The 57,671-nt window shown below is 68.1% G+C and carries 47 protein-coding genes and 4 pseudogenes; 31 read left to right on the top strand and 20 right to left on the bottom strand.

Annotated features, from left to right (window positions below; all coding sequences use genetic code 11):
* Window positions 1–640: 640 nt before the first annotated feature.
* The 3 genes and pseudogenes from ACTRO_RS43455 to ACTRO_RS16765 all read right to left on the bottom strand — a co-directional run bounded on the left by ACTRO_RS43455 (window position 641) and on the right by ACTRO_RS16765 (window position 2,088).
* A complete protein-coding gene (locus ACTRO_RS43455; RefSeq protein WP_157436293.1) occupies window positions 641–1,105 on the bottom strand; it encodes a hypothetical protein in 465 nt (154 codons plus the stop codon).
* A 122-nt stretch (window positions 1,106–1,227) separates the two neighbouring features.
* Window positions 1,228–1,539: pseudogene (locus ACTRO_RS49685) on the bottom strand (DNA translocase FtsK); the annotation flags it as partial.
* 273 nt (window positions 1,540–1,812) lie between these two features.
* A complete protein-coding gene (locus ACTRO_RS16765) occupies window positions 1,813–2,088 on the bottom strand; it encodes a hypothetical protein (protein ID WP_157436292.1) in 276 nt (91 codons plus the stop codon).
* Window positions 2,089–2,298: 210 nt separating this feature from the next.
* Between ACTRO_RS16765 and ACTRO_RS43450 the strand changes: the two genes are divergently transcribed.
* Together ACTRO_RS43450 and ACTRO_RS16750 are read left to right on the top strand one after the other, a co-directional pair.
* Window positions 2,299–3,552 (top strand): hypothetical protein, encoded by a 1,254-nt coding sequence (locus ACTRO_RS43450; protein WP_051450951.1) that lies wholly within the window; start codon window positions 2,299–2,301, stop codon window positions 3,550–3,552.
* Between the two features lie 604 nt (window positions 3,553–4,156).
* Window positions 4,157–4,549 (top strand): MarR family winged helix-turn-helix transcriptional regulator, encoded by a 393-nt coding sequence (locus ACTRO_RS16750; RefSeq protein ID WP_084316323.1) that lies wholly within the window; start codon window positions 4,157–4,159, stop codon window positions 4,547–4,549.
* Window positions 4,550–4,823: 274 nt separating this feature from the next.
* Here the strand turns inward: ACTRO_RS16750 and ACTRO_RS16745 are convergent, their stop codons facing one another.
* From ACTRO_RS16745 to ACTRO_RS16735, 3 genes are all read right to left on the bottom strand, one after another.
* The gene (locus ACTRO_RS16745; RefSeq protein ID WP_157436291.1) at window positions 4,824–7,535 is read right to left on the bottom strand and encodes a DUF7825 domain-containing protein; all 2,712 of its coding nucleotides are present in this window, start codon (window positions 7,533–7,535) and stop codon (window positions 4,824–4,826) included.
* Window positions 7,536–7,540: 5 nt separating this feature from the next.
* The gene (locus ACTRO_RS16740) at window positions 7,541–8,956 is read right to left on the bottom strand and encodes an SWIM zinc finger family protein (protein ID WP_245594395.1); all 1,416 of its coding nucleotides are present in this window, start codon (window positions 8,954–8,956) and stop codon (window positions 7,541–7,543) included.
* Between the two features lie 350 nt (window positions 8,957–9,306).
* The gene (locus ACTRO_RS16735) at window positions 9,307–9,507 is read right to left on the bottom strand and encodes a hypothetical protein (RefSeq protein WP_034264058.1); all 201 of its coding nucleotides are present in this window, start codon (window positions 9,505–9,507) and stop codon (window positions 9,307–9,309) included.
* Between the two features lie 166 nt (window positions 9,508–9,673).
* On the opposite strand from ACTRO_RS16735, the gene ACTRO_RS16730 reads away from it, so the two are divergent.
* Window positions 9,674–10,279, top strand: a complete 606-nt coding sequence (locus ACTRO_RS16730; protein ID WP_157436290.1) for a hypothetical protein — start codon at window positions 9,674–9,676, stop codon at window positions 10,277–10,279.
* 166 nt (window positions 10,280–10,445) lie between these two features.
* Complete coding sequence (locus tag ACTRO_RS16725; RefSeq protein ID WP_034264051.1) at window positions 10,446–10,937, top strand: RICIN domain-containing protein; 492 nt, start codon at window positions 10,446–10,448, stop codon at window positions 10,935–10,937.
* A 278-nt stretch (window positions 10,938–11,215) separates the two neighbouring features.
* Here the strand turns inward: ACTRO_RS16725 and ACTRO_RS43445 are convergent, their stop codons facing one another.
* Complete coding sequence (locus ACTRO_RS43445) at window positions 11,216–12,622, bottom strand: heavy metal-binding domain-containing protein (RefSeq protein WP_157436289.1); 1,407 nt, start codon at window positions 12,620–12,622, stop codon at window positions 11,216–11,218.
* Between the two features lie 485 nt (window positions 12,623–13,107).
* Window positions 13,108–13,590, bottom strand: coding sequence for a MarR family winged helix-turn-helix transcriptional regulator (locus ACTRO_RS16715; protein WP_211244289.1), 483 nt, complete (start codon window positions 13,588–13,590; stop codon window positions 13,108–13,110).
* A gap of 87 nt (window positions 13,591–13,677) precedes the next feature.
* On the opposite strand from ACTRO_RS16715, the gene ACTRO_RS16710 reads away from it, so the two are divergent.
* The 6 genes from ACTRO_RS16710 to ACTRO_RS16685 all read left to right on the top strand — a co-directional run bounded on the left by ACTRO_RS16710 (window position 13,678) and on the right by ACTRO_RS16685 (window position 20,058).
* Window positions 13,678–14,595 (top strand): alpha/beta fold hydrolase, encoded by a 918-nt coding sequence (locus ACTRO_RS16710; RefSeq protein WP_051450949.1) that lies wholly within the window; start codon window positions 13,678–13,680, stop codon window positions 14,593–14,595.
* 42 nt (window positions 14,596–14,637) lie between these two features.
* Window positions 14,638–15,531: a helix-turn-helix domain-containing protein gene (locus ACTRO_RS16705; RefSeq protein WP_051450948.1), complete on the top strand. Its 894-nt coding sequence runs from the start codon at window positions 14,638–14,640 to the stop codon at window positions 15,529–15,531.
* A gap of 141 nt (window positions 15,532–15,672) precedes the next feature.
* Window positions 15,673–16,638, top strand: a complete 966-nt coding sequence (locus ACTRO_RS16700; protein WP_034264044.1) for a hypothetical protein — start codon at window positions 15,673–15,675, stop codon at window positions 16,636–16,638.
* A 20-nt stretch (window positions 16,639–16,658) separates the two neighbouring features.
* A complete protein-coding gene (locus ACTRO_RS16695) occupies window positions 16,659–17,555 on the top strand; it encodes an MBL fold metallo-hydrolase (RefSeq protein WP_084317089.1) in 897 nt (298 codons plus the stop codon).
* Between the two features lie 291 nt (window positions 17,556–17,846).
* Entirely contained in the window at window positions 17,847–18,788 is a 942-nt protein-coding gene (locus tag ACTRO_RS16690; protein ID WP_034275213.1) for an alpha/beta fold hydrolase, read from the top strand.
* A gap of 352 nt (window positions 18,789–19,140) precedes the next feature.
* A complete protein-coding gene (locus ACTRO_RS16685; protein WP_034264040.1) occupies window positions 19,141–20,058 on the top strand; it encodes a cyclase family protein in 918 nt (305 codons plus the stop codon).
* A gap of 383 nt (window positions 20,059–20,441) precedes the next feature.
* Here the strand turns inward: ACTRO_RS16685 and ACTRO_RS16680 are convergent, their stop codons facing one another.
* Window positions 20,442–20,630, bottom strand: a complete 189-nt coding sequence (locus ACTRO_RS16680; protein ID WP_034264037.1) for a DUF1059 domain-containing protein — start codon at window positions 20,628–20,630, stop codon at window positions 20,442–20,444.
* Window positions 20,631–20,739: 109 nt separating this feature from the next.
* Here ACTRO_RS16680 and ACTRO_RS51440 point away from each other — a divergent pair.
* A pseudogene (locus ACTRO_RS51440) lies at window positions 20,740–20,863 on the top strand (3-deoxy-7-phosphoheptulonate synthase); the annotation flags it as partial.
* A 148-nt stretch (window positions 20,864–21,011) separates the two neighbouring features.
* Window positions 21,012–21,572 carry a DUF6919 domain-containing protein gene (locus ACTRO_RS43440; RefSeq protein WP_051450947.1) on the top strand — a complete coding sequence of 187 codons (561 nt, stop codon included), beginning with the start codon at window positions 21,012–21,014 and terminating at the stop codon, window positions 21,570–21,572.
* A gap of 86 nt (window positions 21,573–21,658) precedes the next feature.
* On the opposite strand, the gene ACTRO_RS16670 is transcribed toward ACTRO_RS43440, so the two are convergent.
* Both ACTRO_RS16670 and ACTRO_RS16665 read right to left on the bottom strand, forming a co-directional pair.
* Window positions 21,659–23,635 (bottom strand): potassium transporter Kup, encoded by a 1,977-nt coding sequence (locus tag ACTRO_RS16670; RefSeq protein ID WP_034275208.1) that lies wholly within the window; start codon window positions 23,633–23,635, stop codon window positions 21,659–21,661.
* Window positions 23,636–23,941: 306 nt separating this feature from the next.
* Complete coding sequence (locus ACTRO_RS16665) at window positions 23,942–26,194, bottom strand: right-handed parallel beta-helix repeat-containing protein (protein WP_084316320.1); 2,253 nt, start codon at window positions 26,192–26,194, stop codon at window positions 23,942–23,944.
* A gap of 307 nt (window positions 26,195–26,501) precedes the next feature.
* Between ACTRO_RS16665 and ACTRO_RS16660 the strand changes: the two genes are divergently transcribed.
* The 9 genes from ACTRO_RS16660 to ACTRO_RS16620 all read left to right on the top strand — a co-directional run bounded on the left by ACTRO_RS16660 (window position 26,502) and on the right by ACTRO_RS16620 (window position 36,104).
* Window positions 26,502–27,518 carry a LacI family DNA-binding transcriptional regulator gene (locus tag ACTRO_RS16660; protein ID WP_034264036.1) on the top strand — a complete coding sequence of 339 codons (1,017 nt, stop codon included), beginning with the start codon at window positions 26,502–26,504 and terminating at the stop codon, window positions 27,516–27,518.
* A 224-nt stretch (window positions 27,519–27,742) separates the two neighbouring features.
* Window positions 27,743–28,996 (top strand): extracellular solute-binding protein, encoded by a 1,254-nt coding sequence (locus tag ACTRO_RS16655; RefSeq protein WP_169739911.1) that lies wholly within the window; start codon window positions 27,743–27,745, stop codon window positions 28,994–28,996.
* 3 nt (window positions 28,997–28,999) lie between these two features.
* Window positions 29,000–30,151: an ABC transporter ATP-binding protein gene (locus ACTRO_RS16650; protein WP_211244288.1), complete on the top strand. Its 1,152-nt coding sequence runs from the start codon at window positions 29,000–29,002 to the stop codon at window positions 30,149–30,151.
* Window positions 30,148–31,053 carry an ABC transporter permease gene (locus ACTRO_RS16645; protein WP_034264033.1) on the top strand — a complete coding sequence of 302 codons (906 nt, stop codon included), beginning with the start codon at window positions 30,148–30,150 and terminating at the stop codon, window positions 31,051–31,053. Before ACTRO_RS16650 ends, ACTRO_RS16645 begins: the two co-directional genes overlap by 4 nt.
* 1 nt (window position 31,054) lies before the next feature.
* Window positions 31,055–31,936: an ABC transporter permease gene (locus ACTRO_RS16640; protein WP_034264029.1), complete on the top strand. Its 882-nt coding sequence runs from the start codon at window positions 31,055–31,057 to the stop codon at window positions 31,934–31,936.
* Window positions 31,937–31,987: 51 nt separating this feature from the next.
* Entirely contained in the window at window positions 31,988–33,103 is a 1,116-nt protein-coding gene (locus ACTRO_RS16635) for a Gfo/Idh/MocA family protein (protein WP_034264027.1), read from the top strand.
* Entirely contained in the window at window positions 33,096–34,016 is a 921-nt protein-coding gene (locus ACTRO_RS16630; RefSeq protein WP_034264024.1) for a DUF6807 domain-containing protein, read from the top strand. Before ACTRO_RS16635 ends, ACTRO_RS16630 begins: the two co-directional genes overlap by 8 nt.
* Window positions 34,013–34,762 carry a cupin domain-containing protein gene (locus tag ACTRO_RS16625; protein ID WP_034264023.1) on the top strand — a complete coding sequence of 250 codons (750 nt, stop codon included), beginning with the start codon at window positions 34,013–34,015 and terminating at the stop codon, window positions 34,760–34,762. The genes ACTRO_RS16630 and ACTRO_RS16625 overlap by 4 nt, the downstream gene beginning before the upstream one ends.
* Window positions 34,763–34,781: 19 nt before the next feature.
* Window positions 34,782–36,104 carry a Gfo/Idh/MocA family protein gene (locus tag ACTRO_RS16620; RefSeq protein ID WP_084316318.1) on the top strand — a complete coding sequence of 441 codons (1,323 nt, stop codon included), beginning with the start codon at window positions 34,782–34,784 and terminating at the stop codon, window positions 36,102–36,104.
* A gap of 148 nt (window positions 36,105–36,252) precedes the next feature.
* On the opposite strand, the gene ACTRO_RS47265 is transcribed toward ACTRO_RS16620, so the two are convergent.
* On the bottom strand, window positions 36,253–36,714 hold the full coding sequence (locus ACTRO_RS47265) for a hypothetical protein (protein WP_157436288.1): 462 nt from the start codon (window positions 36,712–36,714) through the stop codon (window positions 36,253–36,255).
* Window positions 36,715–36,935: 221 nt separating this feature from the next.
* On the bottom strand, window positions 36,936–37,457 hold the full coding sequence (locus ACTRO_RS45760; protein ID WP_342673765.1) for an SUKH-4 family immunity protein: 522 nt from the start codon (window positions 37,455–37,457) through the stop codon (window positions 36,936–36,938).
* A gap of 362 nt (window positions 37,458–37,819) precedes the next feature.
* On the opposite strand from ACTRO_RS45760, the gene ACTRO_RS16610 reads away from it, so the two are divergent.
* Window positions 37,820–38,740, top strand: coding sequence for an aminoglycoside phosphotransferase family protein (locus ACTRO_RS16610; protein ID WP_034264022.1), 921 nt, complete (start codon window positions 37,820–37,822; stop codon window positions 38,738–38,740).
* Between the two features lie 97 nt (window positions 38,741–38,837).
* Here ACTRO_RS16610 and ACTRO_RS16605 read toward each other — a convergent pair whose 3' ends face one another.
* From ACTRO_RS16605 to ACTRO_RS16585, 5 genes are all read right to left on the bottom strand, one after another.
* On the bottom strand, window positions 38,838–39,692 hold the full coding sequence (locus ACTRO_RS16605) for an ABC transporter permease (RefSeq protein WP_034264020.1): 855 nt from the start codon (window positions 39,690–39,692) through the stop codon (window positions 38,838–38,840).
* A complete protein-coding gene (locus ACTRO_RS16600) occupies window positions 39,689–40,651 on the bottom strand; it encodes an ABC transporter ATP-binding protein (protein ID WP_169739910.1) in 963 nt (320 codons plus the stop codon). The genes ACTRO_RS16605 and ACTRO_RS16600 overlap by 4 nt, the downstream gene beginning before the upstream one ends.
* The gene (locus tag ACTRO_RS16595; RefSeq protein WP_034264019.1) at window positions 40,648–41,541 is read right to left on the bottom strand and encodes a DUF4097 family beta strand repeat-containing protein; all 894 of its coding nucleotides are present in this window, start codon (window positions 41,539–41,541) and stop codon (window positions 40,648–40,650) included. Before ACTRO_RS16595 ends, ACTRO_RS16600 begins: the two co-directional genes overlap by 4 nt.
* Before the next feature lie 55 nt (window positions 41,542–41,596).
* Window positions 41,597–42,133 carry a DUF1778 domain-containing protein gene (locus ACTRO_RS16590; RefSeq protein WP_034264018.1) on the bottom strand — a complete coding sequence of 179 codons (537 nt, stop codon included), beginning with the start codon at window positions 42,131–42,133 and terminating at the stop codon, window positions 41,597–41,599.
* Between the two features lie 292 nt (window positions 42,134–42,425).
* Window positions 42,426–43,970 (bottom strand): FAD-dependent oxidoreductase, encoded by a 1,545-nt coding sequence (locus tag ACTRO_RS16585; RefSeq protein WP_084317087.1) that lies wholly within the window; start codon window positions 43,968–43,970, stop codon window positions 42,426–42,428.
* Between the two features lie 369 nt (window positions 43,971–44,339).
* Here ACTRO_RS16585 and ACTRO_RS16580 point away from each other — a divergent pair, with 369 nt between their 5' ends.
* From ACTRO_RS16580 to ACTRO_RS50990, 3 genes and pseudogenes are all read left to right on the top strand, one after another.
* Entirely contained in the window at window positions 44,340–44,846 is a 507-nt protein-coding gene (locus ACTRO_RS16580; protein WP_034264014.1) for a hypothetical protein, read from the top strand.
* Between the two features lie 1,015 nt (window positions 44,847–45,861).
* Window positions 45,862–46,081: pseudogene (locus ACTRO_RS50995) on the top strand (hypothetical protein); the annotation flags it as partial.
* Window positions 46,082–46,200: 119 nt separating this feature from the next.
* Complete coding sequence (locus ACTRO_RS50990; RefSeq protein ID WP_034264011.1) at window positions 46,201–46,620, top strand: NUDIX domain-containing protein; 420 nt, start codon at window positions 46,201–46,203, stop codon at window positions 46,618–46,620.
* A 40-nt stretch (window positions 46,621–46,660) separates the two neighbouring features.
* On the opposite strand, the pseudogene ACTRO_RS16565 reads toward ACTRO_RS50990, so the two are convergent.
* Window positions 46,661–46,864 (bottom strand): annotated as a pseudogene (locus tag ACTRO_RS16565) (IS110 family transposase); the annotation flags it as partial.
* Between the two features lie 869 nt (window positions 46,865–47,733).
* Between ACTRO_RS16565 and ACTRO_RS16560 the strand changes: the two are divergent.
* From ACTRO_RS16560 to ACTRO_RS16535, 6 genes are all read left to right on the top strand, one after another.
* Window positions 47,734–48,678 (top strand): carbohydrate ABC transporter permease, encoded by a 945-nt coding sequence (locus ACTRO_RS16560; RefSeq protein WP_084316316.1) that lies wholly within the window; start codon window positions 47,734–47,736, stop codon window positions 48,676–48,678.
* A gap of 13 nt (window positions 48,679–48,691) precedes the next feature.
* The gene (locus ACTRO_RS16555; RefSeq protein WP_051450944.1) at window positions 48,692–49,528 is read left to right on the top strand and encodes a carbohydrate ABC transporter permease; all 837 of its coding nucleotides are present in this window, start codon (window positions 48,692–48,694) and stop codon (window positions 49,526–49,528) included.
* Between the two features lie 61 nt (window positions 49,529–49,589).
* The gene (locus ACTRO_RS16550; RefSeq protein WP_157436287.1) at window positions 49,590–50,945 is read left to right on the top strand and encodes an ABC transporter substrate-binding protein; all 1,356 of its coding nucleotides are present in this window, start codon (window positions 49,590–49,592) and stop codon (window positions 50,943–50,945) included.
* Window positions 50,946–50,999: 54 nt separating this feature from the next.
* Window positions 51,000–52,067 carry a LacI family DNA-binding transcriptional regulator gene (locus ACTRO_RS16545; protein ID WP_211244286.1) on the top strand — a complete coding sequence of 356 codons (1,068 nt, stop codon included), beginning with the start codon at window positions 51,000–51,002 and terminating at the stop codon, window positions 52,065–52,067.
* Between the two features lie 219 nt (window positions 52,068–52,286).
* Window positions 52,287–54,839, top strand: a complete 2,553-nt coding sequence (locus tag ACTRO_RS16540; RefSeq protein WP_084316314.1) for a CBM35 domain-containing protein — start codon at window positions 52,287–52,289, stop codon at window positions 54,837–54,839.
* 93 nt (window positions 54,840–54,932) lie between these two features.
* Window positions 54,933–57,089: a glycoside hydrolase family 36 protein gene (locus ACTRO_RS16535; protein WP_051450942.1), complete on the top strand. Its 2,157-nt coding sequence runs from the start codon at window positions 54,933–54,935 to the stop codon at window positions 57,087–57,089.
* Between the two features lie 74 nt (window positions 57,090–57,163).
* Here ACTRO_RS16535 and ACTRO_RS16530 read toward each other — a convergent pair whose 3' ends face one another.
* Window positions 57,164–57,661 carry a hypothetical protein gene (locus ACTRO_RS16530; RefSeq protein WP_157436286.1) on the bottom strand — a complete coding sequence of 166 codons (498 nt, stop codon included), beginning with the start codon at window positions 57,659–57,661 and terminating at the stop codon, window positions 57,164–57,166.
* Window positions 57,662–57,671 lie beyond the last annotated feature (10 nt).

Here is a 57,671-nt window from a genome sequence, read left to right as displayed (position 1 = left end):
TGGCGGTTCTGGGCCGGTGAGCTTGGAGTTCGATGTGTTCCTGGGTGGTCAGGCGCCGACCGCCTGCGGCAGCGGTCTCGATCAACCGGCGTCTCGCCCGAATGTCGGCCGGGGTTGAGAACTCGATCTGGTCAAAGGGTCCGTGGTCGAGTGGGCAGGTGGGCCACGGCGCGTCTGGCTGCCACAGCATCGGGCCACCGATGGAGCTGTCCCACTCGGTGGGATTCCCGGGGCGGGGGTGCAGGCGCACCGCCGTCGCCGAGAGGGGGGAGAGTTCCGGGAAGACCGTGGTGATGTCAATCGGCCGAGGCGGAGTGACCCGAGCCATTACAGAACTCCGAGACTGTGGATCGCGAGTGGGGCGGCCATCCTTGCACCGGTGGCATTCTGCTGCCGGGCTATGTCGAGGTATCGAACGATTCGCGAGCACTCATGCCACCCGACCCACCCTGGTGCGCCTCGACTCCGGCTGGCTGTCGGAGAAAATGCTGTTGAGAATGCCGACCGTCGGTCCCCGAGGCGGGCACCGATTTCTCCGCTTGGCGAAGTGTCTGCACCGGCCGAACCAGGGCCTGACGACGGGCCCGAACCCCGGCCCCGCACACGGGCGCGAAAATAGGCTGCGCTGCCTTGTGAGGGTCTACTCATCCCAGCCGAACTGGCGATCCCACACGGGCCGACCGGATGACGGTTCGGTAGGCCAGATCAGCCTCTCGGCGAGCAGGTGCTCGCCGCGCAGGATCGCAAGCAGAAACTCGGCCATTCCACCATCGAACCTCTCCCAGCTCCTGCTGGAGAGCAGGAACACCACCACCGGCCAGCGATCGGGATCCGCTTCCCGCGTGTCCCAGAAACACACGTCTGTGTTGCCGTTGTATCCCCAGATCAACAGGCCATCCGGCTCGGGATGGATCGGGAAGGGGTAGGTCTCCTCATCGCCGAGTGCGACCGCGTCCTCCCTCATCTCGGCGATAGATCGGCCGACCCCCGCCGTGGTCACGTCCACGAGCCCGCGAAAGCCCGGACGATACCCGCGCCGGGCCCGGAGCGTCGGGGCGGCGATGAACAGTTCATCGTTGATGGTCCCGGCCCCGTAGACATCCACGAACTCGCGGTAGTCACCCGGGAAACCGAATCCCACCTCGCCGGCCGCCTGGTCCCACGGAACTGCTGCCCCACTAACGCGAGGCCGCGCCATCAGCTCCACGATCCGTGCAACTACGTGACTCATCCGCTCCTCCAGCCCTCAACGACCCGGCCACAACGGTACGCCCAATCACTGCCCATTCCGGCCACCCCAAGGGCCCCGCATAACGCCCTCTCACATCTCCGTGAGCTGGGTGAGGACTTGGCCAGGTGCGTATGGCGCCGGATCAATACCTCGCGCGCCTTGGCGTCTTCCGGAGGCCCCACAATTCCGTGGGCCTCAAGCTCGTCCATCAGGCGGCCGGCCATGGCGAAGTCGCACCGGGGCTTGCGCTGGAGCATGCTCGTCGAGCCTAACTGGCTGGAGACAACCAGGTCCGCGGCCCGCAGCAGCAGCCCCCGCGGCATTAGTGCGGGTGCTGGCTCGAGTACAGCATCGGTGATCGAGTTCTGCGGCTCGGACCCTGCGGCATCTGAGCGCATTGGGCCAGCACCCGTTTCCGCACCGCGTCGGCTTCGATCGGCTGCGGCAAAGGCCGCCGCCGGCGGACCACACCTGCCGGAGCCACGACGCCAAGCTCGACGAGGCGGCCAAGGACACAACCACCGTCTCGGGCCCGATCTTCATGTGCTCGCAAAGCAGGGCCGCAGACCCCGAACGCCGCGTCACGAGCAGGTGTGCTGCGTCAGCCACCAGCGCCGGTGGAGAGTGTCGACCGGCCCCGTCGCGGGCGCCTGCCGTAGGTGCGGGGCGTTCGCCTGGCGGCGTTCGACCGCGTTGTACTCGGCGACCAGCTCGTAGACGGTGGGGCGCTCTGCGTTCTGGGGAACTGTCAGATGTGGGCCGAGTCGTCTGAGCACGGCTGCCGCGTGCGCCTGGTAGGCGCGCTCGCTGATGAGTCTGGACTTGCGCAGCTCTTGGAGCGCGTCCAGGCCATCCATCGCGGCGGTGTAGGCCGCGGCTTCGCTAGCGGGCAGTTTCTGGCCGGCGGTCGGTTGTGCGTGCAAGAGCCCCCGTGTGCTTGAGTAATACCTCTCAGCCTCCGAATCAGAAGGTGCTCGATGCTCTCGTGCGGGCATGACCCGGCCCCGCCTTACGGGGCGCCTTCCTGCGTGCATGCGCGGGCCGCTACCGGATCCGTGCTCAAGTGTGTGAGCTTCTACACCGGCGACGGCGTCAATCATCAAGATCTGTGCGAGGAGTGCGCCCGACGCGCCGAATCCGGCGTCACGGTGCCTGTCGGCAGCGTCTGCGAGCCCTGTCATGACACGCTGTTGCTCGATTGCACCAGGTGGGCGGGGCGAGCGCAGATCGTGGACGACTCGCGACCGACCGATACGACCCTGCTCATCACACCGCTACCCGTTGAGGCCATGCCTGCCCGGGCCGTAGCGCCCCTTGACGCGACCGGCTCCAGGCAGTGGCTGATTCTTTCCGGTCACGGCCGGATCTACCGCTGGGATTGCGACACGGGAGCGTGCGAACTCGTCGGCTCGACGGCTCTCACGACAAAGGGCCAGTCCCCGCACACGTGGGGAGGACATGAGGCCGCACTGCGGATTCAGGCCTCACCGAGCGGCCGATTCGTGGTGGTCGCCGTCGACTACGGCACCGACGGCGTCGTCCTCGATCTGTCCACAGGAAAGGAAGTGCTCCGACTCCACGGCGGGACGCACCACCAGAACACCGTCCCGTTCTCCGTTGCGCTCACAAGCTTCCATGGCCGCGAGATCCTCATCCACCGCACCGCGTGGAACCGCCTGGACGCCGTCGACCTCGCAAGCGGCAACACGATAACCACGCGCGAGTTTCCCGCCTCCACGGACCCTGCCCAGCGCCGGCCTCCGCACTATCTCCACTACTTCCACGGCGCTCTCCACCTGAGCCCGTCCGGCACACGCATCGCCGACGACGGCTGGATCTGGAGCCCCGTTGGAGCAGTGACCTCGTGGGCGCTGGAGCCGTGGCTCACGGCCAATCCGTTCGAGTCGGAGGACGGAGCCACCCGCATGAGCCTGTGCGCGCGGGAGTATTACTGGGATCACGCGATGGTTTGGCTCGACGACGATCGCATCGCCATTGGCGGCATCGGCGACGACGATCTATTGATTATCCCGGGAGCTCGCATCTTCGACCTGCGCCGTGGCAGCCGGAGCCCCAATGGATGGCTGGACGGCGCGGAGACCTTCGCGTTCGCCGGCCCCAGTGGGCCATTCTTCACCGCACGCGGCCTGCTCTACGCGGTGGGTGACACAGGGCTTGAGATCTGGGATCCCGATACCGGAGCTCGACTGGGATCGGTGCGCGGGTTCCACCCCACACACCATCACCGAACCGCACAGGAATTGGCGGCTCACACCGACACCTGTTTGTTGCGGTGGCGCATCGACGATCCGCGGAGGTGAGTAGAGAGCGCCGCAGCGTTCAGCGAATTGCCACGGGCCGCCGAGGCTCGCGCGAGCGGGTCGGCGCAAACCGTCGTGGAGGTCAACCGGCAGCTCCGGCGGAAGTCATGGAGTCGGCTGTGGGAGTACGAACCGGACGGCTCGCGAAGAGCGTGTCTTGACGCGCCGACCACCGCCCGGCGAAACAGGAGTTTGCCGCCCCCCGGGGATGAACCGAGCAGCCCCGCTCTGTGGGCTGGGGCCCAGCAAGTTGTTGACTAGGGCTTCGAACGGCCAGCGCGGTAGGGCTTCCGCCTGTTCACCAGCGAAAGTGCTTCTTCGAAGTACAGGTCCTGGCCGCCGCCCGTCATGAATGGCGCCCTGAGGGTGATGGGTCTCCCGGTGACCTGGTGGAGGACTATCCACGAACTGGTGCCTCCACGGCCTCGGCTAACCGAAACGTCCACGCCCTTGACCTGACCCCAGTTGCACGACCGGCGTCGAAAGAGTGAGCGCGTCGAGATGTCGGTGTCGGTGATGACGGTCCTGCCCGAGGCCAAGTCGAGAAGGTACGGCCCCGCTAAAGCACCCCACGCGATGAGCATGGTCGTCACGTCGCCTCGTAGTGCAGTTCCAGGTGCTGGCCCGCCTTGCCGACGCCGGCAGTCCGCTGACGATGACGCAGCTGGCCGATGGCGCCGTCTACAGCCGCGCCGGCCTGACCTACCAGGCCGGGCTGCTGGAGAAGGCGGGCTTGATCACCCGCGGCACGTTCGCGGAGGACGAACGCGCCGTGCTCGTCACCATCACCGACAAGGGCAGAGAACTCGTGGGCCGGGTGCTGCCCGGCCACATCCAGGTCACCCGGGGGCGACTCCTGTTCGACCCCTTGTCCGACGCCGACCTGGAGCGTCTCGGCGAGATCATGACCCGCGTCCGCGACCACGTCCGCACCCAACCGCCCCGCTCGGCCGCCCCACGCAAGCGTCGAGGCGAGGCCACGTCGTCCGCGAGCTGAGTGTGGGGATCCACCGCGCTACCGGGCTTTCTGCTCACCAGTGGGAATGTTCGTCCTGAGATGCCGTTCAATCCTGCACCTTGGACGATGAGGACATGGAACGCATCGCCCCGGATGATGACGCCCAGCGGAATGGGCCGTCGTGCGTTCAGCATGCGCCCTCGCGCCGGACCAGGCGTGGTCGGGTATGGAATCGGCAGTCGGTCAGGGCGAAGCCGCTGTGGTCTCCCTCCCGACCACAGACGCGAGCGGGAGGGAGGTGCGGTCATGTCGTCTATTGGCTCAATGCTTCAAGGAGCCGGTTGGCTTCTTGGCCGACTCGAGCCGGCTTCCTCACGGTGGTGAGCGCAGCGAGCCCGGGAATCTGCGCCGCTCCTGCCGCGGCGTTGGCCGCGCATCGCGTGGCGAGCAGGAGTAGGTCCGGTAGGCCTCGCGTGTCGGGCGTCGTGGCGAGAACGTCGATGGCCGTGGCGGTGGCCGTGAAGACCTGCGTGGCCGCTCCGGCCTTCTCAGCCTCTTGAAGTGATGTGATCAGCCGCTTCGGTCTGATCATTTCGCGGCGCCAGAGTTCTGCGGCCAGTCGGCCGAGGTGTGCGGGCTGGAGCAGATCGCGGGCGGCCAGGGTAAGGAGGGCGTCTTGGGCTGCGACTCGATTGTGTAGTCGTTCGGCTGTCAGGCCGTAGGCGAGGGCGAGGTGCGTGATGGGGCCGGGGGTCCCGGCTGTTTCGGCGAGGTGGGGGAAGATCGTGGGTCCGCTTCGGTCTTCGCCGTTGGCCTGCCGGTAGAGGATCGGTATTGCGTGGGCGGCGAGGAGTTCCGGGTCGTGGGGCAGCAATATCGGCCAGTGGTCACAGTGGATGTTCCAGCCGTCCTGCGCGAAGGCGATCTTGTCATGCGGGTCGAATGGCGGTACCAGGACCCAGTACGGGCTCGTTGCCTCCTCGCCGACGGGACGCAGGGTCTCGGGTCGGGTACCGCTGGGCATGCCCAGCGGTCTCGCGTACGGCATCAGGTTTCTGCCGTACGTCTTGGCCTGGTCGAGGTAGTCATCGAGAGCCGGTATCGGGGCCGGTAGCGCGGGCAGGGCGCTGAGTTCGGCATGAATGCCGTCTCGCTCGCTGTCGCTGACGCGGATCAGTGCTTGCTGCAGGTCGTGCTTGAGCGGGCTGGCTTCGCGCTGTTCGTACATTGCGAGGCGTGCACGCAAGACGTCGACGTCGATGGCGCCCGAGGGCATGGTGGGCGTAGCGAGGAGTGCAGGAACGCGCCGTTCGACCAGGAGCGCGTCGGTGAGTTCGTTGATGCGCAGGACGGTCACCATGATGGGCCTGGTGGCTTCGCCCGCGCTCAGACGTGCGATCTTGAACTGGCGGTGGTCTTCTCCCACCGCCGCGTCGAAGAGGCAGCGCAGTGCTCCTGGGAAGGTGCATTGCTGCCAGCCGTAGATCGTCTGCGGAGGATACGTCACGCGCAGTGGCGCGAGCGCCGCGGCCAGCGCCTCGCGGTGCCGGTCGGCATGAATGGCGACCGCCGCCATGAGCTGTTCCGCCTCGAGCGGAGTGATGGCCGTATTCGCCAACACGGGCGTGAACGCGGTGACCAACTCGTCGAGTGACTCAACCGCGGATGGCATCGGCGCAGGCTGGTAGGGCGGGAGCCGGACCGGCGCCGATGAAGCCGGGGTGGCGATGGCTTGCGCGTCCGGGGCGGAAAACACGCGTCGGGCATCGTCGCGCAGTGCCGGATCGAGGTGTTGCGCGGCTTGGCACAGCGTGGAGATGACGTCGGCGCCCGCGCTGTGCAGATGCTTGGCAGCCACGCGCAGTGCACGCTGCTGGATGGGCACGGCCGGGTGGGTGAACGCCGTGCCGATGGAGGGCAGGAGTATCGGTGCCGCGTCCTGGTTCTTCTTGAGCGTCGCGTCGATCCATCCGAGTTGCCGGCTGGCCAGGCCTGTTTCAGCTCGGGAGAAGACGTCGGTGGAGAGTCCGACCAGGGTGTAGGTGTCGAGCGCTGTAGCCGTATCGAGCCGGCGCAGGGCGTCTTGGGCGAGTTTCGCGGCCACGCCGGGGGCTGTGGCGGCCATGCCCAAGTATGTGGGCAGACGGTCGTGGATCTCCGTAGGCGTCGGCGCCAGCTGTTCGTGCACCATGATGTGGCCGCGCAGGCTTCCCGGTCTGTCGCCTGCGAGCAGCCGCGCCGCGCAGGCGTCGATGATTTCGCCGCGCACCAGCCGTCCCTCCGCGCACAGCTTGGCGAGTACCTTCGGCCAGTCGTTGTCGGCGCCGAAGCGGTGCGCGTTCGGATCGACGAACTCGCTTCCCAATCCGGGTATCTCGAAGGTGCGGGCGATGTATTGACCGAGCCGGGGTTCGGCCCGCAGCCATGAGGCCAGAGTGTGCTCCTCAGTGCCTCCTGGACGCCGGTAGCGCACGCGTGATCCAGCCGCGGCCCAGCCGACCACGTATCCGTCGCTCAGGGGCACCTCGGCACGCGAGTGCTCGGCGAGGCCGGACGCGATCTGCCACAGTGCTCGATCGGGGTTCGCCCGCATGCCAGTGGCCAGGCGACATGCGAGATCACCGGTCCAATCCGTGCCGCGACGTGCGGTCAAGAGCGCAAGGAGCTTGCCGTGGTCGGGATTGGATGATCCGCTGTTGGGGCCCCATGCCCAGGTGGCGTGTAGCAGCATGGGCTTCGACAGCCACCATGCCGCCTGCGCCGGAGTCGGGGCGGACATCAGGGCTGCGACGAGTAACGGCGCATACTGCTGGTAGACGTGCCGATAGTCGGTGCGTTCCGCGCGGCGAAGCTCGGTATGTAGCGCCTTGAGAGGCGTATGAAGTCCCTTGAGTTCGGCGGGCTCATGCGGGGCGAGCAGTTCGATGACCTTAGTGGGGCAACAGTCGGCGATCGTCTCCCGGACTTCGGTCCAGGACGGGCGTGCGCCGTGCGCCGTGGGTCGCGTGGCGGTTTCCCGGGTCATCTGGATCACTCTCCCTCGAGGGCATCGACGTGGCGGCGGTGCAGCAGCGCGGCGAGCGTGTGCTTGCACGGCCCGCGGCCGGCCTGGTATCTGGCCCACCAGGCGCAGGTGCAGCTGATCGGTTCGGCGTCGGGGTTCGGGGAGGTGAAGCGCACGAGGTGGTCGCTTTCGCCGGAAAGGACGCGGACGTTGTCTCCATGCGTCTTGACCAGGTCTGCGTCGCAGAGGGCATACGCGGCTGCGAGCCTCGGGTTGTCCCTCATCGCGCGAGCCGCCTCGTAAGGCAGTTCCCGATGGAAGTAGGCTGCGTCGACGGGGTCGAAGCCCACCCGGCCGCTGCTGCCGAGCATGCTCAACGCGGCCCGGACACGCTCACGGCTCAGTCCCGCGCGTTCGCAGAGCTCTTCCGGCTCTATCCGTCCCTCATAGTCAAGCAGAGCGACAACGGCGAGCGCATCCTCACTCGACTCCTCCTGCAACAGCGCCGTGAGCGCGGCGCCCTCCCCGGAAAAGCCTCGTGTGGCCTGTGGCGAGAGAGTGAGGGTAAAGCGCATACCCGGCAGTTCGAGGAGCCAGCAGGAGGAGACCGGCACGCTGCCCGCGGCGAGCACGGGTCCGAACACGGTCAGCGCGCCTCCGAAACGCAGCAGTGCCAGCAACTCCTTCAACCGGGCCGGATCCGGCAGGCTGACTGCTCCGGGCACCGCGCGGGAGGTCAAACGAAGCGAGCGCCCGGCAGGCACCGCCCACAGCGACGCGCGCCCTCCCGACGGCAGCGAGCGCAGAAACCGCAGCCCGTCCACGGCGCTCAGCCGCGCCTGCGGCTCGAACCGCGCCGTCAGGGCCTGGACCTCCGCGAAACCGCGAAGCCACCGTCCAGGCAGGGGCACCTTGCGCTCGACGACGGCGCCGTCGAGTGTCGTGACTTTCAACGCCTCCGGACCCACGTCAAGACGCATCGGCTCCGCCCCGCGAACCCTGCCGAGCGATAACCGGAGAGCGTCGTTGATATCGACGTTCGTCGTTCCACGCGCCAGACGTTCTCCGTCTATCGCCTCCGGCAGCACATCCAGACGTGCGTACACGCCGCAACACGCGGAGAACGACTCGAACCGCAGCCGCTCGGCGTCGCAGGTGACCACAGGATCACGAAACGACGGAGCGCGCCGAAAGTAGTGGGTCGCCGCGACGTTCGCCAGGCCGAGGAGCCCCGCGGCCGCAGGCTCCGCCTCCGCCAGGAAGCCCGAGAAGAACCGTGGATTCCCCGGCGCGTCCCCGGTTCCCGGCCGAGCAGCTTCGGCGCCATGAGCGATGCCGCCACTGGTCTGAAGATCAAGGACCCCGGTATCCGTCATCGAAGACGCACGCATGTACCTATAGGTCTGGGTCGCTGAAGTCGCGGGCATGCGCGCAGCGTACATGCGAGCACCGACACAAGTGCGCTGATGACATCGCGAGCACCCTGGCGCGACCCGTCACCAACCGAAGCCAACCCACGTCGAGCCAGCCCGAACCACTCCCAGCCCCATGAGGAACACATCGAGGCGCCCCGGGCCGACAACCGGGGCAGCGGACGGCCCCCGAGGCGAAGCGCTTTTCCCGACAATGCTTCGTTGTTCTCGATGGGCTGCGCGCGGGTTGTGCCAGGTGGCGTGGCCGGCGAAGGTGAACACTGCGTGCGCACCTTCGAAGAAGCCTGTTTCCTCGTGATCGTGCCAGATCTCGGAGCCTTTAGCGGTCGAGAACTCGGCCAATGGTGTGACCTGAGGCTTCAGGCTGCTGGTCGATACTCGTTGATGAGGCCTGCGAGGACGGTTCGGCGTTGCATCAGCTCGTTCGGCGTGGGGAAGGCGATCACGTTCGGGTCGTCGTTCGGCTCCCTGCTCTCGACGTGCCGTACCACGCCGTCGAGCGGACTGCCGCGCAGGACCACGCTCGGGGTGACTTCTGCGTATCCTGCCCGGTCGCTCATGGGGTCGTCGAACCGCGCTGGGCGGGCGGCCGCGAGCCCGTGTCGGCCACGCGGGCGACCGGTTGGGGAGCGCTGACTTAGGAACCCGAACCAAAAGGTCTTACTATGAACACCCGTCGCGCCCTACCATGAGCCCCTGCATGATCGAATCCAGGAGGGGAACGCCATGGAACAACCCGGGCCGCCGCACACAGCCTTCCCGCAATACATCACGCCGGGAAAGCGACCGCTCCCACCGACCCTGCAGCGAGCCGTCCATTTGATGCGCGTCGGCGCAGCGCTCGCGGCGGCGAACGGGCTTGGCACGGTCTTACTCGGCGACAGTTCGAGCACCAACAGTGCCACGTACGAAGTCGGCTACATAGTCGGCTACATGGGCTGGTATCTGACTCTCGCCGGCCTGTGGCTGTGGATGGCGCAGGCCAACAAGGCCGGCAAGAACTGGGCGCGGATCACCAGCACCGTGTTCTTCGGGATCTCATCCCTCATCTTGCTCGTCAACCTTGTGGTCGACCTCGCCGATGCCGCGCCGGGCGGGCTCGTGTTCGTGACCCTCGCCGTCACCTGCCTGTCCTGGACCATCGGCCTGTTCACGGTGATCCTGCTCTGGCACAAGAAGACGGCACCGTACTTCAAACCCGTCCCGATGCCGTACCCGGCATACGGCCCGGGCTACTATCACCCGGTTCCGCAGTCGTACGCCACCATGCAAAGCACCGCGCAGCCCCAGCCTGTGACGGATCCCTGGGATGTTCCAGGCGATCGGGTATAAGCAACCAGGCCCGAAGGCGCGCGCCGACACGGAACGGCCTCGCAGCACTCGCTGCGAGGCCGTCGCGCGTCTCGGTTGGTCCCGTCGGGCTACCGGGCCGCTCGTGAGGATGACCCGCGACCGATCGTCCGCGGGTGTCGAGGCGCCCAGCGGTATTAATTCGATCATGAGATCTCTGATCAATCGCGGCCTCGCGCTCGCGACCGCCGCGGCCTCCTGCTGCGCGACCGGCCTGCTCGCCCCCGCCACCGCATCGGCCGCCACAGCAGCCCTCACGCCGGGCTACTTCATCGAATCCGCCGACCACCCCGGCCTCGTCCTGACCGGCTTACAGTACGGCGGTCCGGTCCGCATCGACCCATTCGGCCGCGTCGACGGACAGGTCTGGGAACTCGCCCCCACCGAGGACGGCGTCTCCTTGGTCAACCGGGACAGCGGCGCATGCGTGTCGTTCTTCCCGTTTGCTCGCGACGCCCCTGTCGAGTTGAGGCCGTGTGACGGCTCGCTGGAGCAGAGCTGGCGCCAGCAAGACGCTGGGGACGGCACCGTGCGCTTCTTCGCTCTCAACGCCTGCTTGGCCTTCGGCCCCGGCGTGGCCGAGACCAGTCGCTGCGAAGACTTCTTTACGGCGTGGCGCCTGGTCCCCGTGGAGGGATAGAGGCGCCACGACCACATGGCCACGTCAGGACGCGAAACGGCCCCGCAGTGGTCGAGCACTGCGGGGCTGCAGTCGGGCACGATACGCGTGCCCACCGACACGTCAGTGGGTTGACTGGATGAATACCCGCCAGACGCTGCGCTCGGGGACTGCCGAACTGTCCCCAGATCGCAGGCAGACGCGCGGCCAGGAGGAAGACGAACCAGGTGTCGGAGTACCTCGGCGGCTGGTCCTGCTCGTCGACGGCGCCCTCGCCCGGCCTGCGGAACAGCAGGTGGTTATGGCCCGCGCCGTCGGCTGGACCAGTAGGCGATGGCCCGGTCCGCGAGGCTCGGTGATGGAAGCGTGTGCGGCTCGGATTCGGCTTCAGGTGCGCCCGCGCGCCTGGACGTCGGCGCGATGCGCCCGTCGAGTCTCATGATGGTGAGTGGACCCGGCCGCGCCGACGGTACGGTTCTGTCGAACGGAATGATGGCCGAGCCGAGGATCGTGGCTTCGGCGACGTAGTCCGCGTGCTGTTCGAACTGCCGGGGGCATTCGCGTTCGCTGAACTGAAGCGTCATCTCGTGGACGACGGCTCCATGCCCGCCTCGCTCGCGCACGGCGTTCTCCAGCGTCCGGCGAGCTTCGTGCCGCGCGTCGTTGACAAGGCGGGTATAGCCCGCCACCTCCCGGTTTCCAGCGGGTCCGACGCCACGTCGGGTCTGCTGGAACATGCTGTCGTCAAAGTGGCACGCGGCCAACGCCGTGCCGAAGACCAACGCGAACGGCAACCAGCCCGCGTCCAGGAGCCTCGCCAGGTCCTGGCCGGAGACGTGCGTGGTGAACAGCGCGGCGGGACGGGTCGATGCGCGTGCCCGCACAGCCGTGCCCTCGAGGGTGAGCTCCACGGTATGCGCGAAGAACTCGGTTCGGCGCAGCCGCATCCCGATGATTCCGTCCCCGCCGAGCGCCGCACACTCGTCGAGAACGCGTTCGAGCGCCCGATCCCGGGCCTCCGTCAGCGCTGCGAGCAGCGGGTTGTGCGGGTCGGCGTTTGTGGGCGTGCCGGCCACGGATCCGCCGTCACGAACGAAGCAGCGGCCGAACCCCGGCGGACCGGGAAGTGAGCTGTCGCCCGAGCCGAGGAGCACCACCGTCGTGCCGAAGACCTGCCCGACCGGTTCGAAACCCGCGGCCCGCACCGCCGCGACCTCGCCCATCGGGCTCGGGAAACTCCACCCGCGAGACGTGCGCAGCCGGGTCAGCCGGGCAAGTCGTGGATCTGACGAGAACGGATCAGCCTGCGCATTCGGCACATCCACGATGCTACTGACCTTCAAGGCGTGGTGTCGTTGCCCGGGGCTTTGTGCTTGCCGATAACCCAATCCATGCAGGTCAGATGGCTCGGAAAGCTTGGCGGGTTCCTCTGGGTCGGGTCTTCTACCGAGTGCGGCGGCGTTGAGGTGGATGACTTCGAGCGTCTGCGATACGCGGTGTGCGCAGCTCACGGGCGGCCGGATCGGCCACGTTTCAACGAGCGGGTAACGAGTGGATGCAACACGAAACATGGCAACTGTTGGGTATGAGATAGACAGCGGCGGCGGGCGTCGCTGCATGTCGCGGCGCGCATCGGCGATGGAAGGGAATGCTTGGGTACCACTGATGTTCGGGGTCTGGCGCCTGGCAGACAAAGGGTCCCGCAAGAAGCTGAGTGGCAACTTGGTTCACTCGTGCCCGCTGGCCACCAACCGTGCGCCGCTGGCTGGGCTTGGAGCCAATGGCTCCCGGCAGGTGGCGAACGTGCGCAACGCCGACTCGCGCACGGGCATGCCCGCGGTCGGTTCTGCGAGCCGGGCTGGGACAGACTCCCGCCTTTAGCGACGTTCCTACTCGTCGCGCGATGGGCCGCCACACTGTTGCCGCGAACAGGCGTGCGCGCGCTGATACTGGCCGGCAGCGGATGCCTCATCACCGGCTTCAGCTGGCTCACTCAGGCCCACGTCCAGGGCAGCTACGTCGGCGACGTCCTGGAACCCACACTGCTCATCGCCATCGGCATAGGCCTCGCACGGCGGCTGATCGGGGCTGCGGCTCGGGCTCCGGCACGGATTCGACGGCAGGTTCGTGTGGTCACGCAGCCGAGCGCGGGAAGACGGTGCCTGCGGTGGCGTCCGGCGTTCGGCCACCGTCAGGTGACCTCGCCGAGGTCCTCATTGAGACGTGCGGCGGCGTCCACGCTCGACGGCCGGCTCGCGACGAGCCGGGCGAGGTGCGCTTCGAGTGCCTCGAGTTGTCCGGGTCCCATCTGGGCCGCCCAGCGCTCGCGCACATCGTCGAACAGCGAGGCGCCGAGCGTCATCATGTCGTGGCCGTGGTCGGTGACCCGCAGGCGTTTGAGGCGGCCGTCGCTCGAGTCGGACTCCCGCTCGAGGTATCCCAGCCGCTCCAGCGCGGCGATCGTCTTGGCAGCACCCTGCTTGGAGACCGAGAGCCGCCGGCCGAGCTCCGAGGCCGTGTCGGCGCCCTCGTCGACGGCGCGCAGGGCGAACTCGTGCGATGCGCGCACGCCCGGGTGCCCGCGGTGCGCGAGTTCGCTGTGCACCTCGTCCGCCATCGACTGGAAGCCGCCGAGCAGCAGTAGTGCGAGTTCAGCGCCCCGTGAACGTGACATGCGAGGAATCATACGAGAGGCCAGGGTAGACAACCATGTTGTCGACCTGTAGATTGACAACCACGTTGTCGATCTAAGAGGAGAACGATGAGCCCCAGCACCGGCGGCGCCACCATCGCGGGCGTCGAACACCACCGCGTCGGCGTGAACGGGACCGAGCTGCACTACGTCTCGGCCGGCACCGCCGGCTCTCCCGTCATGCTGGTCCACGGCTTTCCCGAGACCTGGTGGGTCTTCCGCAAGCTGATCCCGCTGCTTAGCACGCACCACCGGGTATTCGTCCCCGATCTTCGCGGCTTCGGCGATTCCGCCACCGCGACCGGAGCGCACGACAGCGCGACCGCGGCGCAGGACCTGAGCGAACTGATCGCGCGACTCGACGTCGGCCCGGTCCACCTCACCGGCCAGGACGTCAGCGGCCCCGCCACGTTCCGCGTCGCCGCCACACACCCCGAGCTCGTGCGGAGCTACGCGGCGATCGAGACCGGCCTGCCCGGCTTCGGTGTCGAAGCGCTGGCGGACGTCACCCGCGGCGGCGTGTGGCACATCGGCGTGCTCGCAGCCGCGGGCATCCCCGAAATGCTGCTCGCCGGACGAGAACGGGTATTCCTCGAGCAGTACGCGATCCCCTCGCTCTGCGCGACCCCTGATGCGTTCACCGACGAGGACGTCGACGAGCTCGCCCGCTCCTACGCACGGCCCGACGCGTTCAAGGGCGCGGCCGGGCTGTACCGATCGATGCTCCGCGAAGGCGACGAAATCCGTCAGTTGGCGTCCAGGAAGCTCACCATGCCCGTGCTCGCCGTCGGCGGCAGGTCCAGGGAGTTCACCCCGACGACCATGCGGCAGGTCGCCGAGGACGTCAGTGCCCTGTTCATCGACGGCATCGGCCACTATGCGGCGATGGAGGCCCCCGACAGGCTCGCGGACGGGCTGCTCTCCTTCTACGAGGAACATTCTCGACGGGGGGCTGATGCCGGCAGACCCGCTCGTGCCTACCCCTGAGCGGGGCAGGCTACCGGTGCGGGTTCGGCAGATACTCGAGTCATGACGGCGAACTCGCCCCTCGGGGCTTTCCTGCACACGCGGCGCTCGCAGGTGCGTCCGGAGGATGTCGGGGTGCCCACGTACGGGGAACGCCGACGCGTGCCGGGCCTGCGGCGCGAGGAGCTGGCGCTGCTGGCGGGAGTGAGCTCGTCGTATTACACGCGGCTGGAGCAGGGGCAGTCGCTCGGCGCCTCGCCCGAGGTGCTCGACGCGATCGCCGGGGCGCTGCGGCTGGACGAGTCGGAACGGCGGTACCTGCACGACCTGGCCCGGATGGGCAAGGGGCGAACGCGAGCGCGGCGGCCGGCGCCGGAGCGGGTGTCGGAGCCGATGCGTCAGTTGCTCGACGCGCTGGGCGAGGCTCCGGCGCTCGTGCTGGGGCGGCGTTCCGACGTGTTGGCGTGGAACCGGATGGGGCACGCGCTGTTCGCAGGCCACGTGGATCCGGGTGCCCCGGACGTGCCGGGCGAGCGTCCCAACATGGCGCGGCTGCTGTTCCTGGACGCGCATCTGCGGGAGCTCTACGCGGACTGGCCGAGCAAGGCCAAGGCCGCGGTCGGGGCGCTGCGGCTGGTAGCGGGCGAACATCCCGAGGACGCAGCGCTGCACGCCCTGGTAGGTGAACTCTGCGCCAAGAGCGGGGAGTTCGCCGCGATGTGGGCAGACCACCGGATCAAGCCGTGCACGGTGGCCGCCTACGAGATGCGTCATCCGCTGGTCGGATCACTGACCGTCACCCAGCAGACCCTCAGCTACGGACCCGGACCCGTGGTCGTGGTGGCCACCGCGGAGCCGGATACGCCCTCGCGGGCGGCGCTGACCCTGCTCGCGCACGCCAGCGAGCCGCCCGTCTTCTCCACCCTGCAGGCACGCTCCCACATCCTCCAGGACTGAACCGCAAGGGCCCGAGAAGACGGCCCGAACCCGCGCGGCCGACGGTGGCCGCCGCGCACTGACCATCCATCTACTGATTTCCCCATGCGTCGGCGTGTCGCCGCCGCATGCCCGACGACACCCTGAAACAGGAAGACCATCATGTCCAAGAAGTTTTTCGGGTCTGCCGTGACGGCGGCCGTGCTGACCGCGGCCGCGGCCTCGGTCCTTGCTCCCACCACGGCATCGGCCGTCTCCGCGCCGCTGAGCGGCCCGCGGATCATCGATCACTTCGACCTGGACGCCGGCCAGAAACCGGAGAACATCGCCATGGCACCGAATGGAGACGCGTATGTCACCTTCGCCGCGGGGCAGCAGATTGCGGAGATCTCCCGGGCCGGCGCAGTGCGGATCCTGGCCACCCTGCCCGTGCCCGCCGACGGCGGCGCGGGCACCCCGGTGATGGGTTTCGCGCTGACCACCGGCATCGTCCGCGCCCATGACGGCACCCTGTACTTCCTGTATGCGACCGGCACGGCCGACCTCACCGGCGTGTGGCGGCTCACCCCCGGAGGCGTCCCGCGGCGGATCGCGGCGCTGCCGGTGAACGGCCTGCCCAACGGCTTGGCCCTGGACGCCGGCACGGACACCCTCTACGTCACCGACTCCGTGCTTGGCAGGGTTTGGAGCGTCCCGACCGTCGGCGGCACACCTACAGCCTGGTCCAGCGCACCCGAACTGGCCTCCACCGGCTTCCTCGGCGCCAACGGCCTGAAGATCCACGACGGCGCGATCTGGACGACCAACCTCGACAAGGGCACCGTCCTGCGCATCCCGATCCGCCCGGACGGCACTGCCGGCGCGGTGCGGACCGAGGCCACCGGGCTGGCCGGGATCGACGACTTCGTCTTCACCGGCCACGGCGACCAACTACTGGCCGCGCTCAACGGTCCGAGCGAAGTCGCGCTCGTCCAGCCCCACGGCAGCCACACCATCGTCCTGACCGCGGCCGACGGCCTGTCGAACCCGACCTCCCTCGCCATACGCGGCGCGAGCGTCTACGTCCTGAGCGCGGCCTACGTCACCAATCAGGACCCGAACCTCCTGACCGCCCACCTCAACGACTGAAGGAGACAACAATGCAGGACATACACGAGATCGTCCTGGGCGAGGTCACCGTCGCCCGGGTCGAGGAGATGCACGGGCCGATCATGCCCGCGGACCAGTTCTTCCCCGGCCTGCCCGAGCAGGCGTGGAAAGAGCACCGCGACACGCTCGTGCCCGACCACCTCGGCGCGGAAGACGACATGGTGATCACCGCCATGCAGACCTGGGTGGTACGCAGCGGCGGCCGCACGATCCTGATCGACACCGGCGTCGGCAACGGCAAGACCCGCCCGGCGGTCGACGGCTGGAGCCACCTGTCGCTGGACTACCTCGGCAACCTCGCCCGCGCCGGCGTACGACCCGAGGACGTGGACCTGGTGATCAACACCCATCTCCACCTCGACCACATCGGCTGGAACACCCGGCTGGCCGACGGCGACTGGGTCCCCACCTTCCCGAACGCCACCTACCTGATGCCCAAGGTGGACTTCGACTACTGGAACCCCGACAACAACCCGAACATCGCCGGCGGCATCAACGAGAACGCCTTCGAAGACAGCGTCGCGCCCGTACTCGCCGCGGGACAGGTCCGTCTCTGGGAGACGAACCACGTGATCGACGCCAACCTGCGCCTGGAAGCGGCCCCCGGCCACACCCCCGGCGCCTCCGTGATCACCCTCGCCTCAGGCGGCGACCGGGCACTGTTCGCGGGTGACATCCTGCACACTCCGCTGCAGGTCACCCACCCCGATCACAGCAGTTGCTTCGACCTCGACCCGGCGCAGTCCCGTACCACCCGTCTCCGGCTGCTGGGTTGGGCCGCCGAGAACAAGGCCCTCATACTGCCCGCCCACCTCAGCGGACACAGCGCCCTGGAGATCGAGAACTCGGGGGAGGGGTTCGCGATCAAGCAGTGGGGTCCGCTGCCCCGGTACTGACGGCGCCTCGCTGACCCCTGATTCGCCTGGCCCCTCTGATTCCCGGGCCCTGCGATCCCCGGGCCGGCTGCTCTCCGACCACGGCGCAGCCGGTCCGGGGTGCGGCCGGCCCGGCTGCGCGAAATCGCCCCTGCGCGCGGTGAAGCTTCGTACACCCGCCCTGGGTGTCCAGCCCCAGTGACCATGCCGGGCAACCCGAGCAGGATTGATCTCGCCGGGAAGCGAAGAAACGCGCTCTCGAACACAAGCACCTTATATCCACGATAAATCCACGATCATTTGGAGTTCGTCATGGCCGCATACAAGCTGCGCTCCGCCGCCCGGCGCACCGCGATCCAGGTGGGCTCGGCCGCGGCGATGGCCGGCGTCCTGGCCGGCTGCGCGCAGTCCGCCAATCCTTCAGCCTCCCGCAGTGCCTCCGCCGAGGTGGCCACGACGAAGGCCGCCCCGGCCGCCGCGCCCCAGTCCACCCTGCGCATGATCACCAATCAGGGGCACAAGCTGGCGTTCCACATCACCCCCGGCAACCTGCCGGCGATCGTCCTGGACGCCGGCGGCGGCGAGGACTCCTCCTACTGGAAGAACATCGTTCCTGTCCTGGCAAAGAAAACCGGATCGGAGATCATCACCTATGACCGGGAGGGGATGGGCGCCAGCGACCCCGTCCCCGGCCCCTGGAAGGTGCAGAACGCCGTCTCAGACCTCGAAGCCGGGCTCACCGCCCTCGGGGCCACCCACGACGTGATCCTCGTGTCCCACTCCGAAGCCGGAGAGATCGCCACCTACATCACCGGCCAGCACCCCGGCCAGTTCGCCGGCGCCGTCCTCGTCGACGCCAGCGTGCCCCAGTTCAGCACCGACACTGAGATCGCCCGGGTCGCGGCCGCCACCCAAGCACAGGTCGCAGCGATCCAGGCGCTGAAGCCCGCGTCCGTCACCCAGGCGGACCGCCAACTGCTCGCCGTCGCTGCCGACTACGTCGCGGACCAGCACGCCTACCACGAAGCCACCTGGCCGGCCGCCGTACCCGCCACCGTCATCGTCTCCTCCCAGACCCCGTTCCCGACCTCGCCGCCCGACGCCCAGGCATGGCGCACCGCGCAAGCCCAGTTCGCCGACGCGGCACCCAACCGGCACCTCCTCACGGCCGCCGACAGTTCCCACGACATCCCCCTCGACCACCCCGACCTCGTCGAGGCCCAGATCGAAGCCATGGCGAAAGACGTGGGCTGACGCGTCCTTCACCTCGCAATCGGCCGGAAACGGCGTGCAGTCGGATGAGCTTGCGCTGAGCCCGGACGGTGCCTGGGCCACCGTCCTCACCATGGGGCAGTGCGCACCACTGGCGCTACGCCGGCGCCTGCCGGCGATCTGCCTCGCCCCATCGCCCGGGACCTGCACGAGGCGCTGTGAGACAGCCGAGGGCGTCAGATGCAGCAGTTGTGCCGCGTCCGCCATCCCTCGGCGCAACGCCACCACACGCAGGACCCTGAGACAGCGCGGGTCGGGTTTCATAAGCTCTGCTGTGTCTTCACTTCAGAAAGTAGCGCTTGTCATCAAGCAGGACTTCACAGATCATCGAGTCATGAGCGACGACGACCAGTGGCGGGTGCAATTCGACGCCGCGGTGACCTTCGCCAACGGCGGCGCCCTACAGGCCCAGGACTTCCGGCTGGACGCGGCCGGGCCGCAGATCACCGCCGCGGCGGTGGGCGAGCTGTTCGTGCGCCACCTCGGGCTGTTGATGGTCGACCGGGTGGACATCAGCAATATGCTGATGCTGCGGGAGGCGCACAAGGGATCGCGGGCGACAGCGGGCGCCGAGCACCGGCGCACGCGGGCGATCGTCGACCTCAGCCACGTGATCAGGCAAGGAATGGTCACCTACCCGGGGCTGCCCGGTCCTCAGATCGGTGACCATCTCTCGCGCGAGGCGTCGCGCGACCACTACGAACCCGGCACCGAATTCTCCATCAACAGCATCTCGATGGTCGCCAATACCGGCACATACGTCGATAGTCCCTTCCACCGCTTCGCAGGCGGCGCAGACCTTGCGGCGCTGCCGCTGTCCCGTCTCACCGATGTCGACGGGGTAGTGGTCCGGACCGTCGGCAGCTCGGAGCGGGCGATCGAGCGTGGCGTGTTCCTGCCTTACGATGTCGCAGGCAAAGCCGTGCTCATCCACACCGGTTGGGACCGGAACTGGGGCACTGAGCGGTACGGCAGTGGACACCCGTTCCTCTCCGCCGACGCCGCGAAGTGGCTGGCGGAGCAGCAGCCCGCGCTGGTCGGGATCGACTCCCTGAACATCGACGACACCGACGACGGCACCCGGCCGGCACACACCGCGTTGCTGGATGCCGGTATCCCCATCGTGGAGCATCTTCGCGGGCTGGAACAGCTCCCTGCCTACGGATTCCGTTTCCACGCCGCGCCACTGGCGGTCGAGGGCATGGGGACCTTCCCGGTCCGAGCTTGTGCGTTGATCGGCGAGGAGCATTAGGAAGTCGGTTGGACGCCACCCGGGAGAGCGTTGAGTTCCACGATGAGGCTCCGGTCGCGTTCGGTCGCGGGCAGGCGGCGGCCGGGCACGCGTGGATCCGTCTCGCGGTGAGCGGCTGTGCATCGCCCCAGACGGGACGCGAAGTGCATACCCGTATTGGATAGGTTATCCGGGAGGCTCGATGAAGTGTCCTGAGTGCGGCAGCGGGAATACATCGGGTGCGCATGGAGCCCGCGGCGATTACTGGCAGTGCAAGGACTGCGGGCATAAGTGGTGGGACTTTCGACGGGCATAAGTGGTGGGACTTTCGACGTCCGAGGTTGACGGGCCCGCCTTCCTCGCTCTGGCGTGTCCGTGTGGCCTCGACTGGTTCGGCGTCGCCGTCAGCCGATCGCCGCCTCGTCCTTGAGCATGCCGCGGATCTGTTCGCGCAGTTCAGGGGTGTCTTGCTCCTTGTGCACGGTTTGTGCGTGCACCGCGGCCGCGGCGACGACCTCGTCCTCCTCGCCCGAGATGGTGAGCGTGCAGTTCACCTCGCTCGGGTATTCCCGGCAATCTGCCACCTTGCGCATGGCCCTACCTCCAAGAGTCTCGACTCCTCCCACGCAACTCGCCTATCGCCCCCGTCGCCTCTCGGATTGCGCCGTTCGGGTGAGGGGGGCGAACCGGGTCGGTGAGTTCGTCTCCGAAAGCCAAGTGCATCGGCAACCGGCTTCGGGCTTGTCCATGCCGGTCGGGTTCAAGAACGCCACTGACGGCGATGTTCAGCCGGCCATCGACGGCTGCCGGACCGCGGCCGGCGCGCGGGTCTTCTTGCCTCGACGTTCCCTCGACGATCTGGGATCCGCAGTTCGCCGCGTTGGCGATCCCGCCCACCGCGATGCGGCGGCCTGAGGTTCCGTCATGATCGCTACCTGACGTATGCGAACGCAGACACCGGACAAGGAAGCACCGTGACCACCCATCAGGAACTCTGGCAGTACGCCCGCACGCTCGCCGATCTCGGCAACCTCACGGCCGACTGGCTCGAGGGCTGCAACAGCTATCTGCCCGCCTACTTCCCAGGTGAGGATGGGAAGGTCCGACCCGCCGACGAGACGGTGTCGCTCATCCCGCACCTGGCCCGCGCCAACCGCAACGGCTACGTCACCACGAACTCTCAACCGGGCGTCGCACTCGCTGACGGCTGCGGGCAGCGCGCGTCCGTCGACGGCTTCTGCACCGAGGACACCGCCGAGCGGATCCAGAACGTCTGTCTCGGTACCGACCTCGTCGTCATGGCGACGCCGCCCGCGTGGGAGAACCCGACTCGCATCGCCGTCAGCATCCGCGATGCAAAGCCCTGCACGTGGGCCGGGGCGGTGGCTTCAGTCGTGGACATCGGCGTCTACTACGGCGAAGACTGCCCCCGCGCTGTCGCTTCGCTCTTCCTCGCCTGGCAAGTCACGATCCTCGACCCGGCGTGGGGACGGGCCGGGCTGCTCTGGGAGAGGCTGGACGCCGCCTGGGGATGAAGGGCGCTGCGGGATCATGCATGCACGCGTGGGCATCAGCACAGCGTCCGGCGGAGTGCGACGCGCACTCCGAGATTCGGCGGCCGTCACACCTCGATCTGCGAGCCCATGATGACGGTGCGGTTGCGGGGCAGGCCGAAGTACTCGGCGGCGTCGGCGGTGATGTAGGAGGTGGCGATGAACAGCCGTTTGCGCCACGGCGCCATCGTCGGCGCGTCGCCGCGGTCCAGCTCGATCGTCGAGAGGAAGTAGGACGCGTTCTCGAGGTCCAGCTCCCCCTCGGTCAGAGCCGGGTCCACCAGCCGCAGCGCCGCGGGGACGTTCGGCGTCTCCATGTAGCCGAACCGGGCGGTGACGTGGATGATCCGGTCGTCGGTGTAGCCGAGGTCGTCGACCTCGATCCTGCGCTCGGCCGGGACCCGCGGCACCGGCTCGGTCTCGACCGACATGATCACGATGTGCTCGTGCCGCACGTGGTTGTGCTCGGCGTTCGCGCGTATGGCCAGCGGTGCGCTCGCCTTGCCGCGGTTGAGGAAGACGGCCGTGCCGGGCACCAGGTGCGTCCCGAGCTCCTCGGCCCGCAGCTGCTCGACGAACTCGCGCAGCGGGCCCTCGCGCCGGGCCCGCTCGGCCGAGACGATCTCGCGGCCGCGCCGCCAGGTGGTCATCACGGCGAACGCGACCAGCCCGATCAGCAGCGGCAGCCACGCGCCGTGGATCAGCTTCGTCAGGTTGGCCGCGACGAAGAGCACGTCCACCGCCAGCAGGACGGCCGCGCCGGGGGCAAGCAGCCACAGCGGCGTGCCCCACCGGGCCCTGGCGTAGGAGAAGAACAGCAGGGTCGTGATGGTGATCGTGCCGGTCACGGCCATGCCGAAGGCGAAGGCCAGGGCGGCCGAGCTGCGGAAGGCGAAGACCAGGGTGAGCACCGCGACCATCAGCAGCCAGTTGATCCAGGGCACGTAGACCTGGCCGATCCGGTGCTCCGAGGTGTGCGCGATCCGCAGCCTGGGCAGGTAGCCGAGCTGGGCGGCCTGGGAGGTGACCGAGTAGGCGCCGGTGATCACGGCCTGCGAGGCGATCACCGTCGCCGCGGTGGCGAGCAGCACGATCGGCAGCCGCGCCCAGCCGGGCACGAGCAGGAAGAAGGGGCCGGAGACGTTGGCCGGGTCGTCGAGGATCAGCGCGCCCTGGCCGAGGTAGCTCAGCGTGCACGCGGGGAAGACCAGCAGCAGCCAGCCGCAGGTGATCGACCTGCGGCCGAAATGCCCCATGTCGGCGTACAGGGCCTCCGCGCCCGTCACCGCGAGCACGACGCCGGCCAGGGCGAAGAAGCCGATGCCGAAGTGGCCGGCGAGGAAGCCGAGCGCGTAGGTCGGCGACAGGGCCTTGAGGATGTCGGGGTGCTCGGTGATGCCGCCGACGCCGCTCAGGCCGATCGCGACGAACCACAGCACCATCACTGGCCCGAAGATCCGGCCGACCGCCGCGGTGCCGCGGCGCTGCACCAGGAACAGCACCAGGATGATCACCGCGGTGACCGGCACGACCAGGTCGGCGAGCGAGGGTTCGACCACCTTGAGCCCCTCGGTCGCCGAGAGCACCGACATCGCCGGGGTGATCATGCTGTCGCCGAAGAACAGCGAGGCGCCGAACAGCCCCAGCGCCGCCAGCACCGCCGCGTGCCGCCGTCCCCGCCGACCGCCCGGTGGCCGCAGCAGCGTGATCAGGGCCATGATGCCGCCCTCGCCGTCGTTGTCGGCGCGCATCGCGAGCAGCACGTAGGTGACCGTGACGATGATCGTCACGGACCAGAACACGAGCGAGACGACGCCGAAGACGTTCTGGCTGCTGACCGGGACCGGATGCGGGTCGGAGGGGTTGAACACGGTCTGGAGCGTGTAGATCGGGCTGGTCCCGATGTCGCCGAAGACCACGCCGAGCGCGCCGACCACGACCGCGAGCCGCAGCGTGTCCCGCGTTCCGGGGCCGTGCCCCGATGCCGCGCCCGCCCCGGGCGGCTCGGGCGGCTCGGGCGTGGCTCTGTCCTGACGATCGGTCACCGCGGCCTCCTGCACCCGGGCGGCCGCAGGATGCCCGGCGCATCCCGCGGGACATCACCGACCCGTGACTTCACACCTGATACCGAGTCAGGTCCGGTGTATCCAGACCCGATCCGGCGCACGGCGTCGCCCCAGTATGACAGGCACGCCCCGGTTCGTTCTCGATCCGGCCCGAGTCGCGGACCAGTCCGGTCCCAGAAGTCGGCTCCGGCTTCGCCGGAGCCGACTTGGTGAGAGCGCCGGCAATCTGCCGCGCGCCGTGAGCTGATGTGGCGGAACTGACCGTGCCGGTGACGTGCCTCCCGACTACGAGACGGTCACATTGTTGACGTACGCGTCGCCGTAGTTGGAGGCGTTGGCGTAGAACGCCAGGCTGTTGATGCTGGTGGCGCTTGCGCGGAAGCCGGCGCCGGAGACTTTTTCGACTCCGTTGATGTAGAGGGTGAAGGTCTGGCTGGCGGTGTCGACGTCGAGTTCGATGTGGTACCAGCTGCCGAGCGTGTAGGCCTCGATGTTGGTCAGGGTCGTGCCTTCGTAGGCTTCGATCTCGCCGTTGCTGAACGCGACGCTGATCACCGGGGCGCCCGAGGAGTTGTAGAGGTAGGGCAGGCAGAAGTAGCCGGTGCCGCTGGTGCTCGAGTCGCGCATGACGTCAGCGGAGACGGAGAAGCTGCCGGTCAGACCGCTGGAGAAGGCATGGGTGATGTTCGTACCCGGGGTGCCGCCGGTGTTCGCGGTGCGGATGAGCTCGACGCTGTGGTCGGTGGAGCTCGGCGTGGCCACCACGTTCACTGCGTTGCCGGTGGAGGTGACGGTCCAGCCGTCGGTTCCGGTGGCCAGGGCGCCGGTGGCGAGTGAGTCGAAGGTGTCCTTGAACGCCGGGTTCTGGGTCGAGGTGCTGTGCTGGAGGGCGCCGATGTCCGGCACGGTCGGGACGGTGGCGCCGTTGTAGTCGATGCCGCCGTTGTTCGCGATGGTCACACCCGCGTTGGCGGCCGGTGAGGTCGCGGCGATCTGCCAGTTGAGCCCGGCGCTGAGATCCGGTCCGGTCGCCTGGGTGCCGGTTCCGCCGGCGGTGGGGTTGGCGAATCGGGGGTCGCCGGTGATGGCATGGGCATCGCCGGACGGGACGGTCGGCGAGGTGCCGCCGTAGAGGTTCTTGTTGTAGACCACCCCGGTGCCCGACGCCATGGTCGGCGAAGCGACGGTGGTGTAGAAGATGTCGTTTGTGAACGCGTAGTTGCTCGCGGTCATGAGCCACGCCATGGACGATGACGTGTTGTAGAAGGTGTTGTTGTAGATCTGTGCGGTGGCGCTGCTCACGGAGCCGAGCTGCATGGAGTACTTGCTGCTGTTGGTGATGACGTTGTAGCGCCAGACGCTGTTGCCCCAGTGGATCTGGTAGACGAGGAACCCGACGTCGTTGTTGTGCAGGTAGTTGTACTGCACCGTCATGTTCGTGGTGCCCATGTCGGTGTCGATGCCGTTCGAGTCGCCGCCGCCGGCCTTGACGGTGGTGCCGGTGACCTCGTTGTGCTGCACGCTGGCGACATCGGAGTAGTCGAGTTCGATGCCGCAGGTGCCGACCTGGTTGATGAGGTTGTTCTGCACCACGCTGTTGCGCACATCGGCGATGAGTATGCCGTTGGAGCCGTAGGCGGTGCCCTGCTGGGTGATGTAGTTGCCTTCGATCGTGACGTTGGTGAACGGTGCGTAGCGCGAGTCGGTGGAGGAGCTGGGCACGCCCCATCCGGTCGCCACGGCGCCCGGCGCGTCGCCGGTGTACTGCTTGAGGACGATCCCGCCCCAGGAGGTGTTCTCGATCGAGGAGTTCTCGATGGTGATGTCGTTCAGGGTCGTCGCTGTGCTCGGCGGTGAGGCGATGTCGGGCACGGTGGTGTTGAACACGATGCCGCCGGTGTCCTTGGCCCGGTCCCAGCCCATCTGGAAGTTGATTCCGGTCTTGTTGTTCGAGGTGGAGCCGCCGATCCAGTCGTCCACGCCGGTCACGTCGTGCACGTTGACGGCGTTGATGGTGAAGCCGGAGAGGGCCTGGCTGTCGTCGCCGCCGATGTGGATGCCGCGGAAGTCCCCGAGGTTCGACGCTGAGCTGCCCGCGTTGTTGGAGACGTCGATGCCGGTGATGGTCCAGTACTGCTGGTCCCAGATCTTCACCGTGTCGGGCACGGTCCCGGCGCCGGCGATGGCCGGCTTGGCGCCGGATCCGTAGCCGGCGATCGTGATCGGGGCGCTCGAGGAGCCTGAGCCCTTGGGCCACAGCTGCCCGGTCCAGGTTCCCCCGTCCTGGAACAGGATCTGGTCGCCGGGCTGGAACGTGGTGGCGTTCACCTTCGCGAGCGTCTTCCACGGCGAGCTTGAGCTGGTGCCGGAGTTCGAGTCGCTGCCGGAGGTGGATACGTAGTACGTCGTGCCGGTAGCCGCGGCGGCCGGTGAGGCCGCCGAGATCGCCAGGCCGCTCGTCGCCATCGCCAGCGTGCCTATGACGGCCAGGGCTTTTCGCCCGCTGTGCAGCCGTCGGGGGAGGGAAGTCCACTTCATCGTGTCGCCTTCCAGGTTCAACCGGGGTGAGGGTCCGTACGTATAAGTACGGTCAACCGGCCGCCAGGCACTCGCGGCGGGCAACCGTGGTGGGCGGGCGGCATCGAGGAAGATAGTGATCGATCACACTTGGCGTCAAGAGACATGAAGTGATCGATCACCCTATGATGGCCGGATGTGCTTCGCGCTGGTGGGCGATGTCTGTGCGCGGCACTGTCCGGCGCGGCCGCGTCGGCTATACCGTGGGCCCGCGTAGGCATCGACGGCGACCGGTGGTTCTCGTACGGAGAGGGGTGGCAGCCGGCTCATGACAGGTGAGTCCGAAAACGGCCGCAAGCGGGCGACGATCTGGGATGTCGCGCACGCGGCGGGCGTCTCGCATCAGACGGTGTCGAGGTACCTGCGCAACGAGGGCGGGCTGCGGCCTGCGACTCGGGAGAAGATCGACAAGGCGGTCAAGGAGCTCGACTACAAGCCCAACCTCGTCGCCCGGTCCATGCGCACGCGCCGGACCAACCGGATCGCGATCGTGCTGCCGGAGCTGACGACCTTCGTCCCGATACCGGTGCTGCGCGGGGCGTCCGGGGCGGCGCGTGCGGCCGGGTACACCACGGACGTGGTCGGTCTCGAGGGCGATGAGACCCGCCGGGCCGAGGGCACGCTCTCGCTGCTCGACAGTCAGCAAGTCGAAGGCGTGCTTTCCTTCACGCCGCTGAGCGACCAGGTCATCGAGGCGGCGGGCAACCGGCCGATCGTGGTCTACGGCGAGTACGACGACCGGATGCACGCGCGCGGCGATCTGGCCGACGGCCGGCCGGCCGGGATGATCGTGCGTCATCTCGCCGAGCTCGGGCATCGACGCTTCCTGCATGTGGCGGGCTCGCCCGACTGGGCTTCCGCGCTCAACCGGCGACTCGTCTACGAGCAGACGCTCGAGGAGCTCGGGCTGGAGAACTACGGGGTGGTCGAGGGGGACTGGTCGGTCGGCTCCGGGTACGACGCGGCCCGGGAACTGTCGGCGGATTCCGGTGTGACGGCGGTACTGGCCGCGAACGACTACGTGGCCATGGGTGTGATCCGCGGCTTCCAGGACCGCGGAGTCCGCGTGCCCGAAGAGGTGAGCGTGTTCGGCTGGGACAACGAGCAGTTCACCGAGTACTTCCTGCCGTCCATCTCCACCGTCGCCTCCGACCGCGAGACGATCGGGCGTCAGGCGATGGGGCAGCTGATCGCGCTCATCCGCGACGAGCCGAAGCCCTCCATCGAGATCGAGGGCCTGTTCACGCTGATCCCGCGCGCCTCCTCCGGGCCCGCGCCGCGGTAGCGGGAGCCCGCGAGTTTCTCTGAAGTAGCAGGTCAGGTAGACCTTGGGCAAGAAAAGTGATCGATCACCACCAGAAGTCTTGACGCCTAGGGTGATCGATCACTATGTTCAACTCCGCGCCGTTGAGAACCGATGAACGGCTCGTCCCCTCCACTTGCTCCCGGTCCGGCTATCGCCTCAACCGGTGCTTTACGGCACATTGGTGTGCCACGGAAGGATCATTGATGACACAGCGCGCTAACCTCAAGGTGTTTCGGGCCTCGAGAGTCCTGTCAGGTGCCGCCGCGGCGGTGCTGACCACTGCCCTGATCTCCGCTTGCGGCGCGCCCGGCAGCGCCACCTCCTCCTCGTCGTCGTCCTCGAACCCGCTGGTGCCGGTCAAGCCGACCAGCCCGATCGCGCTGACGATCCTGGACGGGGGCGGCGACCTCACCGGCGGCGGACAGGCCGCGATAGCGCAGTTCGTGAAGGACAACCCGGACCTCGTCTCCTCGGTCACCTACCAGACCGCGGCAGCCACCGATGTGACCGGGAAGATCAAGGCGCAGCAGATGGGCAACTCGGTGAGCACCTCGCTGGTGCTCGGCGGCCCGGACGTGCTCGGCGCCGGCGAGGCGCAGCACGTGCTGCTCCAGCAGTTGCCGGAGCAGATCACGAGCCTGCCAGTGCTCTCCACCATCCAGGACGAGGGCCGGGCGAACTTCCAGAGCATGTCGAACGGGTACGGCCTGCTGGTCAACTACGACCCCAACGGCCCGTTCGTGGACTACAACCCGTCTGTGGTGAGCGCGAGCCAGGTGCCGACGACGCCGGCGGCGATCCTGGCGTGGGCGAAGGCGCACCCGGGCAAGTTCTCCTACGCCGAGCCGGCCAACTCCGGTTCCGGCCGCGCGTTCATCGAGGCGCTGCCGTACATGCTCGGCGACTCGGACCCGTCTGACCCCGTCAACGGCTGGACCAAGACCTGGGCGTACCTTCAGCAGCTCGGGCAGTACGTCAGCAGCTACCCGACCAGCTCGACGATCCTGGCCCAGCAGTTCGGCGCCGGGCAGCTCGATCTGATCCCGACGATCATCGCGCACGACGTGTCCAATCGGAAGTCCGGGACCTGGCCCGCGAACACCGGCATCGCACTGTTCTCCGACCAGAACTGGATCAGCGACGGGCACTACGCGATGATCCCGGCCGGGGTGAACGCCCAGACGCTGTACGTGGACCTCAAACTCGAGTCGTACATGGTCTCGGCTCCGGCACAGCAGATGCGGCTGACCACCGGCGTGCTGACGACGGCGAACAAGAACGTCACGGCGCAGAACTCCGGTTCCGCGGTGACCGCGTTCATCGCGCAGTGGGGCCGTCCGGACTTCTTCCCGTCCGCGCTCGCCGGCGGCAATGTCCGTACTCCGCTCACGCCGGCGAACATGCAGCAGGCCTTCAGCCTCTGGCAGCGCAATGTGGGCGCCAAGGTCGGTAGCTGATCCATGGCCGGCACGATGACCGACCTGAACGTGAGGACCACGAGCGTGGGATTCGAGAAGCTTTCGCTGCGCGGGGTCACCCGGGCCTACGGTAAGAACCCGCCCGCCCTGGCCGACTTCGACCTCGAGCTCGGCCGCGGAGAGTTCGTGGCCCTGCTCGGCCCCTCCGGGTGCGGCAAGTCGACCGCACTGGGCTGCCTCGCCGGCCTGCAGCCGCTCACCCGCGGCTCGATCTGGCGCGACGGCGAACGCATCGACACCCAGCCGACCGAGAAGCGCGGCTTCGGGATGGTGTTCCAGAACTACGCGCTCTTCCCGCACCTGAGTGTGCGCAAGAACGTCGAGTTTGGGCTGGCGATGCGCAAGGTGGCGCGCCGGGAGCGGCAGGAGCGCGCGCTCGCGGCGCTGCGCACCGTGCAGCTCGAGGAGCACGCGGCCAAGTTGCCCTCACAGCTTTCGGGCGGTCAGCAGCAGCGCGTCGCGATCGCCCGGGCCCTGGCGATCGAACCCGAAGTGGTCTTGATGGACGAGCCGCTTTCGAACCTCGACGCCGCGCTGCGCATCGAGATGCGCACCGAGATCAAGCGGATCTACCAGGAGCGCGGGCTGACGGTTCTCTACGTCACCCACGACCAGGAAGAGGCGCTCTCGCTCGCAACCCGACTGGTCGTGCTGCGCAAGGGCCGCCTCGAGCAGACCGGCACTCCGCAAGAGGTGTATACGAATCCGGCCAGTGCGTACGTCGCCGGGTTCATGGGTTACCGCAACCTGTTCCCGGCCCAGTTCCTGGAGTCCGGCTCCGGCGCGCAGGTGTCGGTCACGGCGTTCGCCACGACCGTGACCGGCACCCTGATCTCCGGCACCGGACTCGCCTCCGGTGCCGGGGTGACGGTCGCGGTCCGCCCGGAGGACCTGACCATCGGCGCGGAGTCAGACCCGAACGCGATCAAGGCGGTCGCGGAGGTGGTGGAGTTCCACGGACGTGAGCTCTCGGTCCAGGCACGCACCGCCGCGGGCGGCGTGTTGCACTTGAAGACCGACCTGCCCGTGGTGGCCGGTTCCACGCTCGCCCTGACGGCCCGTCCGGACCGGGTGCTGGTCTACCAGGGCGGGCTGGACCGCAGCGAGCTCGACGTCGAGGCCGGCGCGCCATGACCGACATCCCTGTCTCCTCGCTCGATCCGCGCCGCCCGATACGCCACCGGCTGGCCGAGCGCGGCATCGACTGGTCCCTGCTCCTGCTCCTTCCCGCGGTCGCCGTGATCGCAGGGCTGTTCCTCTACCCGTTCATCTACGGCGTCTCGATCTCCTTCGAGCCGGTGAACGGCGGCGGGGCGCTGGCGAACTACAAGAACTTCTTCTCCGACCCCTACCAGGCCGGCTCGATCCTCAAGACGCTGCGCCTCGCCCTGCCGGTCGCCCTCGTCAGCGTCGGGATCGCGGCTCCGCTGGCCTACCAGTGCCGTCGTGACTTCCGGGGACGAAAGATCGTCACGCTGGTGGTGATGCTGCCGATCACGTTCGGCAGCATCCTGATCGCCCAGGGCATGCCCCGGGTCTTCTCGCCCTTCGGCTGGCTCAACCTCGTCCTGAAGGCAGTCGGGCTCGGCTCGGCGAACCTGATCTACAACTACTGGGGCACGTTCATCGCGGCCGTGCTCACCACGCTCCCGCTCGCGTTCCTGATGATGATGGGGTTCTTCGGCGGCATCGACCGCTCGCTCGAGCACGCGGCGGCCTCGCTCGGCGCCGGCCGGGCGGCCCGGTTCTGGCGGATCATCCTGCCACTCGCGGCTCCCGGGATCCTGACAGCGTTCATGCTGGCCCTGGTCGAGGCGTTCGCGATCTTCCCCTCGGCGATCCTCGTGGGCCAGCCCGACAACCAGACCCATGTGCTGACCATCCCGATCTACCAGGCCGCATCGCAGAACTCCGACTACACCCAGGCCTCGGCGATCGCGATCGTGCTCACCGCGATCGAACTGCTGATCCTCGGCCTGGTCGTCTTCATCCGCGGCCGGCTGTTCAAGGGCGCGGCCATCGGCGGGAAGGGCTGACATGACCTCCACGACACTCGCACCCGTTCCGGTCCCGAAAACCGAAGCCCCGGCCGCCGCGCGCCGCCGCCCCACCGTCACCGCGGTACTCACCTGGATCGTCGCGGGCGTGTTCGCCGCGACCCTGCTGTCCGTGCTCGTTTCGGTGATCGTCACCTCGCTCGGCACGTCCTGGGGCGGAAGCTGGCTGCCCGGCGGCTGGACCCTCGACTGGTTCCGCCAGGCCTGGCACACTCCCGGCCTGGCCCAGTCCATCGAGGTCACCTTCGAAGTGGCCATCGTGGACGTGCTCGTGGCCCTGGCGATCGGAGTGCCGGCCGGGTACGTCCTGGCCCGCAAGAAGTTCCCCGGCCGCAACGCGATCCTGCTGTTCGCGCTGCTGCCGGTGATCCTCCCGTCGCTCACCTACGCGGTGCAGCTCGCGGCCCTGATGTACCGGCTCGGGATCGGCGGCACGCTGCTGTCGGTGATCCTGGTCAACCTGGTGCCGATCCTCCCGCTCGTCATCCTGATCACGGTGCCGTTCGTCGAGCAGATCTCCCCGGACGTCGAGAACGCCGCGAAGGTGTTCGGCGCGAACAACCTGCAGCTGTTCGGCAGGGTCCTGGTCCCGCTGCTCACCCCCGGCATCGTCGCGGCCGGCGTGCTGAGCCTGGTGCGGGTACTCGGTTCCTTCGAGCTGACCTTCTTCGTCTCCGGGGCCAAGACCCAGACCCTCGTGGTCACCATCTTCGGCGCGCTGTCGGACCCCGGCGGCCCGCCGCCCGCCCTCACCGCCGCGATGACGGTGTTCTACATGGCCATCGCACTGCTCGGACTGCTGGTGAGCCTGCGGTTCGCCAACCCCGCCCAGACGCTGGCCCGGCCGAACCACCGCTCCTGACCTGCTGCGCCTTCTGAACACCGTGCTCTTTGAAACAAACAAGGGACCACCATGACCGACCCCGCCCGTCCCGTACGGGTGGCGATCATCGGCGCCGGAAACATCGCCGAGACCTGCCACCTGCCCGCCCTGCGCGCCCAGAACACGCCCGTGGAGACCGTCGCCGTCCTCGATGTCGACATCGACCGGGCCCGCGCGTTCGCCGAACGGTGGGAGATACCCGCCGCGTACGGCGACCTCGAGGAGATGCTGGAAGAGACCCGCGCGGACCTCGCTATCGTCTGCACCCCGCCGATCGCCCACCGCGACGCGATCATCGCCTGCCTCCAGCGGGGGGTGTCGGTGTGGTGCGAGAAGCCCCCGACCCTGTCCCTGGCCGAATACGACGAGATCGCAGCCCACGAAGGTACCGACGGGCCCTACGTCTCCTACGTCTTCCAGCACCGCTTCGGCTCGGCCGCCCGCGCCCTGCGCGAGCACATCCGCACCGGAACGCTCGGGGCGCCGCTCGTCGGGATCTGCCACACCCTCTGGTACCGCAATGATGCTTACTACGAGGTTCCGTGGCGCGGGAAGTGGGCGACCGAGGGCGGCGGCCCGACCATGGGCCACGGCATCCACCAGATGGACCTGATGCTCGCGCTGATGGGGGAGTGGACCGAGGTTCGCGCCGCAGCCGGCACCCTCGCCCGCGACGTCGAGACCGAAGACGCATCCATGGCGATCGTCCGGTTCGCCTCCGGCGCCATGGTCTCCATGGTCAACAGTGTCCTGTCTCCGCGCGAGACCAGCTACCTGCGCTTCGACTTCCCCGAAGCGACCGTCGAGCTCACCCACCTGTACGGATACGACAACACCGACTGGACCTGGACCCCGGCCCCGCACCGGGCCGAGGACACCGCGGCCGACCTCGGCGCGCCTGAGCTCGACGAGGCCAGCAGCCACACCGCACAGCTGCGCCACCTGCTCGAGGACCTGCGCGCCGGACGGCGTCCCGAGGCCTCCGGCGATGACGGACGGCGCGTGCTCGGATTCATCGCGGCGCTCTACGAATCCGCCGCCACCGGCCGGCCCGTGACCGCCCCGCCCGGACCCGAAAACCCGTACTACCGCTCCATGAGCGGCGCCCTGGACACGAGCACCGAGAAGGAGACCGTCCGTGTCTGACACTGTCTTCCACCTGCGCGACGACAACGACAGCACCGCCCTCGCTGTCACCATCGGTGGCATCCAGGTCGCCAGCTACGTCTACCGGCCGGACACGCCCCTGACCGAGTCGCCGAAGCCCTACCTCTACCCGCTGCGCACCCTCTCCGGCGCGCCCGTCGGCGTCTACCGCCCTTGGGACCACCGCTGGCACAAAGGACTGCAGCTGACCTGGTCGCACCTGTCCGGCCAGAACTTCTGGGGCGGCCCGAGCTTCGAACAGGGCGCACCCGGCCACGGCTACGTCTGGCGCGAGAACCACGGCCGCCAGCTGCACAGCTCCTTCGAGCACTGCGACGCAGACGCGACCGACGCGAGCGTGGTCGAACGGCTCGACTGGGTCGCCTCCACCGACGAACGGTGGATCGAGGAGACCAGGACCCTGCGTTTCCACGGCGCCGACGCGGCCCGCGGCATCTGGGCCCTGGACTTCGCCACCGACCTGACCAACGTGCACGAGGTGACCTTGGACCTGGGCAGCCCGAGCACCCACGGCCGCCCGAACGCCGGGTACACCGGCCTGTTCTGGCGGGGCCCGCGCGCGTTCACCGGCGCGAGCATCCTCGCCGACGGCGCGGAGAACGACACGGTCATGGGCTCGCGCGGCGCGTGGGCCGCGATCAGCGGCGAGCACGACGAGATCGACGGCGGCGCCACTGTCCTCGCCTTCGCCGGCACGTCCTCGGCCGAGGTCCCGCTCACCTGGTTCTCCCGCAGCGATCCCTTCGCCTGCCTCAACCCCTCCCCGGCCTTCGACACCGAGATCAAGCTCGAACCCGGAGACACCCTACGGCTGCGCCACCGGTTCGTCTTCATCGACCACTCAACCGACCGCGCTGCCCTGGAGCCGATAGCGGACGAGTTCGCGCTGTGAGCGCCGCAGCCGGGCGGGCGTATCCGGAGTTCCCCGGCGCCGTCGGCATCAGCGAGCTGACCGCCTACCCCTGGCCGACCGCCGACGACGAACACGGCGGCTCGCCGCACATGCACCTGACGTGCACGGAGGCGTACGTCGTCGTCGGCGGCCGGGGACGGCTGCAGACGCTGAGTCACAGCGGGCCCACCGTGCAGAGCCTCGAACCCGGCGACGTCGTCTGGTTCACCCCGGGCACCATCCACCGCGCCATCAACGACGGCGACCTGCGCGTACTCGTCATCATGCAGAACTCCGGCCTACCCGAGGCCGGCGACGCCGTGATGACCTTCCCGCCCGCGCACCTCACAGCTGAGGGCTACGGGAGCGCCGCATCCGTGCTCGACACCGACGGCGAACCCAGCGCGGAGCGCGCCCGTGCCCGGCGCGATCTTGCCATCGAGGGCTTCACCGACCTCCTGCGGCAATGGGAGCGGGGAAACCACGCAGCCCTCGACGACTTCCACCGACAAGCCGCCGCTCTCGTCTCCCCGCGGCTGGCCGAATGGCAACGCCTGATCGAGGACGGCGCCGCGGCCACGGCCGCAGCCGCCCTCGATAATGTCAGGGCCCTGCGTGACGGGCGGGTCGCGCACCTGCGCGACGCCTCGGTCCAGCGCATCCCCAGCCCGCCGCACACCACCTTGGGCATGTGTGGGTTCCTGCACGCCTACGACCCGGTCCGCCGCCTCGGCCCGGACGCGTGACCATACAGGGAGCTTCAGCATGGCCCGAAAGCCTCTCGGCATCATCGTCAACGGCGCCACCGGCCGGATGGGCTACCGCCAACACCTTGTCCGTTCTCTGCTGGCCATCCGCGACCAAGGCGGCGTGGAGCTGACCGACGGCACCCGACAGCCCATCGAGATCGTCCTGGTGGGCCGCAACGCCGAGAAGATCAGCGACATCGCCGAGCGCCACGGCATCGCCCGCTGGAGTACCGACCTGGACGAGATTCTGGCGGAGGACGACCTGCGCATCTACTTCGACGCCCAGCTCACCTCCGTGCGCGAAGCCTCGATCCTCAAGGCCGTCGCCGCCGGCAAGGACGTCTACACCGAGAAGCCCATCGCAGAGTCCGTCGAGGGATCGCTTCGCCTGGCCGAGGCGGCTGCGGCGGCCGGGGTGAAGAACGGCGTCGTGCACGACAAGCTGTACCTCCCGGGCCTGCTCAAGCTCAAGCGCCTGATCGACGCCGGGTTCTTCGGCCGGATCCTGTCGGTGCGCGGCGAATTCGGCTACTGGGTCTTCGAGGGCGATTGGCAGGGCGCCCAGCGCCCGAGCTGGAACTACCGGCTCGAGGACGGCGGCGGCATCACCACCGACATGTTCTGCCACTGGAACTACGTTCTAGAGAACCTCTTCGGCCAAGTCGAAGCCGTCACTGCGGTCACCGCCACGCACATCCCGCAACGCTGGGACGAGCAGGGCAAGCCGTATCAGGCCACTGCAGATGACGCGGCCTACGCGATCTTCGAGTTCGCCGGCGGCGTCATCGCCCAGCTCAACTCGTCCTGGGCGGTGCGCGTGCACCGCGACGAGCTCGTCGAGTTCCAGGTCGACGGGACCGAGGGCAGCGCGGTAGCGGGCCTGCACCGGTGCGTGATCCAGCACCGGGCCGCCACCCCGAAACCGGTGTGGAACCCCGACCTCGCCGAAGTCGGCGGCTACCGCGGGCAGTGGCAGCAGGTGCCGGACAACGCCGTGTTCGATAACGGATTCAAGGCCCAGTGGGAGCAGTTCATCCGCTACGTCGTCGGCGACGGCGCACACCCCTACGACTTCCTCGCCGGCGCCCGCGGTGTGCGCCTGGCCCAGGCCGGACTGCGCTCGGCTGCCGAGGGCCGCAAGATCGTCCTCGGCGAGATCGAACTCACGGATCAAGGCACTCTCCCTGCGGTCGGGTGCGCCCGTCGCCGCCCGAGCCGACTCCAACGAGCACCAGACAGACGCACGGGTGCAGAGTCGACCACCACGCCCAGGAGCACCGCGGCCGGAGCCATCGGCGGGACTCCCGAGGACCGTGAGCACCTGGACGACGCCACGTAGCCGCACGCAGCGAGGGAGAAGAGCGACAAGCAACGTCTCCGGCGGACCGCCTCGGGGATGGATGACGGGCAAGGCTGCGGTTGGGAGGGTGGTGGCGGTCAACTCGGATCATCCCCGCTCTGTGGGCTGGGGCCCAGCAAGTTGTTGACTAGGGCTTCGAACGGCCAGCGCGGTAGGGCTTCCGCCTGTTCACCAGCGAAAGTGCTTCTTCGAAGTACAGGTCCTGGCCGCCGCCTGTCATGAATGGCGCCCTGAGGGTGATGGGTCTCCCGGTGACCTGGTGGAGGACTATCCACGAACTGGTGCCTCCACGGCCTCGGCTAACCGAAACGTCCACGCCTTTGACCTGACCCCAGTTGCACGACCGGCGTCGAAAGAGTGAGCGCGTCGAGATGTCGGTGTCGGTGATGACGGTCCTGCCCGAGGCCAAGTCGAGAAGGTACGGCCCCGCTAAAGCACCCCACGCGATGAGCATGGTCGTCACGTCGCCTCGTAGGAGATGCGCACCGGTTACCGTGCTGCCTGCGGCGCCTATCCCGAGCGCGAAGCTGAGTGCCGACCATCCCAGGAGCCATCGGCGCTGCCTAACCTTGAACTCGACGCTATTCACGTGCGAACTATAGAGCGCGCTGACCGCTCCGGGCAGGCGCCTTTCGAGTCAGCCAGAAGTCAGCGAAATGCCCGCCAACAGACGACACCAGCCGACAGCAGACGACAAACGCCCAGCAACAGACCATGGTGGACGACAACAGGACGCACCAGCCGAGACCCGGAATCCGCTCTGACACGGAGGAGGTCAGTGGTTCAACTCCCGGCGGGCTGTCATTGCTGTCACCACAGCCACCGTTCGAGGAATTCCGCCCAGATGAAGCCGTGGTAGCCGGCGAAGGCCGGCGGGTCGATTCCTTTCAGCTCCTGGGCTAGTGTGCGCAGTTCGGCTAGGACCTCCTCCTCCTCATAGTTGTCGGGGTTGGTCAGCCTGCTCGAGGCAGCGACGTGTTGACCGTAGTGGTGCAGGAGGCTGATCCAGTGGCGGGCCGAGGAGCCAGCGAACCAGGGTTCGGCGTCGGGCAGCACGTAGTAGACCGCGCCGGTGTCTGGCTCGATGCCGAATGCCCAGGTGAGACTCTTCTGGCCGTGGTGGTTGCGGGTCAGGCGGTACAGCAGCCGCCCGTCGTCGGTGGGCAGTTGAGGTTCCGGCTCAGCCTGGATGTCAGCGTATTCGATCAACTGGTCGACGACGGGTATCCCCGTACGCGTCAGGATGGCCTTGTCGGCGTCGGGGATGCGCCAGGCGGCGATGATGGCTGACCGAGCGCAGGTGACGTGCGTCATGCCAGCCCAGGCAAGCAGGTCGCTTTTCGTGGGTTGGTAGAGGTCGGCGTCCCTGGCGGGCTGTGTGCTCGGAGTCGACGGCGGGCGCTCGGGCTCGGATGGCTGGCTCACAGCTGGTGTGAGGGCATATCGAACGCCAGCGGTTCCGAGGGCCACCCGCCGGGACCGATGGAGGCTTCCACCTCGGAGAGGTCAACGTCTGAAGTCAGCGGAAACTCAGCGAATCGCACGGCAACGGCGGACAAGGGACGACACCACGCGACAGCGGGCGAGCAGCAGGCCAGCACGGACGCGACCGGCCGGCACCAGATGACAGTGCTCTACGGCTCTCTCAAGGCAGTGGCGTGTCCCAGAAGTCGGCGCGCTCATAGGGTGCTTGCGTGATCGAGGTTCCGGAGGTGTTTGTACGAAGCACGATCGAACGTGAGGGGGAGCGTGGTGAGCGGTGGTTGGCCGCGCTGCCGGAGATCGTCGCGACGCTGTTCGAGCGGTGGGGGTGCCGGGCCGATGGGCCGGTCATGCATGGCGAGATCGGCGTGATCGTTCCAGTGCTGCGTGATCAAGGTCCTGCTGTCATCAAGGTCTCGTTCCCTCATCCCGGCAATGTCTGCGAGCCGGACGCGTTCGCGGCCTGGAAGGGGCAGGGGGCTGTGCTGCTTTACGAGCGCGAGGATGAATGCTTCGCGATGCTGCTTGAGCGAGCGGGCTCACGGACGCTTGCGGAACTGGGCGACAACGACGAGGTCGTGGGGATCGCCGGGCGGGTCAACAGGCGGCTGGCCATCCCGGCGACTGCCGGCCTGCCGCGGCTGCGCGATCACGTGGGGCAGTGGGAGGAGTCCCTACGCCGAGATGCCGCGGACTTCGCGCACGCGCTGTCGAGGCGCGTTGTTCAGGCGGCGGTCGCGACGCTTCGTGAGCTTGGGACTGATCAGCCCGAGGTTGTGATCCATGGTGATTTGCACGCGCGCAACATCCTCAGCGCAGAGCGCGAGCCGTGGCTGGCGGTAGATCCGAAAGGGCTCGTGGGAGATCCGGCGTACGACGGCGGCACCTTTCTGAAGACACACGTGTTCGCCCTGCTTGAGGAAGATGAGCTCGACGGGGCTGTTGCGCGCTGCCTGGAGATGTTTGCCGAAGCCGCGGAACTCGATGGTGAGCGCGTCCGTCGCTGGGCTCAGTTCCGTGCGGTCGAATCGGCATTCTGGCGGCGTCGGCACCGATTCGCCCGTGCAGGTCGCAGCGCAGAGCCGGATCGGCTCACGGACCTCGCTGACCATCTTGCGCGAGTGCTCGTCTAGAGCCAGGGACGGCAACCGACATCACCACCCTGGCAAAACAGGGCTCTCAGACATCAGTCTGAGAGCCCTGGGATTCGCCTCCTGTGATCTGAAAACCTCAGCTCGGACGCGGTTCGCGCTCGTAGAGCCGCCGGGACCAGACGTAGGAGAGCACTGCGGTTCCCGCGCACCACGCGATCGTGATGCTCAGGTTGTCGCCGATCCTCGTGCCGGTCAGCAGGCCGCGCAGGGTCTCGTTGACCGGGGTGAAGGGTTCGTACTCGGCGAACCAGCGCATTCCGGTCGGCAGCGAGGCGGTGGGGACGAAGCCGCTGCCGAGGAACGGCAACAGGATCAGGAACATCGGCGAGTTGCTCGCGGTCTCCACGCTCTTGGCCGACAGGCCCAGGCCGACGCACAGCCAGGTGACGGCGAAGGTGAGCAGCAGCACCACGCCGAACGCGGCGAACCACTCGGCCACGTGCGCGTGCGGCCGGAATCCGACGCCGATCGCGGCGGCCGTGACCACCACGACGCCGATCATCGTCTGGATCGTCGCGCCCACCACGTGCCCGGTGAGCACGGAGGACCGGGCCACCGCCATGGTGCGGAATCGGGCGATGACGCCCTCGGTCATGTCCTGGGCGACGGCGATCGCCGTTCCCTGCGCCGCCGCGGCCACGGCCATCAGGATGATCGCCGGGGAGACGTAGTCCGCGTAAGCGGACCGGCCGCCGTGCAGGCCGGCCGGCATGCCGGGGCCCAGGCCCGATCCGAGCGTCCCGCCGAAGACGTAGACGAACAGGAGCAGGAACACCAGCGGCATCAGGGTGATCATGAGGGTCAGCGACGGATAGCGCTGCATGTGCCGCAGGTTGCGGCGCAGCATGACCCTCGTGTGGACGAAGGCGTGCGAGCGGGTCTTGCCGGCAGCGGCGTCGAGACCGGTGTCCGGCAACGTCATGGCGCTCATGTGTCGGTTCCCTTCTTACCCGTGAGGGCGAAGAAGACGTCGTCGAGGTCGGGGGTGTGCACACTCAGCGACTCGACGTCGACCTGCGCGTCGTCCAGCCGGCGCAGCAGCGCCCGCAGGGTGCTGACACTTCCGTCTCCGGGCAGTTGCAGGGTGAGGCCGTCGTCGTCGCGGGAGGTGGGGTCGAGCGTCGCCGCGGCGGCGTCGAGGCGCGCTCTGTCCGCGAAGGAGAGCTCGATGTGGCCGCCGGGGATGCGCGCCTTGAGCTCGGCGGGCGTGCCCTCGGCGACGATCCGGCCGCCGTCGAGCACCGCGACCCGGTGTGCGAGCTGGTCGGCCTCGTCCAGATACTGGGTCGTGAGCAGGATGGTCGTCCCCTCCGCGACCAGCCCGCGGATGATCTCCCACATGGTGCGCCGGCTGCGCGGGTCCAGGCCCGTGGTCGGCTCGTCCAGGAAGATCACCCTGGGCTTGCCGACCAGGGTCATGGCCAGGTCGAGTTTGCGCTTCATGCCGCCGGAATAGGTCGACGCGGGCTTGTCGGCGGCCTGCGCCAGCTCGAACCGCTCCAGCAGGTCCGCGGCCCGGCGGCGCCCGACGTCCCGCGGCAGCAGGTGCAGGTCCGCCATCAGCAGCAGGTTCTCCCGGCCGGTGAGGTAGCCGTCGACGGCGGAGAACTGGCCGGTGACGCCGATCGTGCGGCGGACCGCCTGCGCGTCGGTCGCAGGGTCGCGCCCCGCGATCCGGATCTCGCCGGCGTCGGGCTTGAGGTAGGTGGTCAACAGGTGCACGGCGGTCGTCTTGCCGGCCCCGTTCGGGCCGAGCAGGGCCAGGATCGTGCCGGACCGCACGCTCAGGTCGATGCCGTCGAGCACGGTCTTCTCGCCGAAGGACTTGCGCAGGCCGCGGGCCGAGATGGCGAGGGTCGTGCCGGTGCCCGGCGATATCGCGGCGGTCACGCCTGGTCCTCCAGCCGGGGCGCGCGGCGGACGGTGACGTCGCCGAGCTTGGTGCCGGCGTGCACCTCGACCTTGTCCACCGGGTCGCCGGTCTCCGGCGCGTCGGTGGAGGTCAGCTCGTTGTAGACCCGGCCGACCTCGGTGTCCAGCTCCAGCCAGGCGGCGCTGCCCTCGCGGACGCCGACCTCGACGCTGCCGTTCTTCGAGGTGGCGTTGACCTTGCCGCGTACGACCTCGCCGATCTGCACCTCGCCGTTGGCGCTGGTGGCGGTGATGTCGGACAGCGCCCGTTCGACGAACACCGAGCCGTTGGCGGCCTTGACGTTCGCCGGGCCGGTGACGACGCCGACGCGCACCTTCCCGTTGCTGTTGGAGATCTCCGCGGTGCCGTCCACGGCGCCGATCCGGATGTCGCCGGAACCGGTGTGCACCGCGGCGGATCCGCTGATCCCCTCGACGACGATCGTGCCGACGCCGTAGCGCAGCTCCAGCGGGCCGGTCTCGGCGAACCGGAGCGAGCCGAGGCCGGTCTTGAGCGTGACGGTGCCCAGCACGCCGTCGGCCTGGAAGTCGCCGAGATCGGCCTCGCCGCGCACGTCGGAGTCGGTCGGCAGCTGGATCAGTACGTTGATCGATTCGGGCCGCTTGCTGCTGAAGTTCATGAACCTGCTCCGGGGCTTCTTCGAGACCACGCTCACGGTGCGGGTGGCCTCGTCATACTCGACGCGGGTGTTCTCGGCGGCCTTGACGTCGGCGCCCTTGTTCGGGTCGCTCGGCTCGACCTCGACGATCGTCTCGACGCGGTCGGAGACGGCGAAGCGGACGTCGGCGACGTACAGGTCGAGGGCGACGGTGACGGCGGACGGGGTACTGAAGGTGGAGCGGGTCATCGCGGAATCCTTTGCCGGGTAGTCAGATCGGGGTGGTGGGCGGCGGGCCGGGGGATCAGCGGGCCCAGCCGGTGTAGTGCGCGCCGACGACGCGGTCGGTCTGCTGCCCGACGGGCCGGGCGCCGAGCCGGCCCTCGCCGGCCAGGCCCGCGGCCGCCGCCCGGACGATCCAGGCGTTGACCGAGAGGCCGCCGGCCGCGGCCGCGTTCTCGATCAGGGCCTTGAGATTGGCGGGCAGCCGCAGGTTGATCCGGACCATGGCCGCCTCGTCGCCCTCGCCGAGCGGCAGCCGCACGTCGACCGGCCCCCGGCCGGCGGCGGCGTCCTCGGCGGCCGGGGGCGCGGCGGGCGCGGGCGGCGTCACGACGAACCCGGCCGTTCCGCCGCGCAGCCGGACGTCGACCGAGCCGGGCGCGAGTTCGGCGGAGATCTCGTCGGCGGCGTCGGAGAGCGCCTCCAGCAGGGTGAGCCGCACCGCGGCGTCGAGCGGCGCGAGCAGCCGGTCGGCCAGCGATCGGGCCTCCTCGCCGCCGACCTCGGCCGCGGTGGCCAGTTCCCGCCGCAGGTTTTCGACGTACTGGGTGAGTTCCATGGCTCCACTGTGGCACCATTTTGGCACCACTGCAACCCACTATGGCTCCCAATGGCACCCGAGCGGCAGTCGGATGGTGCCACGAGGCTCGTGAAGTGGTGCCATGTGGCGGCTCATCGCAGCGACGCCGGAGCCTGCTGGCAGCTGCTGAGACCGACTGATGGCAGCCGCGCGGTGGCGGCCTTGGCCGTCACCGCACGGCCTTCCACACCCATGGCGCCCCGCCGGTCCAGCGGCTGCGCTGAACGGGCGGGGCGCCGAGCGTGGTTCGGGGTCCGGGCTGCACCGGGGTCTATGCGGACATGACCCTGGAGTGCAGGGCGGTGACGGCCTTGCGGGCGGAGGTGATCGCGCCGTGCTGCCAGGCGTCCAGATAGGAGAGCCAGTCGCCGGCGTAGAGAACTCGCCCGGTGGGGTTGTTGAGGGGCTGGAGGATCGCGGCGTCGGGGGTGTAGCCGGGCAGGTTGTGCCAGGCGCCCTCGAGGTGGGGGATGAAGCGCCAGGACTGGGAGAAGGACGAGGCGAGCTCGGTCTGATACTTGGGGCCGTAGATGCGCGCGCCGAGTTCGGTGGCGCGGGCTTCGCGCTGGGCGGGCGTCATACGGCCGTAAGCATCGGCGTCGGACCCGTAGTTGTAGTAGCCGATCATCACGCCGCGCTCGCCGTGGAATCCGTGAGAGGGGTGCCAGATGTGGGTGAGGTCCAGGTCGGTCTCGGTGATGCCGCCGTAGATGCGGTGGTCGGTCTCCCACCAGCGGCTCTTGTATTCGAGGCCGATCTTGCTGGCCGAGGCGGGGGTGATGGCGGTCAGTGCGCTCTGCACGGCGGAGCCGAGGTTGTGCGGCAGTTCGGCCAGCAGGTGCGGGGGCATCGCCGCGATGCAGTAGTCCGCCTCGATCGCCTTGGCGTGGCCGGATGCGTCGGTGTAGGTGACGGTCACGCCGTCCGTTCGCTGCTCGACGTTCGTGGCCTGGCAGCCGAGCCGCACCTTCTGCGCGCCGACGGCCTTGGTCAGAGCCCTGGGTATCTGGTCCATGCCGCCGACCGGCTGGAACATCAGCATCGCCTGGTCGAATTCGAACTCGAAGGAGAAGTACTGCCCGACGCCGGAGGCGAAGACGTCCGAGAGGCTGGGCACCGGTCCGAGCACCGTGCCGGGAGAACCGGCTGCTCCGGGGTACGGGTTGTATCCACGGTTGGGTCCTCCCGTGTAGGCGTAGCCATGGGACGCTCCGGAGAGCTGGCCCCAGTCCTCGAGGAACGAGATCAGGTGCTCTTTGTCGGTGGCGGTCAGTTCCGAGTCCAGTGCGCCCTGGTCGCTCGCCTTCGCGAGCAGCTCGCCTACATAGCCGTAGACGTCGGATTTGGCGGTGCGGTAGCGCACCGGGTGCCCGGGCGTCATGCCGCTGGACTCGTTGTAGATGTACGCGTCGGCGTTGACGTTGGTGAAAACCTCGATGGGGACGCCGAGTTCGCGGCAGTAGTCGAGCGTCACCATCCACTGTGCGAGCCGGGCCGGGCCGCAGTTCATGTACTGGGCCTCGCTGAAGCCGCAGACCTGCCTGTTGCCGAACAGGTCGGTCTGCTCGGTGCCGTTGCGGGCGGTGAAGTTGCGTCCGCCGGTGCGGTCGCGCGGCTCGAGGATCGTGCACTGATAGCCGGCCTTGCCCAGTTCGTACGCGGAGACCAGGCCCGCGATCCCGCCGCCGAGGATCACGACTTTCGCCGCGCCGCGGCCGGTGAGGTGGAAGTCCGAGACGCTCGGCGGAGTGAACGCCGCCGCGGTGGCGGCCTGCGCGGTGGGCGCGAGGCCGAGTGCCCCCATGGCGGCGAACATGGTGCCCGCGCCGCCGCTGATGCCCACCGCGCGGAGCAGGTTCCGCCGGGACATGCCGGTGCTCTGAGTTTGCGTCACTCGATCGTCTCCTTCGCACTGCCTTGTGAATATGCGTCAGCTGACGCTTCGTAAGCTGTGTAGGTGGGAGACTGGTCTTACTATGTTGCGGCGACAGAGTCCGTCTGTAACAAGTAGATATCGTCACGAGGCATAACCTGAGCACCAGGGGACCCGGTCTACCGGGGGACGGCTGCCCACAACCAAGAGCGGCACCCACGAGCCCGCCACACCGGCACCGTGAAAACACCCGTCAGGATGGCGCATCTTCACTGACAGGGGTTGTCAGTGGACTTCCTCCATCATGGTTTCATGACGACGACGCATCACGGCAACGACGACGGCCGACACGACTTCGACTTCCTCGTCGGCGAGTGGCACGTCCACCACCGCAAGCTCGCCCGCATGGCCGATCCCGAGTGTGACGAGTGGGTCGAGTTCGACGGCATCCAATGGATGCGCCAGGTCGTCGGCGGCCTCGGCAACGTCGACAACCTGCGGATCGAGCGGATGCCGGACGGATCCAGCTTCGAGGGCATGTCGCTGCGACTGTTCGACCCGCAGACGGGCCTGTGGAGTATCCGATGGGCCTCGACCGCCGCGCCCGGGCACCTCGACCCGCCCGTCACCGGACGCTGGGAGGGTGAGCACGGCAGGTTCCACGGCACCGACACCGTGGCCGGCAAGCCGATCCTCATCCAGTTCGACTGGACCGTGACCGATGAGGACACCGCGCAGTGGGACCAGGCTTTCTCCTTCGACGACGGCGGCACCTGGGTGCACAACTGGCGGATGTCATTCAGCAGGATGAGCCACTGAAGGTGTCGTGCTCTTCGTGGTCGACGACTCGCCTACCGAAGACCTCGTTCGTACGTATACTGCGACACGTGGCCATGGCCAGGCTGTGAACGAGCACCATCAACCCTCCTTTGAAGACACGGCCTGGGGGACTGCGGATGTCTGAGCCTCGTGTCGACTGGGGGCTCCTTGTCGCGGCGCGACTGACACGCGTCGGGTTCGGGAAGAAGCCGGTGCCGTGTTGGACGTCGTGATCGCAGTGGGCGCGGGGTCATAAACTTCGCTGCCCACCTGGCCTTGATCGTGCGTCGTCGCGCGGAGCAGCTGGTCGCGACGGGCGTTTATCCCCGGAGATGGTCGACGCTTGTTCTGCCACTCACGGTCGGCGTCCTGTGCGCAGCGTTCGTGGCATAGGCACGGCTGTTGAACTGAGCGCATCGTCCGACTGGTCGAGCGGGCCCCGTGGTCCAGCGCCACAAACACAACAAACACGCCGACGCCTCGACCGCGACGTGCCCGTTGCGTGCCCGTCGGGAGGTAGCCGAACGATGAACCACGGGGACTCACGGGAGATCGACTCTCCGTCGAGCCTCTGACCAGCACGCAGGCCAGTGCGGCTGCGCGTACTCTGATTCCCAAGCTGACAGCATTACGCCGGGTCAGTCGTCCGAAGCTGCAATTTCTGGCTCGATGCTGCCTGCGGACCCCGCGGAAGTCATCCGGCGCCTTGCCAATTCGATGTGGCTCGGACGAGTGCTCAGCCGAAGCTGACGACCGCAGCAGCCCGCGCCGAGGACCGTGATCACCGAGCCGATCGCCGGCCAATCCTCTGGGTTGACGTAGCCGTCGGCAAGCTCGATACGGTCGACTACTCCGATCTCGCCAGACGGAATCTGGACTCTGAGGCCGTGCCGTCTCTTCCCCACAGGAGCCCTTCCCATGACCTCTGCAGCCGAATCCGTCACGAGCGTCGAGCCGATGGAGGCACCAGCGATCTGCGTGGACCGGTTTCCAGCCACTCGTCCCGCCCTCTGCCCTGCGCGCTGAACTACCGCTCGGCCCCCAGCGTGCGGCTCTGGTGCGCGAGAGCCGGCAAGCCGTTCGCCAGATCCTGGATGGGACGCACGACGTGCACCGGGCGCTGCGCCTGGCGCGCCGGATCCTGCCCGACGTGCTGGACGCCGGTCTGCCGACAGGCTGCGAGTTCCTGGAACCGACCAGCCCCCAATACATCGCCGACACCGTGTCCTGGGGGGTGCCCCTATGGGCTTCGTCAAGTCGGAGGGGCTGTCATCCGGGGTGTGCACGGGTGTTGCCGTGGAGCGTGTTTGCGCGGTCGGGTGCGCTGTCGCCGGTCAGTTGGCATGATCGGCCCATGGCGGACAGAAAGCGCGCAGCGGCAGTGATCATCCGGGACGGGCGGCTTCTGATGGTTCGCGAGCGGGGAACCGGCCCGCTCGGGCTCCATGATGGGCAGGAGTACTGGACGGTGCCCGGGGGCGGAATCGAGGCCGGTGAAACTCCGGAGCACGCCGTGATGCGGGAGGTCGTTGAAGAGGTCGGGCTGGAGCCGCTGACCGCGCGCTTCCTCTACGATGTGCCCTTCCCGTCCGGCTGGACTGCTTGCTTCCGGGTGTGGGTGGCCCCTGGTGAACCCCGACTCGGCGTTGACAAGGATTTGAGATGTGGCTGCCCCCGCATGGTCGGGCTGAGCTGGATACCGCTACCGCGATCCTCCTCTGCCCCGGAGTCGTTCATGGTGCCCACACTGCTGATGGCGACTCCCATGACATGAGCGGTGCTACTGCGACGAAAGTTGCCTGTCGTCGCGCTGGTCAGGTGGTGATCGCGCGGGGTGTGTAGAACGCACCGTCGCGGAGCATGGCGTACAGGACGTTGATGCGTCGTCGGGCGAGGCGGAGTATCGCCTGGGTGTGGGTTTTGCCGTTGGCGCGTTCTCGGCCGTGGTACGTGCGTGAGTCGGGGTCGGACAGTGCGGCGAAAGCGGAGAGGAACATGGCGCGTTTGAGCTGCATGGTCCAGGTCCGCGATGAACTCTGCGACGCGAACGGCGCGGCGGGGTCAGTGGCGACCATTTCCCACGCGGCTTCGCCCGCGGTGGAGTCGGCGGTGGGCATCGACACCTCAGCGTGATCGAGGACGGTGGGCCGGGGGCGGCGCGACGGCGATGCGTTCAGCGCGCTCGTGGTCGATGCGGGCCAGTTCCCTCGCGATCTGGACTCACCGCCGAGCTGGGTCACTGGGTGAGACCGCCTGCTCCTTGAACTCCGGCGAGTAGCACCTACGAGCCCTGCGAGCCGTCTCGTTATCGTGGCCTGAACATCCATACTATGCCTGACTCATGTCGAAGAACTTCGGGGCACCCAACCGGGCAGCCCTGGAGCCGGAGCCAGACAGCCGTCGCAGGAGGCGAAGGGAGCTCGCTCGCGGTCAATCGGTCCTGAGCGCCTCGTGGATGAGCGGTGGCGCGCAGGGCGCTCCGGCTCCATGCCCATTGCGCCGCGAATGCGACCAAGAAGGACTTCTCCCTGCGGTTCCCGAGCTCCAGGGCCTGGCGAGTCTTGACAAGCCGATCCTGTTATCGGTAACTATTCCTTCAACGTCGACACGGCGTCAGCGAAGACCGCCGCCGCAGGCGCGATTTCGATCCTCGCGGTTGCGCACGTCTTTACAAACCAGCAGGTGAACGGGCATCACCGCTCGCCCTCTGGCCGCGCTGCCGCTGGGCTGGCGCATCGTGATCAATTGCGAGTCCCGTCCTCAACGATGCTGTCTGGGAGCAAGAATTGTGAGCGCTGACATAGCCAGAACGGCGGCAGAGCCTCCGCCGGGCCTCCGCGGAGCGGGCGTCCCGGTGCCCGTGCGGGCCGTGAGCCCGGATGCTGACATGGCGAAGTCGCTTGTCGCGTCAGCGCCGAAGCGGGGCGGGGGCCGACGCGCCGACAGCCGCCGCCGCAACCACTCCCGCACCACGTTCGAGGCCTACCTCCTGATCGCGCCGAGCCTGTTCGGGTTCCTGGCCTTCCTGGTCGCGCCGGTCGTGATCGTGTTCGTGCTCAGCCTGTTCAGCTGGAACCTGATCACCTCGCCGCAGTTCGTCGGCTTGGCCAACTACCGGCAGATGTTCGGCGACTCGCAGACCTGGCACGCGCTGCTCAACACGGTCTACTACGTGGTGCTGAACATCCCGCTGCAGACGGTCTTGGCGTTGCTGCTGGCGCTCGCGCTGAACCGGAAGATGCGCGGTTCGAAGTTCTTCCGCGTCATCTTCGTCCTGCCGTGGATGGCGATGCCGGTGGCTCTGGGCGTGATCTGGAACTGGTTCTTCGATCCGCGCTCGGGGATCATCGACCACGTCATCTCCATGTTCGGGTTCACCGGTCCGAACTGGCTGACCTCGTCGACGTGGGCGATGCCCGTCATCGCGTCGGTGAACGTGTGGCAGTACACCGGCTACACGATGCTGTTCCTGCTCGCGGGCCTGCAGGCGATTCCGCAGACCGTGTACGAGGCAGCGGCACTGGACGGGGTCAACGCGGTGCAGCGCTTCTTCCGGATCACCCTGCCGCTGCTGCGGCCCGCGATGTTCTTCGTGTTGGTGACCAACGTGATCGGCTCGTTCCAGCAGTTCGACACAGTGTTCGTGATGACGCAGGGCGGCCCGGGTCAGTCCACGACGACCATGAACTACTACATCTACCAGCAGGCCTTCCAGCTCTTCCACGCCGGTTACGCCGCGACTCTCTCCATCCTCCTGTTCGCGGTGATCTTGCTGGTGACGTTCGCCCAGTTCCGCTACTTCCGCAAGCGCACCATCTACGACTTCAGCTGAGGAGGACGAAACGATGGCAACCAAGCCGATCCGCGGGCGCATCAGCTCGACCACGATCTACCTGCTGCTGAGTGTGGGCGGACTGATCTCGATCGCGCCCTATCTGATGACCCTCAACGCAGCGTTCAAGCCGCAGTCCACGCTGCTCTCGACCCAGGCCTGGACCCCCGCCACCCCGGCGACCTGGTCCAACTTCACCCAGTTGTGGCACCAGTACGACATGTCCGGGTTCATCGTGCACGCCACGATCGTGGCCGGCGCGATCACCATCGGACAGCTGGTGTTCACGACGATGGCCGCGTACGCGTTCGCCCGGCTGGACTTCCCCGGGCGCGAGCCGCTGTTCTGGGCGTTCATCGCCATGATGATGGTGCCGCAGATCGTGACTCTGATCCCGTTGTTCCTGATCATGAGCCACCTGAACCTGATCGACACCTACCGGGCGCTGATCCTGCCCTACGTCTTCGGCACGCCCTACGGGATCTTCCTGGTGCGGCAGTTCTTCCAGACCATCCCGGCGGATCTGGAGGCCGCGGCCCGCATCGACGGCGCGGGCACGTGGGGCATCTTGCGGCGGATCATGCTCCCGCTCAGCAAGCCGATCCTGGCCACCCTGGCCACGATCACCTTCGTCAACACCTGGAACAGCCTGCTCTGGCCGCTGATGGCGACCAGCAGCGAGCGGGACGAGGTCGTCACCGTCGGCATCGCCGCGCTGCAGGGCCAGTTCGCCTCGGAACTGCACATCCTGCTGCCGGCTGCGGCCGTCGCGCTGCTCCCGCTGGTCGCCATCTTCCTGGTGTTCCAGCGGCACATCGTCCGGTCGATCGCACTGACCGGTCTGAAATAGCACACCGCGCACCACAACATCCTCATCCGAGTACAGCCACAGAGAAGTGGATCCGATTCCGATGTTCCGACGCGTCACCAGGAAGACACTCGCTCTCGCCACCGCCGCCGCTTCAGTGGCCGGGCTGACCTCCGCCTGTGGAGGATCTTCCGGTTCCTCCGGAGGAGTGGTCGACCTCACCTACATGATCTGGCAGACGAGCGAAGAGGCCGCCTACCAGCAGTCGATCAACGTGTTCGAGAAGGCGCACCCGGACATCCACGTCACCATCGATCTGGTGCCCTGGGCGCAGTACTGGGCGAAGCTGCAGACCTCGGCGGCCGGGCGGAACATGCCGGACCTGTTCTGGGACCACCTGGAATACCTGCCGCAGCTGGCGAAGGAAGGCATCATCACCAACATCGCCTCCGACGTGAAGTCTTCCAAGGTCGACCTGAGCCAGTACAGCTCGAAGCTGCTCGCCGAGTGGACCAACGGCAGCACGCTCTACGGCCTGCCGAAGGACTGGGACACCATCGCGACGATCTACAACGCGAAGGACCTGACCGCGGCCGGGATCACCCCGGCGCAGCTGGGTTCGCTCAGCTGGAACACCACCGACGGCGGCACCTTCGTGCAGGCGCTGCAGAAGCTGACGATCGACCAGAACGGCAAGCACCCGAATGAGGCCGGCTTCGACGCGAGCCACGTCAAGCAGTACGGCATCGCGCTCGAGGCCCCGAACGGCCAGCAGGACTGGTGGGACTTCGGCGTGGAGAACGGCTGCCAGCTGCAGGACAAGGCGTACGGCAACTGGACCGTTAGCTCGCCCGCGTGCGTCCAGGCGATGCAGTTCGAGCAGGACCTGATGTACAAGTGGCACGTCGCCGCGCCGGGCACGATCACGAACACCCCGAACGCCGCGGCGCTGCCGCAGATCCTGGCGCAGAACACCGCCGCCATCACCTTCGACGGCGACTGGGACCTGGACACCTACCAGAGCTCGCTGCCCGCGGGCAGCTGGGGTGTGGCCGCCCTGCCGACCGGCCCGGCCGGCAGCGGCACCGTGTTCAACGGCCTGAGCGACGCGATCTACGCCGGCACCAAGCACCCGCAGCAGGCCTGGGAGCTCGAGGAGTGGCTCGGCTCGGCCGCGTCGGAGAAGATCGTGACCGACTCGGGCACGGTCTGGGCGGCGATCCCCAGCCTGGACCCGGGCTTCATCACCGCGTGGAAGGCCAAGGGCATCGACGTCTCGGCCTTCTACCAGGGCTCCCAGGGCACGACCATCGGGTATCCACTGACCACCTCGGGTACCGCGTTCACCAACGTGGTGCTCAAGGACATGAACCAGGTCTGGCTCAACCAGATGACCCCGCAGGTGGCCGCGGGCGACATCACCACGGTGTCCAACGCAGCCGTCGCCAGCGGCAGCTAGCACGGGCAAATCGGGCGTTTGACAGCGCCTTATCAATGTTCGGAAGATATCCGAGTGACAGGGAGCGGTAACATCAACAGCGCAGCCTCGAGGACCGTGCCCGACCGCGGGCCGGCCGCCACCAGCATCTGGGAGGTGGCCCGCGCCGCCGGGGTCTCGCACCAGACCGTCTCCCGGGTGATCAACGGCAAGCCGCACGTCAAGGCCGAAACGCGGGCTCTGGTGCTGGCGACGATCGAGCAACTCGGCTTCACTCCGAACAAGGCCGCGCAGGCGCTGGCCGGCGGACCCGTGCGGGCCGTTACGGTGCTGACCACCAAGACGGCCGAGTACGGCTACGCTGCGGCGCTGCGCGGCATCGAGGAGGCGGCCCGCGCCGCGCGGTTCACGGTCGGTATCAGTGTGCTGGAACCTGATGCCGCGACCGGGACGCAGGACGTGATAGAGCGCTTGGCGGCCGGTCGGGCGGCCATCGTGATCGCGTTCGAAGCGGCGGGTGTGCGCGCGCTGGACGCGTTGCCGCAGGATCTCCCGGTGGTCGGTATCATCGAGCGGCCGGCGACCGGGAACCTGCCGGACGGCCGGCCGCAGGTGTGGATCGACGACCGCGAGGCCGCCTCCCGCGCAACCCGGCACCTGCTCGGCCTCGGCCACCAGACCGTGCACTACCTGTCCATCCCCTCCTCCACGCAGAAGCTCAGCCAGCGCACCCGGGGCTGGCGCGACGCTCTGACCGCGGCCGGGCGCCCGGTCCCGCAGCAGCACGCGGCCGACTGGACCCCGCGGTCCGGCTACCGCGCGGCGCGCGAACTGGTCGCCGACCCCGGGATCACCGCGATCCTCGCGGGCAATGACGATCTGGCTCTCGGCGTGCTGCGCGCGGCCCGCGAGGCCGGCCGGGACGTGCCCGGGGACCTGAGTGTCATCGGGTTCGACGACGCACCGCAGTCGGCGTACCTGGCACCGGCCCTCACCACGGTGCGGCTCGACTTCGAGGGGCTCGGCCGGGCGAGCTTCGGACTGCTGCACAACCTGCTCGAGCCCGCCAACCTCCAGCCGCCCGCGGCATGGGACGAGCCCGAGCTGATCCTGCGCGAAAGCAGCGGCCCGGCTCCGCGCTGATCCCAAGGTAGAACCCGTTCAGCGAGACCACGCAACCGCCGAACCGCCGTGGCTCGGTAGGCGCCCGTGCCCCTCGCGCATTTTGTTACCGCTAACTGTTGCGCGTCGTCTGCGCGCTCTAGACCTGCCCGCCGTGCAGTTCTCCGCGCCCTGCCCGGAGCGCGGCGGGTCGGATCCACCGAAGTTGCACCGCTCACCGAACGGAGCGAACAACCCACGATGAAGTCCATACGCGCAAAGGCGCGCGCCGTGGTCGCCGGAACGCTCGTCGCCGGCACGTCCTTCGCCGGCGCCCTGGCAACCGCCCCTGCCGCCTCCGCCGCCACATCCACCTTCACCGTCAACCTGGGCACCAGCACGGGCGCGGTGATGCACGGTGCGACCGGCGCCCTGTACGGGGTCTCGGACGCGGGCGTGCCGTCCGCGAACCTGATCACGCCGCTCAACGTCACCACCATCGCCCAGGGTCCGCCCGGGGACACCCAGCACCCCAACGGCGACGCCGGCAAGATCTCCTCGTCCTTCATGGCCGAGGACAGCAACGGCAAGATCCTGGTGTACCTGCAGGACTACTACTCGTCCTGGCCGTACCCGACCGAGACCCTGGCGTCCTACGAGTCCACGGTCAACACCATCATGGCCGCTCTCGCCGCGAGCCCGCAGAAGGCGGACTTCGAGATCGTGCCCTTCAACGAGCCGGACCAGCAGTGGTTCGACCTCGGCGGCGGCTCCAGCTACTACAGCAACTTCTACACCTGGTGGGACGCGCTGTACTCGGAGATCAGGTCGGACGACCCGGGCGCGGTGATCGTCGGGCCGAACGAGTCCGGGTTCGACTCCGCGTTCATGCCCGGCTTCCTGGCCCACGCCAAGGCCGCGGGCGACCTGCCGGGCCTGATCAGCTGGCACGAACTGGCCACCAGCAGCCTCGCGAACTTCGCCGGGCACTACTCCACCTACCGCGCGGATGAGACGGCGGCCGGGATCACCTCGCCGATCCCGATCGACATCGACGAGTACGGTACCGACCTGGACCTGTCCTCGCCGGGTCAGCTCGTGCAGTGGATCGCCATGTTCGAGAAGGCCAAGGTCTACGGCGACATGGCCTACTGGGATATCGCAGGCGACTTCGACGATCTCGTGACCGGCCAGAACACCCCGACCGGCGCGTACTGGCTGTACTACTGGTACGCCCGGATGACCGGCAACACCGTGGCGGTCACCCCGCCCTCGCCGAATACGGCGGACACGTTGCAGGGCGTGGCCTCGTACGACACGAGCAAGGATCAGGCCCAGGTCATCCTCGGCGGGTCCTCGGGCGCCGCGAACACCGTCATCAACGGCATCTCCTCGAGCGTGTTCGGCTCCAACGTGACCGCGACGGTCGAGGAGACCGACTGGTCCGGCTTCGCCGGTGCCGGCGCGACGCCGCGGGTGATCTCGCGGAGCACGTACTCGACCTCGTCCGGCTCGATCACCGTGCCGCTGACGACCATGAACGCGATGTCGGCGTATCGCATCGTGCTGACCCCGGCGAACACCACCAGCGTGACCCAGCCGACTGTGCCGTCCAGTTCCACGTATTACGCGGCCAATGCCTCGATCACGGCCGGCACCGTGTACACGCAGGGCGGCTATGCGACCGCCGACGGCAAGGACGTCGGCGCGCTGAATGCCTCCAACAGCGCGGTGACCTTCACAGTGGCCACCCCCACATCAGGGTCCTACAACCTCGCGATCTACTACGGGAACCAGACCGGCACCTATGCGCAGCAGGCGCTGAGCATCGACGGCGTGGCCAAGCAGTTCGTCAACTATCCGGCCACCCTCAGCTGGCTGTGGCGCAGCTACGTCACCGTGCCGGTCACGCTCACGGCTGGGACTCACACGATCACGCTCGCCGTGTCGAACGCGACGCTGGGGACATCGATCGGCCAGGTCACGCTGGACCAGATCGTCCTCACCGCGGCCTCGTCGGCCACGACCGGTTACGAGTCGACCCTCGGCCGTACCTCCGGCACCGTCACCTACAACTACGCGGCCTCGGACGGAACCGGCGAGGGCACGCTCGACCTCGCTTCCGGCGCCGCCTCGACCGTCGACGTCTACGCTCCTTCGAACGGCTTCTACCCGACCACCATCCGCTACTCCGCCAACAGCGGCAGCAGCCTGATGCTGACCGCGAACGGCGAACCGGTGGCCGGATCCTCGCTGCCGTCCACCTCCGGCTCGATCTCCACCGCCACCGCGTCGGTGTACCTGCAGGCCGGGCTCAACCCGGTCACGGTCACCGCGTCCGGCACGGGATCGGTGCAGGACGTCTTCGTCGCGGCATCGCCCAGCGGCACCGGGACGACGTATGAGGCGGAAAGCTCGGCCAACACCCTCGGCGGCACCGCGGTCGTCACAAGCGACACGTGGGCCTCGGGCGGCAAATACGTCGGGTACATCGGCGACGGATCGGCCAACACGCTCACGTTCAAGAACGTCACCGCGTCGAGCGCGGGCACGTACATGCTCGTCATCGGGTACTCGAACGACGACACGGCCGGATCGGGCAACTACAACTCGAACATCGAGTCGCGCTGGTCTCAGATCTCGGTCAACGGCGGCGTCGCGACCACGGAGGTGTTCGCCAACACCTTCAGCTGGGACAGCTTCCGTACCGTCGCCATCCCGGTGACGCTCGCGGCCGGCAGCAACACGATCGAATTCAGCAACTCGACCGGCTACGTCCCGAACATCGACTACATCCAGCTGGCGCAGCTGTAGCGCCCGCCGCACACTCCCGCTCCCGCCGCCGGCCGTGCCCGCCGGCGGGAGCGGGCACCACCTTCGAGATCGAAAGCGACGGACTCACCGGTCATGATCATCACCCACGGGGATGCCCTCGAGCTGGACCTGCACTGCACCGCCGGTGAGCCGCCACGTCTGGCCGCGGTGCGGCTCGGCGACGAGCAGACGCTGCTGGCGGCCGAGAGTTCGGACCCGGAAACCCGCATACTCCTGCCCTTGTCGCACATCGAACTCGCCGGCCACTCCCGCGAGCGGACCAGCAGCAAGCGCCACATCGGCGGCGCGGTCTCCGGGCGTCTGGCCTACCTCTCCCACACGGTCGTCGCCTCCGGCGACACCCGGATCCTGGAGATCACCTCGCACGACCCGGTCAGCGATCTGACCGTGGTCGCCTGCCTCGAACAGCGCTCCGGCGTCGCCGCGGTGCGCGGCTGGACCCGGGTCACCGCCGGCGCACAGCCTGTCGTGCTGCTGCACGCCACTTCCCTGCTCGTGCCCGGCGCCCTGCCCGTGGACACCGGCGCGCTGTGGGAGGAGCGGCTGAGCGTCTGGGATGCGGCCAACCCGTGGTGCGGTGAAGGCCGCTGGCGCCGCGCAAGCCTCGCCGAGCGCGGACTGACCGTCACCGACCGCCCCGACGCACGCAACCGCGTGGCGCTCTCGAGCACCGGATCGTGGTCCTCCTCGGAACACCTGCCGATGGGCGCACTCACCGACGAGCACACCGGTCGCGCCCTGGTGTGGCAGATCGAGCACAACGGTTCGTGGGCCTGGGAGATCGGCGACACCTACGACGCGGTCTACCTCGGTCTGTCCGGCCCTTGCGACGCGGAGAACCAGTGGTCGACGGCTCTCGGCCCGGGGGAGTGCTTCACCACGGTGCCGGTCACCCTCGCAGCTTCCGCCCTGGGGCTCGAGGGCGCGGTCGGAGAGCTGACGCGGCACCGGCGCCTGACTCGCAGGCCGCACGCCGACCATGAGAACCTGCCGATCATCTTCAACGACTACATGAACTGCCTGAGCGGCGACCCCAGCACCGAGCGGTTGTCCCCCCTCGTGGAGGCCGCGGCCAAGGCAGGCTCGGAGTACTTCGTCATCGACGCCGGCTGGTACGACGACACCGACGGCTGGTGGGACAGCGTCGGGGCCTGGCAACCCTCGACGCACCGCTTTCCGGGGGGTCTGCGGGAGGTGACGGACCTCGTGCGCGAACGCGGTATGACACCAGGTCTCTGGCTCGAGCCCGAGGTTGTGGGCGTGCGCAGCCCCCTTGCCCAGACACTGCCCGACGAGGCGTTCTTCCAGCGTGCCGGGCATCGCCTGACCGAGCGCGGCCGCCATCAGTTGGATCTGCGGCACCCGGCCGCCCGCGCCCACCTGAACGAGACCATCGAGCGCCTCGTCGACGACTTCGGCCTCGGATACTTCAAGTTCGACTACAACATCGAGATCGGCCCCGGAACCGACCGCGACACGCACAGCGCGGGAGACGGTCTGCTCGGCCACAACCGCGCATATCTCGCGTGGCTCGATGAACTGCTCGAGCGCCATCCGGGCCTCGTCATCGAAAGCTGCGCTTCCGGAGGCATGCGAACCGACCACGCCATGCTCGCCACCGCCCAGCTGCACTCGATCACCGACCAGACCGACTTCCGCCTGCTTCCCGCCATCACTGCGGCGGCGCCCATGGCCGTCGCTCCTGAACAGGGGGCGATGTGGACCTATCCGGTGCCTGAGATGACGGACCGCGAGACAGCCTTCAACCTCGCCGGCGCCCTGCTCGGCCGGGTGCATCTGAGCGGGCGGCTCGACCTGCTGCGCCCGAGCCAGGAAGCGCTGGTTCTCGAAGCGCTCACGGTCTACCGCGAGTTGCGCCGGCATCTGCCGACCGCGGTGCCGCACTGGCCGCTCGGATTGCCCGCCTGGCGCGACGGCTGGGTCTCGCTAGCCCTCGAGGTGGATGCGGCCGAAGCCGCCGGATACGTCCTCGTCTGGCGCCGCGACGGCGAGCAGGAGCTGGCTGAACTGCCGTTGGCGTGGATCGGTGCGGCGGACCGCCGGGCGAAGGTCGTCTTTCCGGCATCGAGCGCCGAGGAAGGCGAGACGAGTGCCGTGTGGGACCAGAGCGCGAGTTCGCTCACCGTCGCGCTCCAGCCGTGGAGCGCCGCGCTCGTCAAGCTCACCGGATCCGCCGAGCCCCAGACCGGCGTCACCGGTCGACACTGACGCCCCGGTCCGGCAGTGGCAGCGGGACCGGGGCGTTCTGCGGCTGATGCGGTGCTAAGCGACCCGTGTCGGGGTCATGTGATCTCCGATGGGGCGGTGGCAGGGATCCGGGCGGGGGAGCTACTGGACCGCCCCAGGCGTTGGGCCGCGAGCGGGCCGGCGAACACCGCCGCGTAGATCAAGTAGATCCAGGGGAACTGGCCGACATAGAAGTCGCGCGGACTCAACGAGATCGGGTTGGGAATCAGCACGAAGAACACGAAGTCGACGGGCAGGGCCAGCAGCAGCCAAGTGCAGGCGAGCGCCCTCGCGTGCTCCTTGGTGCGCAGCGGCTGCGGGATCCGGGCGAAGTACAACGCGGCGAATCCGGTCCACACGGCGAGGTTCACCACCGGATCGAACTTCTCCGAGAGCAGGTACGCCTTGTCCTGCAGAGGGTGTGCCGTGCCAGGGTCGTGCTGGATCGCGCCGATCACGATCGAGAGCAGGGTGCACAGGATGGTGACGGAGGCGTAGGCGGCGAGGAACATGCAGGCTGAGCTGCGGCGGCGAAGTACGGCCGTGGGTCTCAACTAAATCAAC

This window comes from Actinospica robiniae DSM 44927 (genome assembly GCF_000504285.1).
GTDB lineage: Bacteria > Actinomycetota > Actinomycetes > Streptomycetales > Catenulisporaceae > Actinospica > Actinospica robiniae.
This window is presented reverse-complemented; position numbering and strand designations above follow the sequence as displayed.

What these genes read in the sequence shown, in the direction of transcription:
- ACTRO_RS16765 (WP_157436292.1), bottom strand. Translation starts at nt 2,088, where the DNA reads ATGGATGGCCTGGACGCGCTCCAAGAGCTGCGCAAGTCCAGACTCATC.
- ACTRO_RS16745 (WP_157436291.1), bottom strand. Translation starts at nt 7,535, where the DNA reads ATGACCCGGGAAACCGCCACGCGACCCACGGCGCACGGCGCACGCCCG.
- ACTRO_RS16740 (WP_245594395.1), bottom strand. Translation starts at nt 8,956, where the DNA reads ATGTACGCTGCGCGCATGCCCGCGACTTCAGCGACCCAGACCTATAGG.
- ACTRO_RS16735 (WP_034264058.1), bottom strand. Translation starts at nt 9,507, where the DNA reads ATGAGCGACCGGGCAGGATACGCAGAAGTCACCCCGAGCGTGGTCCTG.
- ACTRO_RS16730 (WP_157436290.1), top strand. Translation starts at nt 9,674, where the DNA reads ATGGAACAACCCGGGCCGCCGCACACAGCCTTCCCGCAATACATCACG.
- ACTRO_RS16725 (WP_034264051.1), top strand. Translation starts at nt 10,446, where the DNA reads ATGAGATCTCTGATCAATCGCGGCCTCGCGCTCGCGACCGCCGCGGCC.
- ACTRO_RS16715 (WP_211244289.1), bottom strand. Translation starts at nt 13,590, where the DNA reads ATGTCACGTTCACGGGGCGCTGAACTCGCACTACTGCTGCTCGGCGGC.
- ACTRO_RS16710 (WP_051450949.1), top strand. Translation starts at nt 13,678, where the DNA reads ATGAGCCCCAGCACCGGCGGCGCCACCATCGCGGGCGTCGAACACCAC.
- ACTRO_RS16705 (WP_051450948.1), top strand. Translation starts at nt 14,638, where the DNA reads ATGACGGCGAACTCGCCCCTCGGGGCTTTCCTGCACACGCGGCGCTCG.
- ACTRO_RS16700 (WP_034264044.1), top strand. Translation starts at nt 15,673, where the DNA reads ATGTCCAAGAAGTTTTTCGGGTCTGCCGTGACGGCGGCCGTGCTGACC.
- ACTRO_RS16690 (WP_034275213.1), top strand. Translation starts at nt 17,847, where the DNA reads ATGGCCGCATACAAGCTGCGCTCCGCCGCCCGGCGCACCGCGATCCAG.
- ACTRO_RS16685 (WP_034264040.1), top strand. Translation starts at nt 19,141, where the DNA reads ATGAGCGACGACGACCAGTGGCGGGTGCAATTCGACGCCGCGGTGACC.
- ACTRO_RS16680 (WP_034264037.1), bottom strand. Translation starts at nt 20,630, where the DNA reads ATGCGCAAGGTGGCAGATTGCCGGGAATACCCGAGCGAGGTGAACTGC.
- ACTRO_RS16665 (WP_084316320.1), bottom strand. Translation starts at nt 26,194, where the DNA reads ATGAAGTGGACTTCCCTCCCCCGACGGCTGCACAGCGGGCGAAAAGCC.
- ACTRO_RS16660 (WP_034264036.1), top strand. Translation starts at nt 26,502, where the DNA reads ATGACAGGTGAGTCCGAAAACGGCCGCAAGCGGGCGACGATCTGGGAT.
- ACTRO_RS16655 (WP_169739911.1), top strand. Translation starts at nt 27,743, where the DNA reads ATGACACAGCGCGCTAACCTCAAGGTGTTTCGGGCCTCGAGAGTCCTG.
- ACTRO_RS16650 (WP_211244288.1), top strand. Translation starts at nt 29,000, where the DNA reads ATGGCCGGCACGATGACCGACCTGAACGTGAGGACCACGAGCGTGGGA.
- ACTRO_RS16645 (WP_034264033.1), top strand. Translation starts at nt 30,148, where the DNA reads ATGACCGACATCCCTGTCTCCTCGCTCGATCCGCGCCGCCCGATACGC.
- ACTRO_RS16640 (WP_034264029.1), top strand. Translation starts at nt 31,055, where the DNA reads ATGACCTCCACGACACTCGCACCCGTTCCGGTCCCGAAAACCGAAGCC.
- ACTRO_RS16635 (WP_034264027.1), top strand. Translation starts at nt 31,988, where the DNA reads ATGACCGACCCCGCCCGTCCCGTACGGGTGGCGATCATCGGCGCCGGA.
- ACTRO_RS16620 (WP_084316318.1), top strand. Translation starts at nt 34,782, where the DNA reads ATGGCCCGAAAGCCTCTCGGCATCATCGTCAACGGCGCCACCGGCCGG.
- ACTRO_RS16605 (WP_034264020.1), bottom strand. Translation starts at nt 39,692, where the DNA reads ATGAGCGCCATGACGTTGCCGGACACCGGTCTCGACGCCGCTGCCGGC.
- ACTRO_RS16595 (WP_034264019.1), bottom strand. Translation starts at nt 41,541, where the DNA reads ATGACCCGCTCCACCTTCAGTACCCCGTCCGCCGTCACCGTCGCCCTC.
- ACTRO_RS16590 (WP_034264018.1), bottom strand. Translation starts at nt 42,133, where the DNA reads ATGGAACTCACCCAGTACGTCGAAAACCTGCGGCGGGAACTGGCCACC.
- ACTRO_RS16585 (WP_084317087.1), bottom strand. Translation starts at nt 43,970, where the DNA reads ATGTTCGCCGCCATGGGGGCACTCGGCCTCGCGCCCACCGCGCAGGCC.
- ACTRO_RS16580 (WP_034264014.1), top strand. Translation starts at nt 44,340, where the DNA reads ATGACGACGACGCATCACGGCAACGACGACGGCCGACACGACTTCGAC.
- ACTRO_RS50990 (WP_034264011.1), top strand. Translation starts at nt 46,201, where the DNA reads ATGGCGGACAGAAAGCGCGCAGCGGCAGTGATCATCCGGGACGGGCGG.
- ACTRO_RS16560 (WP_084316316.1), top strand. Translation starts at nt 47,734, where the DNA reads ATGGCGAAGTCGCTTGTCGCGTCAGCGCCGAAGCGGGGCGGGGGCCGA.
- ACTRO_RS16555 (WP_051450944.1), top strand. Translation starts at nt 48,692, where the DNA reads ATGGCAACCAAGCCGATCCGCGGGCGCATCAGCTCGACCACGATCTAC.
- ACTRO_RS16550 (WP_157436287.1), top strand. Translation starts at nt 49,590, where the DNA reads ATGTTCCGACGCGTCACCAGGAAGACACTCGCTCTCGCCACCGCCGCC.
- ACTRO_RS16540 (WP_084316314.1), top strand. Translation starts at nt 52,287, where the DNA reads ATGAAGTCCATACGCGCAAAGGCGCGCGCCGTGGTCGCCGGAACGCTC.
- ACTRO_RS16535 (WP_051450942.1), top strand. Translation starts at nt 54,933, where the DNA reads ATGATCATCACCCACGGGGATGCCCTCGAGCTGGACCTGCACTGCACC.